A 56,437-nucleotide genomic window follows, 5' to 3' on the forward strand; every position below is an offset into this window, starting at 1 on the left:
CTGCCCGAACCCGCGCGGGGCAGCCTGTCGTTCCGCGGTGTGACCTTCGCCTATCCGACCCGCATGGAGGACCCCGCGCTGGAAGGCTTCAGCCTCGAAGTCGAACCGGGCGAAACGGTTGCCATCGTCGGCCCGTCGGGTGCGGGCAAGTCGACCATCTTCCAACTGGCCGAGCGCTTCTACGATCCGCAGGCCGGCACCGTGCGCCTGGACGGGGTTCCGCTGACCAGCCTCGATCCGGCGCATATCAGGGATCGCATGGCCCTGGTCCCGCAGGACGGCGTCCTGTTCAGCGCCGATGCGCGCGACAATCTGCGCTACGGCAACTGGAACGCGACCGACGAGCAGATCTGGGAGGCGGCACGGGCCGCCAATGCGGTCGATTTCCTGCGCGACCTGCCGCAGGGGCTCGACACCTTCCTCGGCGAGGACGGGACGCGACTGTCGGGCGGCCAGCAACAGCGCATCGCCATTGCCCGCGCCGTGCTGCGCGATGCGCCGATCCTGCTGCTGGACGAGGCGACCAGCGCGCTCGACGCCGAAAGCGAGCGACTGGTGCAGGACGCGCTCGAACAGCTGATGAGGGGGCGCACCACGCTGGTCATTGCCCACCGGCTGGCCACGGTCCGTGCAGCGGACCGCATCGTGGTGATGGAGGATGGCCGGATCGTGGAGCAGGGCAGCCATTCCCAGCTCATCGCCAATGGCGGGCTCTATGCGCGCCTCGCATCGCTGCAATTCGACGCGCCCGAGGGCGAGGCGGCCTGATCCACCTGTCTGGCGGGCGCGCATGCCTCGCGTTCAGCGCCGCGATATTCGACGGATGCTATCGCTGGGTCGACGAACGTTTCCGCCGCGCCGTCCAAACGGCTATGGCAGAACGGTAATTCCCGCGCGCCGCGCGCGTGCGGGGCGATTTTCCAAGGGGATGCCACGACCATGATACGCACTGCCATCATCACTTCCGCCAGCGCGCTCGCGCTGATCGCCGCGGCGCCTGCCAGCGCGCAGGAAACCGAACGCTCCGACGAGACGAGCGCACCCGCGCCTGTCCCCAATACGCCGACCCTGCCGCAGGAAGGCGAAGCGGGCGTGATCGCCGAACCGGCCACCCCGACGATGAGCTTTGGCGAATGGGGCGTTGACCCCTCTCTCCTGTCCGAGACGATCGAGCCGGGCGACGACTTCTTCGGGTACGTCAACCAGGAATGGCTCGATGCCAACCCGCTGCCGGCCGAATTTAGCCGTTTCGGCGCGTTCAACCTGCTGCGCGAGAAGTCGACCAGCGATGTGAAGGCCCTGGTCGACGAACTGGTCGCCAAGGACGCGGCCGCGCTGACGCCGGACGAGAAGCGCATCGTCGATGCCTACAATGCCTTCCTCGACACCGATGCCATCGACGCAGCGGGACTGAGCAATGTCCGCCCCTATCTCGATGCTGTTTCCGCGGTGCGTTCGGTCGGCGAACTGGGCGATCTGTGGGCATCGCCGGGCTATCCCGCGCCCATCGGCGGCTATGTCAATGTCGATGCCAAGCAGCCCGACCAGTATGTCGCCTATCTCGGCATTGGCGGCCTCGGCCTGCCGGACCGCGAATATTATCTCGACACCTCCGAGAAGGGCGTCGCGATCCAGAACGGATACAAGGATTACATGACCTTCGTTCTGGGCGAGGCCGGCTATGCCGACCCCCGCGCGGCAGCAGAGGCGGTCTACGCCTTCGAGGAAAAGCTGGCCCGCGACGTCATCTGGGACCGCACCGTGCAGCGTAACCGCGACCTGACCTACAACGCGGTGACGGCCGCCGAGGTCGAGGCGATGGCGGGCGATTTCCCGGTCGCCGCGATGCTCGACAAGATCGGTTTCTCGCAGTCGCCCAAATACGTGATCGGCCAGATCCCGCCGACCGATGAAGAGGTCGCGGAGCTGGAACTGACGGCGGAAACGCTGGACAAGATCGGCACCGGTTTCCCCGGCATGTTCGACGTGCTGAACGCAACGCCGCTCGCCACCTTGCAGGCCTGGACGATCAAGGATATCCTGACCGACCGGGCGCAGGTCCTGCCCACCCGGTTCGACGAGGCGCATTTCGAATTCTTCGGCAAGACGCTGACCGGCACGCCCGAACAGCGCCCCCGCTGGAAGCGCGCCATCGCTGCGGTCGAGGGTTCGCTGGGCGAACTGGTCGGCAAATCCTATGTCGAGCGCTACTTCCCGGCCGAGAATAAGGCCGCGATGGACGAGCTGGTGGCGAACCTGCGGGTCGCGCTGGCGCAGTCGCTCGACGAAATCGACTGGATGACCGAGGAAACCAAGGTCGAGGCCATGGCCAAGCTGGACAGCTTCGACCCGAAGATCGGCTATCGCGACAATCTGGAAATCTATGACGGCCTCGCCATCAGCGGGACCGATCCGGTCGCCAACGAAGTCGCTGCAGAAGCGTGGCAGCTGGCGGACAATGTCTCCAAGCTGGGCGGCCCGATCGACCGGACCGAGTGGTTCATGCTGCCCCAGACGGTGAATGCCTATTACAACCCGACCAAGAACGAGATCGTGTTCCCGGCGGCCATCCTGCAGCAGCCCTTCTTCGGCCTGAGCGCGGATCCGGCGGTAAATTACGGCGCCATCGGCGGCGTGATCGGCCATGAAATCGGTCACGGCTTCGACGACCAGGGCTCCAAGTCCGACGGTACGGGCAAGCTGCGCAACTGGTGGACGGACGAAGACCGCGCCAATTTCGACGAGCGCGGCGATGCGCTGGTCGAGCAGTACGATGCCTATTGCCCCTTCGATGACGGAGAGACCTGCGTGAACGGCCGGTTCACGCTGGGCGAGAATATCGGCGATCTCGGCGGCCTCAGCCTTGCCTACCGCGCCTACAAGATCGCGACGGAAGGGCAGGACGTGCCGGTGCTGAACGGCCTGACAGGCGACCAGCGCTTCTTCCTTGCATGGGCGCAGGTCTGGCGTTCGGCCCAGCGGGAGGAAAACTATCGCACCCGCCTGCGCACCGATCCCCATGCGCCGGAGGAATACCGGGTCAACGGCGTCGTGCGAAATATCGACGCCTGGTACGAAGCCTTCGGCGTCACGCCGGAGGACGCACTGTACCTGCCGCCGGAAGAGCGCGTGAAGATCTGGTAACGCCAGCCAGCACGCTTTTACCCCCGAGGGGACGCCGGGTCGCTTGACTTGGCGTCCCCTTTCTTCATGGACCCATGCCACCATGGAAAACACAGTAACCGCGATCCTGCTCGGCATCCTCGAAGGGTTGACCGAATTCCTGCCCGTCTCCTCGACCGGGCACCTGATCCTCGCCCAGGCATGGTTCGGGTATGATCCGGCCGAATGGCGGCAGTTCAACATCGTCATCCAGCTGGGCGCGATCCTGGCGGTGGTGGTGGCCTATTTCCGGACCTTCTGGGACATGGGAATGGGATTGCTTCGCTGGGAAGACCGCTCGGTCCGATTCGTGCGCAACATCCTGCTGGGCTTCGTGCCCGCTGCCATCATCGGCCTGCTGGCGAAGGATGCGATCGACGCGATGCTGGAGACGCCGCTGGTCGTGGCGATTGCCCTCATCATCGGCGGTATCGCGATCATCGTGCTGGAACGGATCATTCCCGCGCGCGAGGATACGGGTGTGGCAGCCATGTCGGCGAAGACGGCCCTCGCGGTCGGCTGTGTCCAGTCTCTTGCGATGATCCCCGGTACCAGCCGTTCCGGCGCCACCATCATGGGCGCGCTGGCGATGGGCGTGGGGCGCAAGACCGCGGCCGAATTCTCCTTCTTCCTTGCCGTGCCCACGATGCTGGGCGCAGCCACGGTCAAGATCCTGGACGAACCGGCCCTGCTGGCGGGAGAGGCGACCATCGGCTGGACCGAGATCGCGCTCGGCTTCACCGCTGCGTTCCTCGTGGCGCTCGCCGTGATCAAGGCGTTCGTGGCTTTCGTCAGCAAGCGCGGATTTTCGCCGTTCGGATGGTACAGGATATTGATCGGCGGTGCTTTCATCGCGTGGATGGTTGCCTGAATCCCACACTACCGGTTGCAGTTGAAAACAGTTCGGAACGCGTGCCTACCCCCGACGTTTGGGGGTAATGGATAACGAGAATTATACATGGGACTGCTGATCCTGATCGCGACCGGCGCGGCCATCGGATGGCTGGCGACCGTGATAAACGACGTGCGTAGTCCCCAGCAGACGACGAACAAGGTGCTGGCAGGTATCTGCGGTGCATTGATCGTCGGTGTGCCTGTGAACCAGGCGTCCATCCTCGCCGGATTGAGCCCGGCCGCGCTCCTGCTCGGCGCCTTCGGGAGCTTTATCGCAATTCTGGCGTATCGATATTTGCACAAGGCCCAAACCGGCTGATTGCAATAACATGCTGGACTCGGGCGGTTGCCTGCTGTCATGCATGACCTTGCGGTTCCGGTTTCGGAGCCCGTTTTTCAAGAAGGGGAAGAAGTTATGAAATTCACGATGAAAACCGCCATGGTTGCTTCGGTCGCTGCACTCGGCCTGAGCGTCGCTGCTTGCGACTCCGCTGCCGAAAACCAGGCAGAAGAGAACATCGAAGAAATGGAAGATGCTCGTGACGCCGAAGTCAACGAGATGGAAGCTGCCGGTGAGATCACCGACGAGCAGGCTGACGCCATGGACGACCAGACGGACGCCATGGAAGAATCCATGGAAGAAGAAGCCGACGACATCGACGGCGTCGACCCGATGTAAGCTCGGTTAAACCGAACACGAAAAACCGGCGCTGGATCAGTCCAGCGCCGGTTTTTTTGTATCTTGGGTCGTTGCAGGCGGCCCGTTCCGAACGGTGACCGGCGTACCCGCACCTAGACCGGCCGCGCCCCGCTGCCGCGTCCGCCGCGCAACAGATATTCCTGCGTGCCCCGGTTGATGACATAATCGACGTCGATGACCGCCGAATTGGCATAGGTGAAGGACGGCGGCAGGTCGCGGTACAGCGCGTCGAAGTCCCGCTCCACCGTCTGGCGATAAAGGTCCTCGAAGCTTTCGATCACGAAATAGGTCGGTTGCAGGTCGCTGATGACGTAATCGGTCCGCATGGCCCGGTCGACGTTCAGCATGATACGATTGGGACTTTTCGCCTCGACCGCGAACACCGCTTCCGTCGGTCCGGACAGGATGCCGGCACCGTAGGCGCGAATGCCCTCGGCTTCCTGGATCAGGCCGAATTCCACCGTGTACCAGTAAAGCGCGCCCAGGGCCTTGAGGCGATTATAGCGCATCGCCTTCCATCCGGCCTTGCCGTATTCGTGCATGTAATCGGCGTAGACCGGATCGGTCAGCATGGGGACATGGCCAAACACGTCGTGAAAGACGTCGGGTTCCTGGATGTAGTCGAACGTCTCGCGCGTGCGGATGAAATTGCCCGCCGGGAACCGCCGGTTGGCCAGATGCCAGAAGAAGACGTGGTCGGGGATCAGCATCGGGACCGGCACGACGCTCCATCCTGTCATGGGGGAAAGCTCGGCCGAGAGGCGATCGAAATCGGGCACGCCGCCGCGGCCCAGATCCAGTCGCTCCAACCCTTTCAGGAATGCGGTTGCCGCCCGGCCGGGCAGGACATCCATCTGCCGCGAAAACAGGTCGTCCCAGATCGCGTCGTCTTCGCTGTCATAGGCCGTCTGCTGCGGTTCCAGCCAGTCGTCCCCGACATGGCCGGGCCGCTTCAGCGGTGCGGTAAAGACGTCCTCCGGCATTTCGGGGAGGACGGAATAATCGGTTTCGGGCTTTGCAAGTGTGGCCATAATATCGTTCATATAGGTAGCATCGCTGCGATGTGCAGGCAATTTTGCGGAGAGCCATAGCGTGCCGAAACTTAAGAAGAAGGCCTACGAGAAACTGCTTGCCCCGATGGAAGAGGAACTGGTGGCAATGGCGCGCTGGGCGCGGGTCACTGGCCAGCGGATCTGCGTGGTTTTCGAAGGGCGCGACACGGCGGGCAAGGGCGGGGCGATTCGCGCCGTCGGAGGGCGTCTCAATCCCCGGCAGACCCGCGTGGTTGCCCTGTCGAAGCCCAGCGAGCAGGAGCGCAGCCAGTGGTATTTCCAGCGCTATGTCCCGCATTTGCCGTCAGCCGGCGAAATCGTGCTGTTCGACCGCAGCTGGTACAATCGTGCCGGTGTCGAACAGGTCATGGGCTTTGCCAGCGAGGCGGAGGTGGCGAAATTCCTGCGCGAGGCCCCGGTTTTCGAACGGATGCTGGTCGATGACGGCATCCTGCTGTTCAAATACTGGCTGACGACCGACCAGGAGAGCCAAGAAGAGCGGTTGCGGGAACGGCTCGAGGACCCGCTCAAACGCTGGAAACTCTCGCCGATCGACCTTGCCGCGCGGGAGAAATACGATGCTTACACGCGGGCGCGGGAGGCGATGCTGGCCGCGACGCATACCGATCATGCGCCCTGGACACTGGTCGATTTCAACGACCAGAAACGGGGGCGACTGACATTGGTGCGCGACCTGCTGGACAGGTTGCCCGACACGGCTTGCGAGCCGGAGCCGCTGGACTTTCCCGAGCTGGGCCATGAACCGGTGCGCGAAAGCTACGGCGTGTTGCAGCCGATTGCGGATTACCCGCTGGACTGATCAGCCGGCGATCCCGGCGCTGGCTTTCGTCACCTGCCTGCCATCGCCGGCAAAGGCTGCGAGTTCGATTTCGCTTGCCGACCGGCGCAGGGCGAGATGCAGCGGCTCACCGGCAATCGCCGGCGAAACCCCGCGAAACGCGAAGTGGCGCAGCGCATCCTGTCCCAGTTCGTCGGCAGCCAGTTGCAACAGCAGGCTGGCTGTCAGCGGACCATGCACCACGAGGCCGCGATACCGCTCCACATCGCGCGCATAAGGCGCGTCGTAATGAATGCGGTGCGTGTTGAAGGTCAGCGCGGAATAGCGAAACAGCAGGCGCGCATCGGGCGTCAGGGTGCGAACCGCATCCCACGCGCCCGCATCGAAGCTGTCTCCAGACGCCGGTGGCGGGCTGAGCGGCGCATCGGCTTCGGCGGCTTCGCGGTAGACGAGGGTCTGGGTCTCGGTGACAGCCGGGGTGCCATCCGCGGCGGTTTCGTGAACGACATCCACGAAGGCCATGTCGCCGCTCTTGCCCGATTTGGGCGTGACGGATGCGATCCTGCTCGTGCGCGTGATGGCCGCGCCGGTATGGATCGGCGAGAGGAATTTCATGGCGCTCGATGCCCACATCCGCCGCGGCAGCGGTACGGGCGGCAGGAAGCTGCCGGGACCGTCGCTGCGGGCGGGGTGGCCGTCCTCGCCCAGGTCGGCCGTCGGCGCGTCGGGTGTGCAGAGGCAGAAATGGATGCCCTGCGGTAGCGGCTGCCCGGCTGCCGGCTCGCGGTCGAATGTCGCAAGCCAGCGCGCAGCCAGCCCTTCATCCAGCCGGTCATGGCGGGTATCGGTGCGCCCGATCCACTCGGACCAGTCCTGCATATCAGGTGGCTCGTTCGAACATGGCGGCGATACCCTGGCCGCCGCCGATGCACATCGTCTCCAGACCGTAGCGCACCTCGCGCCGGTGCATTTCGTGCGCCATGTCGGCAAGGATACGTCCGCCGGTTGCGCCGATCGGGTGGCCCAGCGAAATGCCCGACCCGTTGACGTTCAGCATGTCGCGGCGCGAATCGTCCGCGCTCCAGCCCCAGCCTTTCAGCACGGCAAGGACCTGAGGGGCGAAGGCCTCGTTCAGTTCGACGAGGCCGACATCGTCCCAGCCATAACCGCGCCGCGCAAACAGCCGCTCCACCGCCGGGACCGGGCCGATCCCCATGCGCGCCGGGTCGCAGCCCGCTGCGGCCCATCCGCCGAACCACAGCATGGGTTCGAGGCCGAGTTCCTCCAGCTTGTCCTCCGCCACGACGAGACAGGCGGCGGCGGCATCGTTCTGCTGGCTGGCATTGCCGGCGGTGACGATGGCATCGGGATTGGCCTTGCCCTCGATGGCGCGCAGCTTGCCGAGCGATTCCATGTCCGCATCCGCGCGGAAGCCTTCGTCTTTTGCGAAGACGACCGGATCGCCCCGGCGCTGCGGCACCTCGACCTCGACGAGCTGCGCGTCGAATTTGCCCGCTTCCCAGGCAGCGGCGGCGTTCTGATGGGAACGGACGGCGTAGGCATCGGCCTCTTCGCGCGAGATGTCGTAATCGGCGGCGAGGTTTTCCGCCGTCTCGATCATGCCGGAGATGACGCCGAAGCGTTCGATCGGCTGGCTCATCACCCGGCCGCGCGAGAGGCGGTCATGCAGCACCATGTCACCCATGCGGGCACCATGCCGCGCCCTGGTCGTGTAATGCTCGACATTGGACATGCTCTCGCAGCCGCCCGCAACGACCACATCGGCCATGCCCGTTTCGACCATCATCGCGGCATTGGCGACGGCCTGCAGCCCGGAACCGCAGCGGCGGTCCAGCTGGTATCCCGGCACTTCCAGCGGCAGGCCTGCGGCCAGCCAGCTCCAGTGGCCGATGGCCGGTGCCTCGCCATTGCCGTAGCCCTGGCTGAAGACGACGTCGTCGACCCGTTCGGGATCGATCCCGCTCCGTGCGACCAGCGCTTTCAGGATCACGGCGCCAAGCTGCCCAGCATCGAGCGGGGCGAGGGTGCCGAGGAACTTGCCCACCGGGGTGCGCAGCGGCGAGACGATGGCGGCTCTTCTGGGCGTTTGGGACATGGATCTGGTTCCTACCTGTTGTTCTTGTCACTGGTGCGCACGATGCCGCGATCGATCATGTCGCCGATGGATCCGCTGCCTAGGCCCAGCCGTTCCGCCAGAACCTGTTCGCTGTGTTCCCCCAGATACGGGGCAGGCGCGGGGTCGCCCGCTTCGCGCGACGGGATGTTGGCAAAGCTGCGGGGGGCGGGATATTCGAAGCCGCTGGGATTGGCAGGCGAAGGACCGAACAGCGGATTGTCCGCCACCAGCACGGGATCGTTCGCCGCCTCGTGCGCGGTGCGGTATTTCTCGAAGGTGGTGCCTGCCTTCCCCATGCGCTTTTCCAGCTTCGCGTATTTGGTTTCGCCCGCGACCTGCTGGAACAGGTCTGCCAGGCGGTGGCGATGGGTGAAGCGCGGTTCGTCGCCGGACGAGAAATCGACCCCCAGCTCCTTTTCCAGCGTCGCGATCTGTTCGGCCACATCGAATGCCTCGACCAGGCCCGTCCACTGCTTGGCCGTCAAGGCGGCGACCATGAAGCGGACGCCGTCCTTGCTGCGAAAGTCGCGGCCGAACGCGCCCCAGATCGCATTGCCGAGCCGTTCACGGTCGGTGCCGCGGAACAGCATTTCCGCCATCATGCCGGAATTGGCGACCGTACCGATGGCAACATCGCCCAGCGGCACACGCATTTCGCTGCCCTGCCCGGTCGCATCACGGTGCCGCAGACCGGCCAGCAGGGAGAACGCGCAATAGGCGCCGGTGATGAAATCCCATGCGGGCAGCACCTGGTTGACCGGCGGAGCGGTTTCCGGGTCCCAGTCTTCCGGCCCGCCCATCAGCGGGTAACCGCTGGCCGCGTTGACGGTAAAATCCATTGCCTGGCGCCCGTCATGCCAGCCCATGATGCGGACCGAGACGAGGTCGGCGCGGTGCCGTTCCATCGCGGCGTGGCTGAGGAAGCTCTTTTCCGGCAGGTTGGTGATGCACTGCCCGGTCTTGCCCGCCAGTTCGACGCAGAGCTCGCGCCCCTCGCCGCTGCGAAGGTCGAGCGCGACGGATTTCTTCGCGCGGTTAAGGTTCTCCCAGCTGAGCGAGCGGCCTTCTTCCGTCAGCAGGAAGCGGTCGTAATCGAGGCCGCCTGCGACGTGGTCGACGCGGATGACCTCCGCCCCCATCTGCGCGCAATACAGGCCGGCTGTCGGCGATGCGACGAAGCTGGATACTTCCACGATGCTGAGATCGCCGAGCAGGTCGTACATTACACGGCGGCCCTCCATTCGCGCAGCATGTGCTTGGCGATCTGGAGCTGGAGGATCTGAGTCGTGCCTTCGTAGATGCGATAGATGCGGGCATCGCGGAAGAACCGCTCCGCATCATATTCGGCAAGATAGCCTGCGCCGCCGTAGATCTGGACGACACGGTCCACCACGCGCCCGCACATCTCGCTGGCGAAGACCTTGAAGGCGGCGGCGTGCTTTACCGTGTTCTCGCCCCGGTCGACGCGGGCGGTCACGTCCGCCATCATGGCCTCGGCGGCGTAGATCTCGGTCCAGCTTTCGGCCAGCATCTGCTGGATCAGCTGGAAATTGGCGATCGGTTCGCCGAAGGCCTGCCGCTCGTTCGCGTATTGCGTCGCGGAATCAAGCGCGCGCTTCGCATAGCCCGTGCTGGCCGCGCCCACCGAAATCCGGCCATTGTCGAGGCTCTGCATGGCGAAGCGGAAGCCCTTGCCGGTTTCCCCGCCGAGCAGCGCCTCGCCCGGCACGTGAACATCGTCCAGCATGACATCGGCGACATGGCTGCCGGCCTGGCCCATTTTCTTGTCGGATTTGCCCACGCTCATCCCCGGCGTATCCATCGGCACGATGAAGGCGCTGACATGGGCGTTCTTGGGCTGCGCCTCTTTCTCCGTGCGCGCCATGATCAGGGCGACGTCGGCATGGGGCGCATTGGTGATGTAGCGCTTGGAGCCATTGAGGATCCAGCCATTGCCGTCGGGATCGGGCTTCGCGGTTGTCGCCATGGCTGCGCTGTCGGAACCGCTGCCGGGCTCCGTCAGGCCGAAACAGGCGATCTCACCCGATGCGATACGCGGCCACCACTCGGCCTTCTGCGCGTCGGTTCCGCCGTTCTTGATTGCGGAATTGAACATGCCGACATTGATCGAGAAGATCGAGCGATAGGCAGGCGCGGCATAGGCCATGGTTTTCACCACCTGCGCATATTGCGCGGTGTTGAGGCCGGCACCGCCGAAATCTTCGGGCACGGTCAGGCCGAACAGGCCCATGTCCTTCATCTCGGCGACGATGTCCTCGGGGATGGCGTCGTTCGCAATGACGTCCTTCTCCGCCGGGATCAGCCTTTCCTGCACATAGCGTTCGAGCTGTTCCATGAACTGCGCGAAAGTATCGGCGTCCATCCCTGCATTGGTCATTGCATCTGTTCCTCTCCAGTGGGCGGGAGCGTTTGTTCCTCGCCGGGCATTTGTGTGTTGTCGGTGGCATTGTCCTCCGCCCGGATCGTGCCGGGCGGAAGGCGGCGTGCCTCGATCATCTCGGCCGCCTCGTCGAGCGCGCGCGCCTCCCCTACCGAAACACCGCCGGGGCCGGGGTCGTTATCGGCTGCATCGCAGGCAGGCAGGATCGCGGCCAGCACCCCCGCGACGCAAAGGGCTGGCGGCCGGGTCCAGCCCCGACCTTTCGAGACGCGGCGCGCGCGGATTATTCCGTAACCTCGGCAGCCGAGGCATCCTGTTCATCGGCGAGGTCTTCCTCGGCGGCATCCTGCGTCGCCTCGGCAGCGCCAGCGGCTCCTGCGGCGATTGCGGCCACGTCGGCGGCGGCAGCGGCAGCGGCTTCACCGGCGGATTCCAGCTGCGCAACCTCGTCCTCGCTCGGGCCTTCGGGTTCCGCGTCGCGAACCGTTTCGCTGCGCGGGGGGAGGGGCACGACTTCCTCGTCCACGACGGGATCTGCCTCGATGTCGTCCATCGCCTCGTCGGCAACGATCTCGACGGAATCATCGGGCACGGTTTCCTCGGCATCGTTCCCGCCGCCGCAAGCGGCAAGCGCAAGCGCGCCCGAGAGAGCAATAACGGTAGGCGGGGAGGCAGGAATGGTTCGTTTCACGGGTGTGTCTCCACAAGAACAGAATCTGTCTGGGAGCCTCCTAAACACGCAATGCGCGGTGGGCAAAGGGGGAAAGTCGCGAACCGCTGCTTGCCAGCGCAGGCAGGTGTGGCATGGCGCAGGCGATGTCCGTATCGGCAGTCTCCGACCCCTCCGCCCCCGCAGGCGCCAGTACCCTCATGGACGAGGCGCGAGAACGGCTGCGCGAACTGTTCGGCTTCAGCGGTTTTCGCGGGCGGCAGGAAGAAGTGGTGTCGCGCGTGCTGGGTGGGCGGTCCACGCTGGCGGTCATGCCGACGGGCGCTGGCAAGTCGCTGACCTACCAGCTGCCGTCTGCCATGCTGGAGGGGACCTGTATCGTCATCTCGCCGCTGATCGCACTGATGCACGACCAGCTGCGATCGGCCCGCGCCAACGGCATTCGCGCGGCCACGCTGACCAGCGCCGATGCCGATTGGCGCGAAACGATGGACGCCTATCGCCGCGGCGAGCTCGACCTGCTCTATGTCGCGCCGGAACGGGCGAGCCAGCCTGCCTTCTGCGACCTGCTGACCGCGGCGCCGATTGCCCTGTTCGCCATCGACGAGGCACATTGCGTTTCGGAATGGGGGCACGATTTCCGGCCCGATTACCGCCAGCTTCGCCCGCTGATGGACCGGTTCGGCGACGTCCCGCGCCTGGCGCTGACCGCCACGGCCGACGAGCATACGCGGGCCGATATCCTGACCCAGCTGGGCATTCCGCAGGACGGATTGATCGTGGCGGGCTTCGATCGGCCGAACATCCGCTATGCCATCCGTCACAGGGACAATCCGGTGCGCCAGCTGACCCAGCTGATGGCGGAAAACCCGGGGCCGGGCATCGTCTACGCGCCGACCCGCCGCAAGGTGGAGGAGCTGGCGTCGAAACTGGCCGATGCCACGGGCAGGAACGTCCTGCCCTATCACGCCGGGCTCGACCCGCAGGTCCGCGCCGACAACCAGGTGGCTTTCGTCGCGAGCGAGGACATGGTGATCGTCGCCACCATCGCTTTCGGCATGGGCATCGACAAGCCGGATGTGCGCTTCGTCGCCCATGCGGGCGTGCCGAAATCGATCGAGGCCTACTACCAGGAAACGGGCCGGGCGGGACGCGACGGGGACCCGGCGCAGGCCACCATGCTGTGGGGTGCTGGCGATTTCGTCACTGCCCGGCAGAGGCTGGCCGAACTGTCGGACGACCGCCGGGCCGGGGATGCGAAGCGGCTGGACGCCCTTGCCATGCTGGTCGAGACGCCCGAATGTCGCCGCGCCATCCTGCTCAGGCATTTCGGGGAGGACCCGCCTGCCCGCTGCGGCAATTGCGACAATTGCATCGATGCGCCTGCAGTGATCGATGCCACCCAGCTGTCGCGCAAGCTTCTCTCCGCCGCCTACCGCACCGGGCAGAGCTTCGGCTTCGGCCACCTGCAAAAGGTACTGACCGGCAATAGCGACGAGCGGATCGAACAGCGCGGTCACGACCAGCTGAGCGTTTTCGGCATCGTCGAGGGCGAGGAAGCGGCCCTGCTGCGTCCGGTGGCGAGGGCGTTGCAGGCGCGCGGGGCGCTGGTGGCGACCGAGCATGGCGGCCTGGCGCTGGGCGGCGATGCGCGGGCGATCATCAAGGGCGAGATGGAGATCGCCATCGTCCAGCCTCCGAAACGCAGCGCGCGCCGGGGAAATCGGGATGTCACCCCCAATCCGGTCGGCGATCCGCTGTTCGATGCCTTGCGCGAATTGCGCCGCGAACTGGCGCTGGAAGGGCAGGTGCCGCCCTACGTCATCTTCCACGACGCCGTGCTGCGCGCAATGGCGAGCCAGCGGCCCGGCACGCTGGCAGAACTTGCGTCGATAAACGGGGTCGGCGCAAAGAAGCTGGATGCCTACGGCGAACGCTTCCTCGATTGTATCCGCCGGCACTGACAGCGCGCCCGGCCGAATGGATTGAGAAGGCGTTAACCTTTTTCGGTTACGCCTGCGTCCATGGAAAATCCTGCCTCCCGTTCGTTTGCACCCGACATGCACGGCTCGCTCGGCCGCCCGTCCATCCTGCTGGGTGGCATGATTGCCGCCGCGGCCGTCGCCCTGATCCCGGCGGCAGCGCTGCTCGCGCAGCCGTCGAGTGCGCCGTTTACGGTGGTCGAAACGGGGCGGGGGTTCGGCTCGCTGCAACAGGCGGTGGATGCCATCGGCAACGGGCAGGGCAGCATTGCGATACGCGCAGGGACCTACCGCGAATGCGCGGTGCAGCAGGGCGGATCGGTGTCCTATCTCGCCAGCAATGCGGGCGAGGTGATCTTCGACGGCGCCACCTGCGAGGGCAAGGCGGCGCTGGTCCTGCGGGGCGAGAATGCCAGTATCGCAGGCCTCGTCTTCAAGAACATGGCCGTGCCCGATTACAACGGCGCCGGAATCCGGCTGGAAACCGGCAATCTGACCGTCACGCAGAGCTGGTTCCTCGACAGCCAGCAGGGCATTCTGACGGCGAATGGAATGCCCAGCCGCATCGTCATCGACCGGTCCACCTTCTCCGGCCTCGGCACGTGCGAAGGTGCAGGCGGCTGCGCGCATTCGATCTATGTCGGCCGCGTCCCGCATCTGCGGATCACGCGCAGCCGCTTCGAGCGGGGCAGCGGCGGGCATTACGTGAAGTCGCGCGCCGTCCGCACCGATGTCGCGGCCTCCAGCTTCGACGATTCCGCAGGGTCTTCCACCAATTACATGATCGACCTGCCAAGCGGCAGCGCGGGCCAGATCACCAATAACTGGTTCGTCCAGGGCCGGGACAAGGAAAATTACTCGGCCTTCATCGCGGTATCCCCCGAGGGGCGCGAGAACCCGACGGACGACCTGCTGATCGCGGGCAACGATGCCCGCTTCGTGCCGGGCCTGTCGCGCAAGTCGGCCTTCGTCGCCGATTGGGGCGCGGGCGATGTCACGGTGGAAGACAACACGATCGGCGCCGGGATTACCCGTTACGAACTTCGCTGAGACACCACCCTCAGGAACGCCTGCTCCCCCGCATCCGTTGGAAGGGAAAAGGAGCAAGGCATGGCCGGTGGCTGGGCGCGCGATGGCGCCATTCAAGATCAGATAGACGACACGATCAACGATGCGGTCGGGGCCGCGCGTTCCCGCCTGCCGAAAGGCGCGAGCGCGGAGTGGTGCGACGAGTGCGGAGAGCCTGTCCCGGAAAAACGCCGCGCAGCTCTGCCCGGCGTGCGAACCTGCGTCGCCTGCCAGTCCGCACGCGATGCGGCGGTGCGCCACAGTTCGATCAACCGCCGCGGCAGCAAGGATAGCCAGCTTCGATGACCAGCCCTTTCGTTCGCCTGCAGCACGCCGTGCCGCAGCATGCCCTGTCCCGGCTTGCAGGGCGTTTCGCGGGAAGCCGGCGGCCCTGGCTGCGTGACCGCCTGATCGAACGCTTCGCCCGCACCTACGGCATCGACATGAGCGAAGCGGAGCGGCCGCTGGGAAGATATGACAGTTTCAATGACTTTTTCACCCGGTCCCTGAAACCCGGCGCACGTCCGCTGGCCGATGCCGAACGGCATGTGCTCAGCCCCGCCGACGGGGCAATCAGCCAGCTCGGGAAGATCGAAAAGGGCCGGATTTTCCAGGCCAAGGGCCATGAATATACCGCTACCGAACTGCTGGGCGGCGATACGGACGCGGCGGCGAAGTTCCAGCATGGCCATTTCGCCACGATCTATCTCAGCCCCCGCGATTATCACCGGGTCCACATGCCGGTTGCGGGGCGGCTGGCGCAAACGACCTATGTTCCCGGCGATCTTTTCTCGGTCAATACCGAGACCGCCGCCGGAGTCCCGCGCCTGTTCGCGCGCAACGAACGGCTCGCCTGCCTGTTCGATACCGAGCTGGGTAGCGTGGCCAGCGTCATGGTGGGGGCGATGATCGTTGCCGGGATCGAGACGGTCTGGGGTGGCCGGGTCGAACCGCATGGCAAGGAACTGATCCGCGCCGTCCATGGCGAGGGTCGCGAGGGCAGCCAGCGCTACGAAGCCGGTGACGAGATGGGCCGCTTCCTCCTCGGTTCGACCGTGGTGCTCCTGTTCGAGGAAGACCGCGTTGCCTTCGACGAAGGGCTGAAGGCCGGGAGCCCGGTACGCATGGGGCAAGCCCTGGCCCGCAGGCTCTAGCCGAAGGCGGGTGCCAGTGTGAGCTTGCCGGTGGGGATCGCGGATGCCTCCAGCAAGGTGACTTGCAGGAACGGGTCCATTTCCGGGTCGAGGGACACACTGTGATCCTGCGTGAACCCGAACCGCGAGTAATAGGCCGGGTCGCCGACCAGCACGACGCCTGCGGCTCCGCGCTCGGCAAGCTGCGCCAATCCGGCTTCGACAAGACGCGATCCGATGCCGCTCTTCTGCCGCATCGGCATGACCGATACTGGGGCCAGCTGGTACCACTGTCCCGGCGCGCCGGAAATGGAGACAGGCGAGAACGCGACATGGCCGATAATGGCTTTGTCCTGGTTGACCGCCACCAGTGACAGCGCCAGATCGCCGCTGTCCCGCAGCCGGTCCACCAGTTCCGCTTCGTCGCCATCGGCATGCGGTGCCTCGTGAAACGCTGCTTTCGTCAGCGCGAAAATGGCGGGCGCGTCGCCATCCCGTTCTGCGCGTATGCGAATCGTCATGTCAGCAAGTGTCCTGACCTGTCCCGCTTGGTGGCAAGATATCTCGCATTATGGGGATTGTCAGGCAATTGATGCGCCACGCGCTCCGTAATCGTCACGCCTGCAGCCCCCAGTGCATCCACCTTGCGGGGATTGTTGGTCATCAGGCGAATGTCGCCGATACCCATCAACTGCAGCATGCGCGCGGCGGTGTCGAAATCGCGCGATTCGTCAGGCAGGCCCAGCCTTTCATTCGCCTCCACCGTGTCGAAACCCTGGTCCTGCAGGCGATAGGCCCGCATCTTGTTGACGAGCCCGATGCCGCGTCCCTCCTGCCGCATGTAAAGGAGGACGCCGTAGCCTCCGTTTTTCGCCTCTTCGGCCATGGCATGAAGCGCCGCGTCCAGTTGCGGGCCGCAATCGCATTTCAGGCTGCCCAGGATGTCGCCGGTGAGGCACTCGGAATGCAGACGGACGAGCGGCGTGCGGCCTGCCATCTGCCGCCCCACGATCAGGGCGCAATGTTCGCGCATGTCATCGGGTTTGCGAAAGACCACGATCTCGCTGTCGTCCTCCGCGGCGACCGGCAGGCGGGCCCGCGCGGCAATGGACAGGCGCACAGGATCGTTCCAGGCGGCGAGGTCCGCCGGATCGAAAGATTGGGACTCCGCCGCGTGATCGGGCGATACCATGAAGGCGGGCAGGATGCCGGCAATCCGGGCAAGCTCCATCGTTGCCGCAGCCTCCTCGCGCCATGCGAGAGGCTCTGCCCGGAACGGTCCCTTCAGCGGGTTGGCGAGGTCCAGCGCCGGATCGGCGATCGCGGTGGCGCTGCGCAGGTCGAACCCGTCCGCGCCGCGTATCATCACGGGTTCGTGCGGCGCGGCAGCCTCGCGCTGGTTGGCGAGTTTGAGGGTGACGGCGCGGGCGGAAGATATCAGCAGGGTGCGGCAGTGGAGCGCGGCCTGCGCCGCGGTTTCGACCGGCTGCAGGATGACAGGCTCACCCTGTCCGGCCATGGCGACTGCCAGCGGCCAGCCATGGCGCAAGGCGTCGATGGCCTGCGCCGTCCGCCGCGATGCCGACGGCCCCGAAGACGCTGCCGCGTTCAGAAGGTGAACTCTGTCGTCAGGGGAACATGGTCGCTCGGCTTTTCCCAGCCGCGCGCATCTTCGAAGACGCTGTGCGCGGTGGCCTGCGCGGCGAGTTCGGGGCTGGCCCACATGTGGTCGAGCCGCCGTCCGCGATCGCCCTTGCGCCAGTCCTTCGAGCGGTAGCTCCACCAGGAATAATAACGCTCTGGCGCCTTGATGTGCTCGCGTCCGATATCGGACCAGCCATGGGCATCCATGAAGCGTTGCAGCGTCTCCACCTCCAGCGGCGTGTGGCTCACGACCTTCAGCAATTGCTTGTGGCTCCATACGTCGCTTTCCAGCGGGGCGATGTTGAAGTCGCCCACGATCAGGGAGGGGCGATCGACCGTATCGGCCCAGCGCGTCATGCGCTCCAGGAAATCGAGCTTCTGTCCGAATTTCGGGTTCCGCTCGCGGTCGGGGATGTCACCGCCTGCGGGGACGTAGACGTTCTCGATGACGGTGCCCACGCCGCCTTTCGCGCCGGGGCCGGCGGTCAGTTCGACGCCTATATGGCGGGCCTCGCCATTGTCCTGCCAGTCGTGACGGGAAAATTCCTTGAACGGCACTTTCCCGACCGTCGCGACGCCGTGATAACCCTTCTGCCCGTGCACGGCGAAATGCTCGTAACCCAGTTCGCGGAAGGCTTCGTAGGGAAACTGATCCTCCTGGCACTTGATTTCCTGCAGGCACAGGACGTCGGGCTGGTGTTCGCGCAGGAACTGGCCGACGATCGGCATGCGCAGGCGGACGGAATTGATGTTCCAGGTAGTGACAGAAACCATGCCCATGCAGGTAGGGAAGCCATGCGCGCCGGTCCAGTGGCCGGAGCCTGCGCTTCACGACAAAAAACCCCCGCACCGGGGGCATTGGTGCGAGGGTTCCTTGTCAGCGTTCGTCACGCTTGATGCAAGGCGATGGTATCGAGGGCAGGGCAACAGGGGGGAAACCCGCCGCTCTATCGTCTTGCAAGTTGGAGAATACTAACCCCCCGCTTTCCATCAGGTGAATGACTTGTCGCAGATTGTCGCGGCAGACACTCAACTGGCGGCTGAAACGTTCACCTCTTGCGACGACTGCTGCGACGCGGATCTTCGTAGGTGAACGCCGAGTCGGATACCGACACGCCGTAGCGCTGGTTACGCAGGCGAACCGTGGTGCGATTGTTCTGCGCGTCGAGCGCAACCCAGTTGGTCAGCTCCCATCCGCCCGGCGCACCGCTGTCCTTCGTGAAGATGAGGGTAATCACGCCGAATTCGGGCTTCTTGGGATCGCGAACCTCGACGCTCATCACGTTGGGATCGCTGGTCGGGATCAGCTTGCCGTACTTCTTCACGTCGCGATTGGGGTCGAGCAGCGCGCCCAGGGGCGAATTGCTGATCGGCCAGCGCTGGACCTGGTTGACCTCGTAATCGACCAGGGTGAGCGACTTGCCGTTGGATACGACCAGCAGCGGCACGCCCTTTTCGTATTCGAAACGGATCTTACCGGGCCGCTTCAGCGTCATCACGCCGCCGATGCGCTGGCCCTTGCGGTCGGTCTGCGTGAAATCCGCCCGCATGGTGGAGATACCGCGAAGCGCGGCGACAGCACCGTCGAGCTTGCTCGCCTGCGCAGCGACAGGCGCTGCGGGTACGGCGAGCATGGCGGCGGGGGCTGCGACAGCGAAGGCTGCGGCAGCGGCGATGCCCGTGGGGCGTTTGAGGAAAGATTTCATGTCCATGCTCCGGGAAGTAAACTCAGAGCGCTGAACTGTCGGTGACCGAACACGGTTCCTGCCGTTCAGGTCCGCTGCGGTGATCGGTCAGCCGACCGCCGGGATCACTTGATCTTGGCTTCCTTGAACTCGACGTGCTTGCGCGCGACGGGATCGTATTTGCGGAAGGACATCTTTTCCGTGATGTTCCGGGGATTCTTCTTGGTGACGTAGTAGAAGCCCGTGTCTGCGGTCGAGACGAGCTTGATCTTGACGGTTGCTGGCTTCGCCATCTTGAAGTTCCTGTAAACGTTACGGGGTCCGGGGACCGCTGCGGTGACCTGTAAGGCCGGCCAAAATAAATCGGGCGGCGCTTGCGCACGCCGCCACGTCGGGCGCGCAATTGGGCGATTGCAGCCTGCGAGTCAAGCGCAAAGCGGTCAGGCGCCTAGTCGCGCGGGCAGCCAGGCGAGATGGCGACGTGCCGGCTACCAGTCGCTGCCCGGCCTGACCGCCCCGCGTTTCGCCTTGACCTCGCCGCGCGCTTTCTTCGCCTTCAGCCGCTTCGTCTTCCCGACCCTGTTGAGCCGCGTGCGGGCCCGTTTCTTCGGCTTGCGATGGGCCGCTTCCAGCAGGTCTTCCAGCTTCTCACGCGCTTCGCTGCGATTGGCATCCTGCGTCCGGTGACTGCGCGCCGTGATCAGGATGTCTCCGCTCGCCGTCAGCTTGCTGCCTGCAATGCTGCGCAGCCTCGCAAAGACGGGCGGAGGGAGGCGCAGCTTGTAGGCATTCACGCGCAGCTGGACCTCTGTCGCGACCTTGTTGGCGTTCTGCCCGCCCGGCCCCGACCCTGCGACGAAAGATTCTTCCGCAAGGGCATGGGCGCGTGCGATCAGGCCGTCATCCATCGGCATCACCAGCGACATCAGCCGAGTTGTCCATTTCCACCGGACCCGGTCCTGCCAGCCGGGCGAAATCGGCAGGAAGCGGGGCGTGCGCCACGATGTCCGGCTTTCCTTCGCGCGGCACGACCAGCGCGCTGGCATGCAGCATGGTGCGCGCCGCACCCCTGCCATTGCCGTAGATCGGGTCGCCCATAAGCGGGAAACCCAGGCCCGAGGCTGCGTGAACGCGAATCTGGTGCGTGCGCCCTGTTTCGGGCTTGAACTCGATCAGCGCGCCCCCTTCGACGCCGCGAACCAGGCGCCAGTGGGTCAGCGACGGCTTTCCCTTCTTCGCCGGGATCATTCGCCAGCCCTTTTCCGCGCTGCTGATCTTCGACAGCGACAGGGCGATGGTGCCTTCTTCTTCGGCGGGCATCCCCGACAAAAGGCCGAGATAGGTCTTTTGCGGCAGCCTTTCCTCGAACGCCTTGTTGAAGCGTTTGAGCGCCTTGGGATTGCGGGCGAGGAGCAGGCACCCGCTGGTATCGGTGTCGAGCCTGTGGACGGGGATCGGCGCGCGCTGGAAGCCCAGCTTCAGCTCCTCAACGTGATCCTCCAGCGACGGACCGCCCTTGCGCGGACGTTCGATCGGCAGGCCGGCAGGCTTGTCGATGACCAGCGCTTCTCCATCTTCGAACAGGATATCGATCACGTCAGCAGCTCCGCATCCATCAGGCCGCGAACGGCATTGGCGAGTTTGAATCCGTCTTCGAGGTCTTCGATCCGCACCTCGCCCACCACCGCATCGCCGCTATCCAGCAATTGCGCGCGGCGCACGCCGGGCAGGAGGCCGAGGTCCAGGGCAGGCGTGACCAGCGTGCCGTCCCGCGGCGCGAACAGGCTGGTCCAGCTGCCCTCCGTCAACAGGCCGTCATCGCGGATGAACAGCGCCTCGTGCGCACCGGCATCCCGCGCGGCGGCAAGCGCGTCTTCGTAGAAACCGCGATCGGTCGTCTTGTGCCGCAGGCGAAAGTCCCCCGGATCGACCGGCAGCGGCAGGACGATGCATTTCAGCGGACGGTCCGGGACAGGCGGCAGCGGTGCGGCCTCCAGCGCGATCTCGCCGCTGCGCGATGCAAGCAGGCGGACCTTCGCCGCATCTTCCAGGTCGAAGCAAAGCGACTGGATGCGATTGCGGCTTTCGTGCCGGTCGAAGGTGAAGCCAAGCTCGGCCGCGCTCGCTTTCATGCGCTCCAGATGGCGTTCGAGCAGCGCGATGCCGGTCTCGGGATCCAAATGCATGGTCTCGATCAGGTCGAACCCTGCTGCGCCGGCCTGCGGGGTGGAGGTGCGGGCGAAACCGCCCTTCACCATCGTCTCGCGCCATTCGGGCAGGGCAGCGCTGTCCGCGACGATACCGGCCCCGACGCCCAGTACGGCGCGGCCCTGCCGGTTCTCGATCGGGGTCAGACGCAGCGTGCGGATGGCAACATTGAACGCGGCGTCGCCTTCGGCATCGATCCGCCCGATCGCCCCGCAATAGGGACCGCGTGCATCGCGTTCCGTCTGGGCGATCAGTTCCATGGCGCGGATCTTCGGGGCCCCGGTGATCGACCCGCAGGGGAAAATAGCGCGCACCAGATCGAACACGTCGTGCTCATCGTCCAGCCGGGCGGTCACGGTCGTCACCATCTGGTGGACGCTGGGATAATGTTCGACCTTGAAAGGCTCGTCGACGCCAACGGTGCCCGGCTCTGCCACGCGCGACAGGTCGTTGCGCATCAGGTCGACGATCATCAGGTTTTCGGCGCGCTCCTTATCCGACGCGGCCAGTTCCTGCGCCAGCGCGGCATCGGTTTGCGGATCGGCGGAGCGGGGGCGCGTGCCCTTCATCGGCTTGGCCCGGACGGTCCCGTCCTTCAGCGATACGAAGAGCTCGGGCGAGAGGCTGAGCAGCCAGTCGGTCCCGTCGAAGATCACGCCGCCATAACCCGCCTGCGCGGCGGGACGCAGCGCGGCATAGAGAGCCATGGGATCGCCGCGATAGGAGCCTGCCAGCGGCAGCGTCAGATTGGCCTGGTAGATGTCGCCGGCCCGGATCGCTTCCTGCAGCGCTGCGAAGGCATCGGCATGGGCCCCCGGTGAAAGCTGCGGCTCAAGCGGGCCGAGCGTCGCGGTGCCTTCGGCTCGTGCTTCAAGCCACTCCGGCACGGCAGCCGCGGGCATCGTCTCGCACCGGTCGAACAGGCCGAGCCAGACCAGCGGACCCGCAGCGCCGCTGCGCGATGCCGCCAGCGGCTGCAGCTTCGGCTCCAGCGCCAGCCCCGCCTCGTAGGCGATGTATCCCGCCAGCGTCCCGCCGCCCTCGGCCTGCGCTCTGCGCGCTCGCGTCAGAACTTCCTCGACCTGGTCCGGCCGGTAGGCGACGAACAGGGCGCGCGCATCCGAATAGGCGTGCGCATCCGCCGCCCCGTCCACGCGGGCATCGTCCAGCAAAACGAAGGGTTGGCGCTCCACCATTCGCTTTGCCATAGAGTCCTCCACGCAAAAGGAAACCGCGAGCGGGGAGCGAAGAGACGACATGGGCGAAATTTTTCTGGGTCTGGGCGCCAATGGAGAGCGCCAGTCGCTCGACCTGTCGCGGGCAAACCGCCACGGCCTGATCGCAGGCGCGACCGGGACCGGCAAGACGGTGACCCTGCAGGGCATGGCCGAAAGCTTCTCCGCCCACGGTGTGCCGGTCTTCGTCGCCGATGTGAAAGGCGACCTCTCCGGCGTGACCATGGCGGGTTCGCCCACGTTCAAGCACGCGGACAAGCTGGAGGGCCGGGCGAAGGAACTGGGCATGGACGACTATGCCTATTCCGACAATCCGGCGATCTTCTGGGATCTTTACGGCGAGCAGGGCCACCCCATCCGCACGACCGTGTCAGAGATGGGGCCGCTGCTCCTGTCCCGCCTGCTGGACCTCAACGAAACGCAGGAAGGCGTGCTGCAGATCATTTTCCGCCACGCGGACGACAACGGCCTGCTGCTTCTCGATTTCGGGGACCTGCAATCGATCCTCGCCTGGGCGGCAGAGAATGCGAAGGACCTGTCGGGCAAATACGGCAATGTCAGCAAGCAGTCCGTGGGCGCGATCCAGCGCCAGTTGCTGAGCTTCGAATCGCAGGGCGCGGACCTGTTCTTCGGAGAGCCTGCGCTGGAAATCGACGATTTCCTGAAAACCGACGAGAAGGGCCGCGGCTATATCAATGTGCTGGCCGCCGACAAGCTGATGCGCAGTCCGAAGCTCTACGCCACGTTCCTGCTGTGGCTGCTGGCCGAACTGTTCGAAACGCTGCCCGAGGTGGGCGACCCGGAAAAGCCGAAACTGGTCTTCTTCTTCGACGAGGCACACCTGCTGTTCGACGATGCGCCCAAGGCGCTGGAAGAGAAGATCGAGCAGGTCGTGCGCCTGATCCGGTCGAAGGGCGTGGGCGTGTTTTTCGTGACCCAGAACCCGATCGACATTCCCAACGAAGTCGCCGGCCAGCTGGGCAACCGCGTCCAGCACGCCCTGCGCGCCTTCACCCCGCGCGACAAGAAGGCGATCCGGGCGGCGGCCGACACGTTCCGGATCAATCCCGATCTCGATGTCGAGGAAGCGATTACCGAGCTGAAAGTGGGCGAGGCACTGGTCTCCACCCTGATGGAAGATGGCGCGCCGTCGATCGTGCAGCGCACCCTGATAAAGCCGCCGCGCAGCCGGCTGGGGCCCGTGACGGCGAAGGAACGCGCGATCATCCGCTCCGTGAGCCCGGTCGATGGCAAGTATGACAACACGGTGGACCGGGAAAGCGCGGAGGAAGTGCTCGCGGCAAAGGCTGCCGACGCTGCCGAGACTGCAGAAGAAGTGGAAAAGAAGGGCCGTGAAGAGGTCGCCAAGAGGTCCCGCAAGAGCACGTCGCTGTGGGAGAAAGCGGGGCGGAGCGCGGTGCGCGCGGCCGGAGGCTCTCTCGCTACGATTGCGGTTGCGAAGGTCCTTGGCCGCAAGTCGAGCGTAGACCCGCTGCGCACCGGGGCCACGGCCTTCGTGCGCAACATCATCGGCGGCCTGATGCGCTAAACCGCAGGGATGCGGATTTCCGCGCGCAGGCCGCGATCGGGCCTGTTGGAGAGAACCAGCCGGCCGCGATGCTGCTCCGCCACGGCGCGGGCGATGGTCAGGCCCAGGCCTGCCCCGCCGGTCGCCCGGTTGCGGCTCGCCTCGCCCCGGCGAAACGGTTCCAGCATCGCATCGAGCTGGCCTGCAGGAATGCCCGGACCTTCGTCCTCGACGCGAAACACGATATCGCCCGCGTCCCGCAGCAGTGTCACCTTCGCGCTGTCACCGTAGCGTACGGCGTTGGAGACGAGGTTGCGCAGCGCCCGGCGCAGCCACGTCACATGGACCGGGGCACTCTCCTGTGCCTCCGCCTCGAACCGGACGTCGCGCCCCATGTCCTCGAACTCCTCGACGACGGAAGCGGCCAGCGCGCCGAGCTGGGCGCGTTCGGGTTCGTCCGAAATGCGACCGATGCGGGCCAGCGAGAGGATGTCGTCCAGCGAGCGGGTGATGTCCTCGATCCCGGCGGCCATGCGGCCACGCTGGTCGTCGTCCTCTACCGCCTCGATCCTTACGCGCAGCGCGGCAAGGGGCGTCTTGAGATCGTGCCCGATGGCGCCGAGCATGACGTCCTTCTCGTCGAGCAGCGCGGAGATCCGCGATTCCATCGCGTTGTGCGCCGTAATCAGACGTTGGACGTCTTCGGGACCGGTGGCAGGCAGGGGCGCTGCGGCCTGCTGCGTCGCGGCAAACCGTTCCGTGCGCGACGTGAGCTGTCTCAGGGGATTGGTTATCCGCCGCAGCAGCAGGAATAGGACGCCCATCAGGACGACGAACAGGAGGCTGGTCTGCAGCACGATGGCCCCGACCCGGCCGGGTTCGCGTTCCGGGGTCGCCGCGCGGGCGATGCGCCACGGACCGCCATGATCGGCCTGCATGGCGGCCACGATCAGTCCTGCCCTTTCCCAGTCGGGGCGCCGGGCGAAGCGCGCGTCCTGGCTGGCTGCCGCGCGCAGCAGGGGGTCGGTCCCCGCACGCCGCCGCACCACGACGAGTGCATGGGGGTCGATGCCCTGCCGCGACAGGATTTCCCGCAGTTCCGAAGCGAGCGATGCATTCGCGGATTCGCCGGGAAGAGCGGTGAACACGGCGGTTTCTTCCAGCCTCAGCGAGCGGCCGAAGGGGCCGCGCGGTGCGCGCCGTTCCCGGCCGATCCGCTCGCGCCCCGAACGATCGCGCCGTTCCGCGGCGGCGCTTTCGCCGCCGATCAGCAGGCTGATGGCAGCCCTGTTCAGGGCATCGCCCTGCCGCCGGTTTTCGTCCGCGCGGTAAAGAAGGACAGCGGTGACCGCCTGCGTCACCAAGAGGGCGATGGCAACGGCCAGCAGGGTCTGACCGCGCAGGCTGGTAGGCACGAGGCGCACCGGCGCTAGTCCACCGGTCCGTCGATGCGGCGCACTTCGGCGGCAAAGCGATAGCCGCCGCCGCGCACGGTCTGGATGAATTGCGGATCGCGGCTGTCCGCCTCGATCTTACGGCGCAGGCGGCTGACCTGGTTGTCGACCGCGCGGTCGAACAGCTGGGCCTCGCGCCCCTGTACCATGTCGAGCAGGCGGTCGCGGCTCATCACGCTGAGCGGGTGGTCGAGGAATGCGCGCAGCATCCGGAATTCCGCAGTGGAGATGGAAACGCTGGCCCCGCCAGGATCGGTCAGGCGACGTTTCACCGGGTCGAGTTGCCAACCTTCGAATTCATAGACGGGCTCACCGCCCTGGGGCTGGGCCGGGCGGCTGGAACGCCGCAGGACGGAGCGGATACGGGCCACCAGCTCGCGCGGTTCGAACGGCTTCGTCACGTAATCGTCGGCGCCGATTTCCAGCCCGACGATGCGATCGGTCGCCTCGCCCCTTGCGGTCAGGAGGATGACGGGAACGTCGCGGCTTTCGATCAGGTGGCGGGTCAGCGACAACCCGTCCTCGCCCGGCATCATGATGTCGACCAGCGCGATGTCCGGCGCGTGGTTCAGCAAGGCGGTGCGCGCGGAGGCAGCGCTTTCCGCCTCGGACACGCGAAACCCCTGGCCGGAGAGGTACTCGGCCAGGGGCTCGCGCAGGGTTGCCTCGTCATCGACGAGCAGGACCAGCGGCGCAGCGTCCGTCGCGGGGGGGACTGATCGATCGGTCATCTGCGCCGCCTTCCCGTCAGCTGCCCTGGCGCTGGGCGCGCATCGCCTCGCGTGCGGCGCGGTGTTCATCGCTGGTCACGGTGCCGTCACCATTGGCGTCCGCCTGGTCGAAGCGAGCGAGCACGGCTGCTTGGAATTCGGCCTGGCTGATTGCGCCGTTGCCGTCGGTATCGGCGCGTTCCATCATCGCCTTGCCGAAGCCGCCGCGTCCACCGCGCTTGCCGTGATGCTTGCCGCCACCGCGCCGGCCCATGCGTTCTTCACCGCCGCCGGCCGCGGCACGTGCCTCGCGCTGCTCGGTGCGTTCTGCGCGGCGCGCTTCGCGGGCGCTCGCCATTTCTTCCTGGGTCAGCGCGCCGTCGCCATTGGCGTCCGCTTCGGCGAATCGCTGCGCCATCCGGGCCTCGCGATCGGCAGTGCTGATCTGGCCGTCGCCATTGACGTCCATCTTGGCAAAGCGTTCGGTGGTCTTCTGGACCATCTGGTCACGGGTCATCGGGGCGCGGTCGCCGGGGCCCTGCTGGGCAATGGCGACGCCGCCGACCAGCAGCGATGCCGATGCGAGTCCGATGGCGATGGCCTTGGGGGTCTTGGGGTTGAACGTCTTCATGTAATTTTCTCCGTTACGACAAAAGTCGCAAGCTGCGAAGCGGGCGGCAGGGGAGGGGGGAGAGGGTCCGCCCGCATTCGCAACTCACAAATGCCGTTCTAGGAGGTGTGTGTCACACGAGTTTGCCGGATCGCGGGTAAAGTGTCGCGGTTTGTATCGCTATCCGCCGTTCATTCATCTGTGCGCAAAGCTGAACGGCGGTGTCGTGCCACTGGCCGGCCTATTCCGGTTTCACCATGCAGAACGCATTGAGCTTGTTACCGTCGAGATCGCGGAAATAGGCCGCGTAGAACCCGTCATCGCCGCGCGGACCGGGTGCGCCTTCGTCTTGTCCGCCCTGTTCCAGCGCGATGTCGTAGATCCGCTGGACCTGTTCCGGGCGGTCCGCCTGCAGCGCGACCATCGTGCCGTTGCCTACGCTCGCTTCCCCGCCATCGTAGGGCTGGGTGAGCGCGACGCCCGGGGCGCCGCCCATCTCTCCCCAAGCAATGAACGTGTCGAAATCCATCATCCGGCCAAAGCCCAGTTCCTTGGCGATGGCATCATAGAACTTCGCACGCGACTGCAGGTCGTTGGTGCCAAGGGTAACGTAACCGATCATCATTCATCTCCTGCCGCGACTCGCGATAGGAGAACAATACGGGAACGTCGGGCTTTGGTCAAAGCGCGTTCTCGAGCGCACGCATGTCAGAGGGGCTGCGTGTGACGCTCTAGCCAGTTGAGCGCTTCGCCGTCGAGGCGCGGCGCGAGCAGCGCGCGGGTGTCGGCATGATACTTGTCGACCCAGCCGCGCTCATCCGCCGTCAGCAGGGCAGGCTCGATCAGAGTGCGGTCGATCGGCACCCAGGTCAGGTTTTCGAAGCCCAGCCAGGTTCCCCCATCGGGAAGGGTGTCGGCGCCCTCGATACGGCGCTCTTCGGTCAGGACCAGGTTCTCGATCCGGATGCCGAATTCGCCGGCCTTGTAATAGCCCGGTTCGTTCGACAGGATCATGCCGGCCTGCAGCGGCTCCAGCGTGCCGCCCTGCGCGCCGCTGATCTTGGCGATGCGCTGCGGTCCTTCGTGAACCGACAGGAAACTGCCGACTCCGTGGCCGGTGCCGTGGGCGTAATCCGTGCCCGCAGCCCAGAGGAACTGGCGGGCAAGGCTGTCGAGCTGGCCGCCATTGGTGCCTTCGGGGAAGGTGATCATGGCGATGGCGATGTGCCCCTTCAGCACGCGGGTGAAGCGGTCCTTCATTTCCGCGCTCGGTTCGTCGGGGCCGATCCAGACGGTGCGGGTGATGTCCGTCGTGCCCGCGCTGCCGTCGCGCACATACTGGCCGCCCGAATCGACGAGGTAGATACTCGACGGCGGGATCGGGATATTGCTGTCCTCGTCCACCTTGTAATGCGGCAGGGCGGCATGGCCCGCCGCGGCGCTGATCGTGTCGAACGACGTATCGACAAGACCGCTGTCGGCCTGCCGGAATTCGAGCAGCTTGGCCGCGGCCGCCAGCTCGTCCACCTCGCCCGAAGGGCCGTTCGCCTCCAGCCAGCACAGGAAGCGTGAAACAGCCGCGCCGTCCGTTGCCTGCGCGTCGCGGTGGCCCTGCGCCTCGACCGGGTTCTTCACCGCGCGTGCCAGGATGGTGGGGTCGCGCTTGGCCACCGGGGTCGCGCCGCCATCTTCCAGCAGCTGGCTGATCGCGGCGACGCCGTATTCCGGATCGACCGCCACCCGCTTGCCTTCCAGCCCGCCGAGCGCCGGTTCGAAATCCGCCCGGTCGCGCAGGGTCACGGCATTGCCGAGATGCTGCTGCAATTCGGGCGTAACCTTTTCGGGCGCGATGAACAGCTCCGCCGTGCCGTCGGCATGGGCCAGCACATAGCTAAGCGCCACCGGGGTATGCACGATGTCGCTGCCGCGAATGTTCAGCAGCCAGGCGACCGAATCGAGCGCGCTGATGACCGCCGCGTCGAGCTTGTTCTCCTTGAGCCATTCTCCCACTTCGCCGCGCTTCTCCGCGCTGTTCCTGCCCGAGGTGATATCGGCGTGGATGGCGGCGGCGGCGGCGCTGGGCTGCGGACGATCGGCCCATACCGCGTCGAGCGGATTGCTCTGGACCGCGACAAGCTCGGCACCGGCTTCGGCCAGCAGGTCGCCCGTCGTCTTCACCCAGCCGCGCGAATGCAGCCACGGGTCATAGCCGATCCGGTCGCCTTCCTGCGCGTTTGCTGCAAGCCACTTCGCCGGGCTGGTGGCGGGCACAGACTGGTATTCGAACAGCTTCTCGTCGACCTGTTCGCGCACCTGCACCGTGTAACGCCCGTCGATGAAGATCGCCGCCTTGTGGGCAAGGACCGCCGCGCTGCCCGCACTGCCGCCGAAGCCGGTCAGCCAGGCGAGGCGCTGGGCGTAATCGCCGACATATTCGCTCATGTGTTCGTCGCTGATCGGGACGACGAAACCTGCCAGGTCGCGTTTCTTCAGCTCTTCGCGAAGGGCGGAAAGGCGGGCTTCGTGGGTCTGCATCAGCATCGTGTCGGGTCCTGCTCTGGTTTTGCTATCTTGTAGCCTTCGACATGGGCCTTTACGCCTCATCGGCAAGGCTGTCCAAGGCAGCACGGTTTTTCAATCCGACGACACACAGGACCAGCGCGACCATGAAAACATTCCGCCATCTCGGTTCGGCAGCCTGCCTCGCGCTGGCTGCGGGGTTTTCCGGCAGTCCCGCGCTTGGCCAGGAGGGCCCTATACAAGTGACCGATACGACATCCGTGACCCCGCCGATCGCGGAAAAGCGCGACCATTCCTTTACCCGCCACGGGATCACCATTTCCGATCCCTATCACTGGCTGAAGGACCAGTCCTATCCGACCATCGACGACGAGGACGTGCTGGATTACCTGAAGGCCGAAAACGCCTATTTCGAGGCTCAGATGGCCCCGCGCCAGGCGCTGGTCGATACCATCTTCGAGGAACTGAAGGGCCGGGTGAAGCAGGACGACAGCACCGTCCCGCAAAAGGATGGCGACTGGCTCTACTGGTCGGAAGTTGCCGAGGGGAAGGAATACCGCATCCATTACCGCCGCCCCGTGGCAGGCGGCGACCGGGAGTTGCTGATCGACGAGAACGAACTGGCGGAAGGCAAGGAGTATTTCCGCCTCGGTGCCGCCTCGGTCAGCGATGACGGGCGCTATATCGCCTATTCCTACGACGATGACGGGTCGGAGCGGTATACCGCCCGGATCAAGGAGATCGCGACCGGCGCCCTGCTGGACGATGTCATCCCCGAAACGCTTTCGGGCCTGACCTGGCTCGCGAATGATACGATGATTGCCTACGGCAAGGCGAACGAGAACTGGCGGGTGGACAATGTCCGCCTCCACCGCGTCGGCACCGATGTTTCCGAAGATGTCGAGATTTTCCGCGAGGAAGACGAAGGCTTCCGCGTGGGCGCTGGGTTGTCAGCGCAGGAAGACTGGCTGGTCATTGCCACCGGCGACAACGAAACCAGCGAAGTGCGGCTGGTGCGCGCCGACGATCCGGCCGGAGAGCAAATTCTGGTGAAAGCGCGCGAGAAGGGCGTCGAATATTCGGTCGATGTGCGCGAGGATACGGTGTTCGTCCACACCAATGACGACCACGTCAATTTCCGCCTCGCCACCGCGCCGCTTTCCGCGCCGGGCGAGTGGACGACGCTGATAGGTGGCTCGGACGAATTCTATCTGACTGGGTTCGAGCTCTACAAGGATTTCTACGTCACCGAGGGGCGGCTGGACGGGCTCGACCAGATCCAGCTGCGCGATTACGCCGACGCATCGAAGATCACGCCCATCGCGTTCCCCGAGGCCAGCTATTCTACCGGCCTTAGCAACAATCCCGAATACGATGTCAGCAAGCTGCGCCTGTCCTACGAAAGCATGGTCACGCCCGACAGTGTCTATGACTACGATGTCGCCAGCGGCACTCTGGAATTGCTGAAACAGCAGGAAATCCCCAGCGGCTACACGCAATCCGACTATGTGACGGAGCGCCTGATGGTGACCGCGCGCGACGGGACGCAGGTGCCGGTCAGCGTGGTCAGTCACAAGGATACGCCGATGGGCGCGCCGCTGCATCTCTATGCTTACGGCGCCTATGGCTATGCCGTGCCGCCCGGCTTCTCTTCCAGCCGCCTCAGCCTGCTCGACCGGGGCATGCGCTATGCCATCGCGCATATCCGCGGCGGGGACGATCTTGGCCGCAACTGGTACTTGCAAGGCAAGCTCAATGAGCGGACCAACACGTTCAACGATTTTGTCGATGTAGCGAAGGGTCTGATCGACAAAGGTTACACGCAAAAGGGCAAGGTCAGCGCGAGCGGTGGGAGTGCCGGCGGCGAGCTGATGGGCGTAGTGGTGAATACCGATCCCGATATCTGGGGCGCAGTCGCGGCGCATGTGCCGTTCGTCGATGTGCTCAACACGATGCTGGATGCGGAACTGCCGCTGACGCCGGGCGAATGGCCCGAATGGGGCAATCCGATCGAGAGCAAGCAGGCGTTCGCCTATATCCTCAGCTACAGCCCCTATGATCAGACGGTCGCGCAGGATTATCCGCCGCTGCTGATTACGGCAGGCCTGAACGATCCGCGCGTTACCTATTGGGAACCGGCCAAATGGACTGCCAAGCTGCGCGATGTGAAGACGGACGACAATGTGCTGCTGCTCAAGACCAATATGGGCGCAGGCCATGGCGGTAAGTCGGGGCGCTTCACCCGTCTGTATGAGACCGCCGAAGAGTTTGCATTCCTGCTGTGGCAGCTGGGTCTGGAAGAGTAGGTTCGGAGCAAGCCGTGCAGCGGCCCGTGGTCATCGCGTCGGGCGCGGCCATCGCCGCGCTCGCCGTGCTGGCAACAGCCTGGTACGTGATGTCTCCGCACCTCGCCCTGGATAGGCTCACCGAATTCGATGCCTCGCCCGAACAGATGCTTCGGCGTTACGACCGGCAGGCGGTGCGCGAAGGTTTTGCCGGACAGATGTTGCCGCAGGTGGACGACTATCCGCCGCCGCTGACGAAGGATGTGGTCCTGGATGCTCTCAGTCACCCGCGATCCGTCAGGCTGCTGGTCGTGGAGCCTTTCGGCGAATGGCAGTTCGCGGCGGCGGAAGGGTTGCCGCCGGGTCTGCTGGAGGACGACGAGCCGACCGGGTCGATGCCCCGCCTCATGGAAACGACAGAGGACTGGGAGATCGAGCGCGGCGGCCTGTCGCACTTCACTGCGCGCGGAGCCGACCGCGAGCCGAGCAATGCCTACAGGTTCCGCCGGGAAGGCCTGTCTTGGGTGCTGGAACATATCGAGCTGACGACGGATATCCGCTGATGCGTTTCGAAAAGACCTTTACCGCGCTGCCCGAACACATCGACGTGATGGACCACGTCAACAATGCCGTTTGGGTTCAGTGGATCCAGGACATGGCGACGGCGCACTGGGACGCGGTTGCCCGGCCGGAGGACAAGGCGCGCTATGTCTGGCTCGTGCTGCGGCACGAAATCGATTACCGGGGCAATATCGCGGTGGGGGAAAGCGTGACGGGCGAAACCTTCATTCCGGGCGAGCCGAAGGGCGCACGGTTCGACCGCCGGGTCGATTTTCGCGACGCGCACGGCAAGGTAATCGTCAGCGCGAACACGACGTGGGCCATGCTCGACCGCGAGACCCTGCGTCCGCAGCGCGTGCGGCCGGACATCGCCGCGCCGTTCATGGGGGGATGAAATGACAGCCGAATATGATGACAGCCCGCTGTTCCGGTCGCTGATGCTGCCCAATGGGAGCAGCATCCCGAACCGTATCTGCAAGGCGGCGATGGAGGAGAACCTGGCGGAGCAGCCCGGGCAATATCCGGGCGAGCGGCTGTTCACCCTCTACGAACGCTGGGCGCGCGGCGGTACGGGCCTGATCCTGTCGGGCAATGTCATGGTCGATCCGTCCGCCCTGACCGGGCCTGGCGGCGTGGTGCTGGAAAAGGGGACCGACCTTGCGCCCTTCGTCAACTGGGCGAAGGTCGGCAAGTCGGGCGGCGGGCAGTTCTGGCTGCAGATCAGCCATCCGGGCCGGCAACTCTACAAGTCGCTGGGCGAAACCGCGGTCGGCCCGTCGGATGTCGCGCTCGATCTCGGCAGGTTTTCCTCGCTGTTCGCAGAAGTCCGCGCGCTGGAGGGGGCGGAAATAGAGCGCATCGTCGAACGCTTTGCCGATACCGCAGAGCAGGCGCAGGCCGCAGGCTTCGACGGGGTGCAGATACACGGCGCCCACGGCTATCTCGTCAGCCAGTTCCTGTCGCCGCTGGCCAATCGCCGGACCGACGAATGGGGCGGCAGCCTGGAAAACCGCGCGCGTTTCCTCCTCGCGATCGTCGATGCGGTCCGGGCGCGGGTGGACCCGGAATTCGGGGTCGCGGTGAAACTGAACAGCGCCGATTTCCAGCGCGGCGGATTCGCCTTCGAAGACGCGCGCCAGGTGGTCCGGTGGCTGAACGACAAGCGGCTCGATTTCGTGGAACTGTCCGGCGGAAACTACGAAAGCCCGGCCATGCAGGGCAATCCGCAGGAAGGCTCTACCGGCGAGAGGGAGGCGTTCTTCATTTCCTTCGCGCGCGACATTGCGAAGGTGGCGACGATGCCGATCATGGTGACGGGCGGCATCACCCGGCTGTCCACGGCAGAGGACGCGCTGGCGAGAGACGAGCATGGCTTCGGCGTCGAAATCATCGGCATCGCCCGCGCATTGGCGTCCGATCCCAACCTGCCCGCAAACTGGCGCGAGGGGCGCCATGCGGACATCGCGCTGCCCGAGTGCGACTGGAAGAACCGCAGCCTCGCCGGGCTTGCGGTGATGGGCCTGACCAAGGCGCAGATCGAGCGGATGGCGCGGGGCAAGCCGCCGGGAGATGGCGGGGCTGCGGCCGCGGCGCTGCTGGCCGACCAGGTCCGCGCGGCGCGGCGCGCGCGGCGTTATCGCAAGTGGCGCAGCGCCGCCTGACGCGTCAGGCCAGTACGTCCGTCACCGGGCGGTGGTCGTAGCCCAGCTCGGTCGCGACCGCTTCATAGGTCACCTCGCCCTTGTGGACGTTCAGCCCCTCGGCGAGGAATGGGTTTTCCCGCATCGCTTCCTTCCAGCCCAGCTTCGCCATGCGCAGCGCATGGGGCAGGGTCACGTTGTTCAGCGCATAGGTGCTGGTGCGCGCGACGGCGCCGGGCATGTTGGCGACGCAGTAATGGACGATATCGTCCACCACATAGGTCGGGTCGTCATGGGTCGTCGGCCTGCTGGTCTCGAAGCAGCCGCCCTGGTCGATCGCCACGTCGACCAGCACAGCGCCGGGCTTCATCTCGGACAGCATTTCGCGGCTGACCAGCTTGGGCGCGGCAGCGCCCGGGATCAGGACCGCGCCGATGACCAGATCGGCCTGCCTCAGCGAATCCTCGAGATTCGTCTTGTTCGAGAACCGCGTGCTGGCGCGCGCTTCGAAGAAGGTGCCGACCTTTTCCAGCACGTCGGGATCGCGGTCCAGGATCTCGACATCACCGCCCAGGCCCACGGCCATCTGCGCCGCATTGAAGCCGACAACGCCGCCGCCGATCACCACGACCTTGCCCGGCAGGACGCCCGGAACGCCGCCGATCAGGACGCCGCGCCCGCCATGCGCCTTCTCCAACGCATTGGCCCCGGCCTGGATGCTCATGCGGCCCGCCACCTGGCTCATCGGGGTGAGGAGCGGCAGGCGCCCGCCCAGACCGGTGACCGTTTCATACGCAATCGCCGTCACGCCCGAGTCGACCAGATCCTTCGTCTGGTCCGGATCGGGGGCGAGATGGAGGTAGGTGTAGAGGATCTGGTCCTCGCGCAGCTTTGCGCGTTCCTCTGCCTGCGGTTCCTTGACCTTCACGATCATCTCGCACTCGGCAAAGATCGCATCGGGTCCGTCGACGATGGTCGCGCCCGCCGCATTGTATTCCTCGTCCGTCGCGCCGATGCCCATGCCGGCACCGCTCTGGATCCATACTTCGTTGCCACGATGGGTCAGCTCGCGCGCACTCTCGGGCGTCAGGCCGACGCGGTATTCGTGGTTCTTGATCTCGGTCGGGCAACCAATACGCATGGGGAGGATCCTTGCTGGGGAAGTCGGTCCAAGGCCGTTACAATTGAAACCTCCATGCGGCAACCATGCGCCGCTGCGCGAAGGTTTTGCTACAGCCTGTCACACAAGTGTCATGAGACCCGATTAGAGACGACCGCGTCTTTTGGATCGGACACACATCATGAAACTCACTCACGGTATCTGCGCCGCAGCGATGTCTGCTGCGCTGCTTCCTGCCGCACCTGCCGCCGCGCAGGTTGCCGGCAGCCAGACCCCCTCCACCCTGCAGGACGAGCTTGCCGCCATGCGCGCCCGGATGGACGCCATGGCCCAGCGAATCGAAACGCTCGAAAGCGAACTGCAGGCAGCCCAAAACGCGGCCACTCCGCCATCGCCTGCATCTGCGCAGGTCGCAGTCGCACCGGCAGCAGCCACGCAGGACCCGATTGCAGAAGCGACGGACGTGAAGTTCGGCGGCGCGCCTGAAATCAGCCAGGGCGGCTGGAGCTTCAAGCCGCGCGGCCGCCTGCAATATGATGCAGGCTTCGTCGATGCGCCGTCCTCGACCGGCGCGGATGACGGGTTCGGCAGCGAGGCACGCCGCATCCGGCTGGGTGCGTCGGGCGACATGCCGGGCGGTTTCGGCTACAAGTTCGAAGCCGACTTTGCCGGCAACGACATCGCCGTCACCGATGCCCTCATCGCCTATGATGCCGGCGCCGCGACCATCACGGTCGGGCAGTTCAACACCTTCCAGTCGCTCGAAGAGCTGACCAGTTCGCTGCACACCAGCTTCATCGAACGCGCGGCCTTCACCGATGCCTTCGGTTTCGAGCGCCGGGTCGGCGTCGCGGCGGAATTCGGCAGCGACACCATGCTCGTCCAGACGGGCGTATTTACGGACAACATGGAAGACCTGCCTAGCGGGAACTGGGGCGCCGATGGCCGCGTCGTGTTCAATCCGCGCCTCGCTGGCAGCGTGCTGCACCTGGGTGCATCGGTCCACTACAATGACCTCGAGGCAGGCTCGAGCGTGCGGTATCGCCAGCGCCCGCTGGTCCATTTCACCTCGGAGCGCTTCGTCAACACCGGCAATCTGGGGGCCAGCAGCGAATTCGGCTTCGGCGCGGAAGGTGCGGTCATTTCCGGGCCGTTCCACGCAGTGGCCGAAGGGTACTGGCAGAACGTCAACCTGCCCGGCGCGGCGAACGATCCCGGCTTCTTCGGCGGCTATGCCGAGATCGGCTATTTCCTGACGGCCGGCGACACCCGCGGTTACAAGGGCGGCAAGTTCGACCGGACCAAGCCGGTCCGCCCCGTCGGCGACGGCGGCATCGGGTCGATCCAGGCCAATTTTCGTTACGACCACCTCGACCTGAACGATGCGGGCGTCTTCGGCGGGAAGCAGGACGGCTATTTCGTCAGCCTCGTCTGGAAGCCGACCAACTACACCATGCTGCTCGCGAATTACGGTAAGCTTTCCTACACCGATGCGGCCGTGGCCGCAGCGGGCGGCGACACCGATTACGACGTCGATGTCTTCGGCGTGCGTGCGCAGATCGACTTCTGACGGGCCATCCCGCCAGACTCCATTCCGTCACTCAATTGTCATTCTGGCCCCCTAGGGGGCAGGGCATATCACAGGGAATACGACCATGAAGATGATCAAAACCATTGCGATGGCGACTGTCGCCAGCCTCACCCTCGCAGCTTGCGGCGCCGATAGCGGCGGCGGCACCCGCGACACGATCCGCGCCGTCGGCTCCAGCACCGTCTATCCGTTCGCGAAGGCGGTCGCCGAGACCTTCACCCGCTCCAACCCCGATTTCGGCAGCCCGCTGATCGAATCGACCGGCACCGGCGGCGGCATGAAGCTGTTCTGCGAAGGCTTGGGCGCCGATACGCCGGACATGGCCAATGCCTCGCGCCGGATGAAGGCGAGCGAGTTCGACACTTGCGCCGAAAACGGCGTGAACGAGATCATCGAAATCCAGGTCGGCCTCGACGGTCTCGCCTTTGCATCCACGCAGGGCGGCATCGACATGAACCTGACGCCCGAAATCGTCTACCGCGCCATCGCCGCCAACCCCTATGGGCAGGAGCAGACGGCCAAGACGTGGTCCGATGTCGATCCCTCGCTGCCCGACCTGCCGATCCTGGTCTATGGCCCGCCCAGCACGTCCGGCACGCGTGACGCGCTGAAGGAACTGGTCCTGATCCCCGGCTGCGAAGGCAATGCCGACATGCAGGCTCTGGAAGAGAGCGACGAAGACGCGTTCGAGCGGACCTGCACCGAACTGCGCAGCGACGGCGCCTATGTCGACCAGGGCGAGCAGGACAACCTGATCGTGCAGAAGATCCAGGGCAATGAAAACGCCGTGGGTATCTTCGGTTATTCCTATCTCGAGGAAAATCTGGATGCGTTGCAGGGCCTGTCGATGAACGGGGTCGAGCCGACCTACGAGAACATCTCCAGCTTCGATTATCCCGGCGCGCGTCCGCTCTATGTCTACGTAAAGAAAGCCCACCTGGACGCGATCCCGGGCCTGAAGGCCTACCTGACGCAGTGGACCGAGATGTGGGGCAAGGGCGGCGCGCTGTCGAAGATCGGCCTGGTCGCCAATCCCGACGACGCGATGGCCCGCGCCATGGCAGGGGCTACCCAGTACGCCACCATCACCAAGGCCGACCTGACCGGCGAGAGCGAAGAGGCGGCAGAGGAAGCGGCTTCCTGAGCCGGCTTCTCTAAAACAAGCTTCCCTGTATCCGGTAGCCGCCCACTCATCCCCCGTGGGGGCGGCTAGTCCGCCGGATACGCGAACAGGCGGCCCGGCAGTGCAAAGCGCGCTGCCGGGCTTGCTTTTTGTATTCGGGGTTCAGGGCCCGGCGGCCGCCCATGTGGCGGCAACGCTGCCGGTCCCGCCGGACGCATTGACGGTGGCGGTGACGCCGCTTTCCCTCAATTGCGCGGCGAGGGCAGTCGCAGCCTCGGCATTTCCAGAAAGGGTGACGGGATAGCCTGTTCTCTGCGCAGCCCATGACACCAGCGATAGCGCGCGTGCCCCCGCATCGTCGGGCTCGCCATCTGCCAGGGTTATGGCGGGAAGCGCGCCCAGCGGCGGCCTCAGCCGGATGTCCCAGTCGTCCATCCCGGCGGCCACGCGGGTTTCCAGCGTGCGATACCCGGCGAGGTCCAGCCCCTCCAGAGCGCGCGCATCGGCAACGGCGCGCTTGTTCTCGCTGTCCAGCGTGACCTCCGACACGGGGATACCGGCCACCAGCGCCAGCTGCTCCTTCAGGCGGCTGACGCGCTGCGCATCGGCGAGGGCCTGCTCTTCTTCCCGGGCGCGGGCCAGCTGCGCCTGCTCCGCCGCGCCGGGATTGGTCCCGACGAGATACTGGTTCACGCCCACCGTCACCGGGTCTTCCAGCAATTCGGTCAGCTCTGCGGCCAGCAGTTCGTCCGCGCCGTTGCGGAATTCGGGCGTGAGCACGGATGCGCGCACGATGATGGGATCGCTGTCCCAGTCGATCGACACCTGGTCGATGCGCGCCTGTTCGTCGAACGCCTCGGTAATGGTGCCGCGCACGATGCGTTCGCCGTTCGCCTCGCGGGCGATCTGGAACAGCGAGATGCCGAGCGGGATGGCCAGCGCGATGAAGGTCGCCACCACCAGCATGCTCTGCACCAGACTGGTGCGTCCGCTGTCGTTCTCCGACCGGAAACCATAGAGCCGCGCCATCAGCGCAGCGGTCAGCGCAATCGTCAGCAGGTTGGTGATGTAGAGCATCAGCGCCCCGCCGAAGACCGTCCAGTTCAGCGTCGCAAGGCCGAAGCCCACGGCGGCGAGCGGCGGCATCAGGGCGGTGGCAATGGCGACGCCGACAATGGTGCCGTCGCGTCCGCGGATCATCGCGTAACTGCCCGCCAGCGAGGAGAACAGGGCAACCAGCAGGTCGAACAGGTTGGGCCGCGTGCGGGCGGCGATTTCTTCCGTCACGTTCTGCAGGGGCGAGAAGAAGACGATGAAACCGCAGAACAGGATCGCGAACAGCGTGCCGAAAATAAGCGCCCGTCCGCACAGCCTGAGCCAGGTGAACTTGCCTTCAGCCAGCGCAAAGCCGGCCCCGAGGATCGGCCCCATCAGGGGGGAAAGCAGCATGGCCCCGATGACGACGGCCGGGGAGGACAGCAGCATGCCCAGGATGGCAATGCCTGCCGACATGCAGGTCATGAAGATGTAGCGCGGGGTCATCGAGCTTTCGCCCGCGATCTTCTTCAGCACGGCGCCGTGATCGATATCGACCATGACGTGCTGCGCCCACCAGTCCTTCAGCGATGCCCAGACCGTCTGCAGCGGATCGCTGACGGGCTGCGTGGGAGAAGTCTGTTCGCCCGCTGCGGGGCCTGCCGATGTGCTCATTCCGCGTTGCTAGAGCGGATTTCCGTCCTTGTCGCGGTAGATTTCGCGGCGGCCGACATGGTTGGCCGGACCGACAAGGCCTTCCTCTTCCATCCGTTCGATCCACTTGGCGGCCGTGTTGTAGCCGACGCCCATCTGCCGTTGCAGCCAGCTGCCGCTGGCCTTCTGGTTCTCGAACACGACCTGGCACGCCTGGAGGTATTTGCGTTCGTTTGGATCGTCGCTGGCGGTCATGTCGTCTTCGAAGCCGAAGCCGCCTCCATCGGCGGGTTCCTCGGTCACGGCATCGACATAGTCGGGCTTGCCCTGCGCCCGCCAGTGATCGGCAACCGCTTCCACTTCCTCGTCAGAGACGAACGGGCCGTGGACGCGCAGCGTCGCGCCCGTGTTCGGCTTGTAGAGCATGTCGCCCTTGCCCAGCAGCTGTTCCGACCCCTGTTCGCCCAGGATGGTGCGGCTGTCGATCCGGCTGGTCACCTTGAAGCTGATGCGGGTCGGTAGGTTCGCCTTGATGACGCCGGTGATGACATCGACGCTCGGGCGCTGCGTCGCCATGATCAGGTGGATGCCGGCGGCGCGCGATTTCTGGCTCAGGCGCTGGATCAGGACCTCGATCTCCTTGCCCACCGTCACCATCAGGTCGGCCAGTTCGTCGACGATCAGCACGATCTGCGGCAGCGGCTGGTAATCGAGCTGCTCTTCTTCGTAGAGCTCCTCGCCCGTATCGGGGTCGAAGCCGGTCTGCACGCGGCGGCCCAGCGGCTTGCCCTTGGCGGCCGCGGCGCGCACCTTTTCGTTGAAGCCCGAAAGGTTGCGCGAATTGACGCTCGACATCATCCGGTAGCGGCGCTCCATCTCCTCGACCGCCCATTTCAGCGCGCGGACCGACTTGGCAGGCTCCGTCACCACCGGGCTGAGCAGGTGGGGAATGTCGTCGTAGGTCTTGAGCTCCAGCACCTTGGGATCGATCAGGATCAGGCGGCATTCGTCCGGTGTGAAGCGGTAGAGCAGCGACAGCAGGATGCAGTTCAGCCCGACCGACTTGCCCGACCCGGTCGTGCCCGCGACCAGAAGGTGGGGCATTGCGGCAAGGTCGGCGACGATCGGTTCGCCCGCAATGTCCTTGCCAAGGATGATCGGCAGGCCGCCCTTGGCCTCTGCAAAGTCGGCGCAGGCAGCCAGTTCCTTCAGCGCGACCATCTGGCGGTCGGCATTGGGCAGTTCGATGCCCATGACCGTCTTGCCCGGAATGGGCGAGACGCGGGCGCTGATGGCGCTCATGTTGCGGGCGATGTCTTCCGCCAGGCCGACCACGCGGCTGGCCTTGATGCCGGGCGCAGGCTCCAGCTCGTACATGGTGACGACCGGCCCGGTGCGAACGGCGGTGATCTCGCCCTTCACATTGAAGTCGTCGAGCACGGTTTCCAGCAGGCGGGCATTGCGCTCCAGCGCCATCTTGTCGAGCCTGGGCGCGGTGTCCGCCGGGCCGTCCTCCAGCAGGTCGAGGCTGGGGAGGGTGTAGTCGGCGAACATGTCGCGCTGCTTCGCCGCCTTTGCCATGCTGGCCTTGCGCGGCGGGGCGCTGGGATCGGTGATGGTAGGGCTGCGGCGCGGCTGCTCCACCTCGACGATCTCGGGCTCTGCCGTGTCCGCCTCGGCCTTCCTGCGTTCGCGGCGCGCCTTTTTCGGGCGGGCGGCGGGGGCGAGGGTGTCACCTGCGCCATCGTCTTCGAACGGGGCGCGGTCGCGGCGCAGGAGGTCGGTCAGGAACAGCGGCAGTGTCAACAGCGCGCGCCAGTCGATGGCGAAGACACGGGTGGCGAGCAGGACGCCGCCTGCCAGTGCGGCAAGCGCGAGAGCCAGCGTGATCCACCCGCTCGCCCCTTCGCCGAAGCGGCTGGCTATCGCCTCGATCGCGCCGGCGCCCAGCAGGCCGGTCAGCCCCCCGGCAGAGGCGGGCATGGAGCCGCCGGGACTGTCGAAGGTCAGCGACAGGACGGTGGCGAGCAGGGCCATCGCGAGCACAAGCATGGCGACCGGCTGCCACCAGCGCGTATCGGTGTCGCGGTCGTCTTCTTCCACGTCGCGCCACAATTTGCGCGCGCCCACATACAGCATCGGCAGGATCAGCACGCCCGGCAGGCCGAACACGAACCACACGCGCTCTGCCGCCCAAGCACCGCTCGCGCCCATCCAGTTCGCAATCGCGCCGTTTCCTGCGGCAGTGGAGGGACTGGGGTCGGTCTGGGTGTAGCTGAAGAGGGCAAGGCCCAGGAACAGCATCAGGCCGAACAGCATGGCCGCGCCCGCCATCTGGCCGGCGCGGCGCATCGAACGCCGGAAGGTGGCCCGCCAGTCGGGCTGCTGTTTACTGATTGCGCGCGTGGCCATGGGCCTGATCCTCCGTCTGGGAACGGACCATGAATCCAAGCCCCAGCGGGGTCAAGGCGAAGCTGCCTCAGACAAACCCGTCAATGCCTGCGAACCGGGGCCACGGCAGTGCCTTTGCGCGCTCCGCGTTCATCCCGCCCAGCGCGATGACGGGCATGGAGGCATGACGCGCCAGCATCCGGAAACGAAGGGGGCCCAGAACCGGGGCGCCCGGATGGGACCGTGTTGGGAAAACAGGGCTGAGCATGACGGCATCCGCGCCGATGCGATTGGCATCGCCGATTTCCCGCATGGAATGCGCGGTTGCTATGGTGACGAGATCGCGGCGGGTCGGGGCAAGCGCGCGCGGCGCCCCGTAAATACCATCCGCGCCCCATTCGAGCGCCGTCATCGCGCTGTCTGCCAGGATCAGCAGATGGCCCTGCGCGCGCGCCAGTCTCTCAACCTGCCGGAACCGCTCCAGCCGGGCGGCCGGGGCGAGATGGTAATGACGATAGACGACCGCAGAGCCGGGCGGCAGGCGCGTGATCGCGCTCACCAGCGCGGCATCGCTGCGCTCGTCCGTCAGAAGCCAGGTTGCGGGAAGAAGCGAGGGGAGGGGCTGGCACTGCGACACGCCGCCGCTATAGCGCGGGACTTATGGAAAGTGCAGCCACAACCCCGAACCCCGCGGGTGCCGACGCGCTCGGTGCCGTGCAGGCCAATATCGCCCGTGCGTGCAAGATCGCCCGGCGCAAGGAAGAGGACGTCACGCTGATCGCCGTCAGCAAGACGCATCCTCCGGAGACGATCGAACCCCTGCTGGCAGCCGGGCACCGCGTCTTCGGCGAAAATCGCGTTCAGGAGGCGCAAGGCAAATGGCCCGCTCTGCGCGAGCGCTATCCCGATGCGCAGGTCCACCTGATCGGCCAGCTGCAATCGAACAAGGCCGAGGATGCGGTGCAATTGTTCGACTGCATCCACTCGCTCGACCGGGTGAGCCTGGTAAAGGCGCTGCCCAAGGCGTTCGACAAGGTGGGACGGCAGGTGCCCTGCTTCTTGCAGGTGGATATCGGGAACGAGCCGCAGAAGGGCGGCTGCCCGATCCCCGAACTGCCGGCTCTGATAAAAGCTGCGCGCGAGCGGGAAATACCGCTCGCGGGACTGATGTGCCTGCCCCCTGCCGAAATCGAGCCCGCACCCTTTTTCGCCCTGCTGGACAAGCTCTCGCGCAATAACGGCATGGACGGCATCAGCATGGGGATGAGCGGCGACTATGAAACCGCCATCATGCTCGGCGCGACCCATATACGCGTGGGCAGCGCACTGTTCGGGGAACGCGGGGGCGCCTAGGCCCCGGACCGACAGTCAGTTTCAGCGCAACGAAAAAGGGCGACCCCAAGGGCCGCCCTTCCTCTTTTCGCGTCATGAGTCTCGGGATCAGAACTCGAAGGTGACTTCCGCGCCGATCTGCCGGCCCTTGCTCAGCGGACGGAACGAACCGAAGGCCGGGTTCACGCCGAAGGGGCGGTTGACGAAAGTCGACTGCGGACCGGGGAAGGGCAGCTGCGTGTCGCCGCCATACTGCGCCTCGTCCAGCAGGTTCTTGCCGTAGATGGAGAAGGCGAGGCCTTCCATCCCGGTGTTCCAGGTGATGTTCGCATCGAGGTTCACGATGTCTTCGACGTAACCGAAATTGCTGTCGGTATAGGCGAATTCGTCGCGGTACTGCATGTTCAGGCGGCTCACCAGCGACCCGTCGCCAAGCGGCACGTCGTGGATCACGCCGGCGCCGAAGGTCACTTCGGGAACGCGCGGCAGGGCCAGCGCTTCGTCTGCGGCATTGACCTGGCCATCGCCCGAAATGTCGAAGCGCACTTCGTCATAGCTTGCATCGATGATCCCGGCATTGGCCGTGACCAGCAGGGAATCCGACACGCGCATGCGTGCCTCACCCTCGACACCGAAGATCGTCGCATCGGCGGTGTTGAAGATCGACTGGGCGACCCCCGACGTGCCGGATGCCTGGTTCACTTCGCGCTGCATCTCGCTGATCTTGGTGACGTAAGCCGCCAGGTTGAGCGTGAAATCGCGGCTGTCGGTCTGGAATTTGCCGCCGATTTCGTAGTTGTCGACCTTTTCCTCGTCGAAGGAGAAGTCGCCGCCATTCGCCACGATCGCCTCGAAAGCGGCCGGTGCGGTGATGCGGAAGTTGTAGCCGCCCGAACGATAGCCACGGGTCCAGTGCGTATACACCTGGCCGCGCGGGAATTCGTACTGCAGGCCGAGTTTCGGCGACCAGTTGCTCCAGCTGTCGCTGTCGGTGAAGCCGTTGTTCTCGGTCGGGATGAACGGGTTGGTCCCGCTCGTCGGGCAGGTTCCGTCGACCACCGAACAGGCCGGACGCGGACGGATATAGGTGACCCGTGCATCCTTTTCCTCGCGGCTCCAGCGGATACCGGCGATGACGCTGAGATCGCGCGTCACCTCGATATTGGCATTGGCGAATGCGCCCAGCACTTCATGGTCCTGCGCACCGCCGCCATAGAAGGTCAGCGGAGACGCCGGCGGCAGGTCGCGCACTTCGGTATAGGCCAGGTCCTGTTCGAACCAGAAGCCGCCGAAGGTCAACTCACCCAGGCCGGTGGAGACCGCATAGCGCAGCTCGTTCGAGAACTGCTCCTGCTCCGTCTCGGTGTCCGAGTGGAACAGGAAAGCGGGGAAGCTGTCGATATCGCCCGCAGTCGTGCCCGAATATTTGCGATAGCCGAAGATGTTGGTCAGCGTACCGGGGCCGATATCGGCTTCCGCCTTCAGCGAGCCGGTCCAGATTTCGTTGCCGTAGCTGCCCGGGAAGTCGATGGCGAAATCGAACGTTCCGCGATCGTACAGATTGCCGTTCTGGCCCGCCGGACCGTCGCCGTCGCTTTCGAAGTAGTCGAGCTTGCCCAGCAGGTTCAGGGCGCCCAGTCGCGCTTCGAGCGCGCCGCGGATGATGAAGGTTTCCGCCTCGCCGTGGTTCGAATTGTCGAACAGGTTGACGTGGTAGCCTTCGTCCTTGTTGTAATATCCGCCCAGCTTGAACAGCAGCGTGTCTTCCACGATGGGGCCGGAAATGACGCCAGAGGCGGTGTAGTTCGCGCCGCCGCGATCCTCGAGCAGCGGGCCGTCGACGGCCGCGCGGAACTTGCCGGAGAATTCGTCGGTCGGGTTGCCGGTGTTCACCAGCACGGCGCCGCCGGTCACGTTGCGGCCGAACAGCACGCCCTGCGGACCACGCCGCCATTGAAGCCGAGATACACGCCATCGACGAACATGCCGACGGTCGGGTCGATCGAGGGGATCGAGCTGTTGATGCCCAGGCCGCGAATCGAGAAGTTGGCGGTGCCGCGGCTGGTGCCGACCTGGTCGAGCGACACGTTCGGCGCGCTGTAGGTCAGCGACTGGACGTCGCGGACTTTCAGCGCCTCGAGGCTCTGCGAATTGAACGCGGTAACGGCCAGCGGCACGTCCTGCACGTCTTCGGCGTTCTGGGTCTTGGTGCCGGTCACGACGATCACGTCGTTGACGCTGCCGATGGCGCCGCCGCTACGGGCGATCGGGCGCTCTTCCTCGGCGTCGTCGGCGGGTGGGGGAACGTCCTGCGCCATGGCGGGGAGCGGCATTACGGCAAGCGCCGCCCCTGCAAGTGCCATACCGCGGAACGAAATACTGGTTTTCAAAATAACTCTCCCTTTTGTTATTGCGATGCCGATTAGTGGCATTTTGCAACCTTGCAAGGGGAGATTTCGCGCGCAGCGACCGGAAATTGCCGGTTATGGCCGTTTTGCATCACTTGATTGCGCCTGGACCCGGCGAGGGGACACGACCTGTCCGGCGGTCAGGCGTCTTCGAGTTCCGCCTGTCGCTCGTCGCTGGCGGCGTCCTCCAGCGCGGTGGCAATACTGCCTTGCCGCTGTGCGTCAACGATCTTTCCGCCGGTCAGGTCGGTCACATAAAACGTGTCGGCCACCCGCTCGCCATAGGCGGTGATGTGCGCGGAATGGATGATGACCTGCGCCTCGAACAGGGCGCGGCCCAGGCGGTTGAGCAGGGCGGGCCGGTCGCGCGCGTGGACCTCTATCACGGTGAACCGGTTGGACGCCTCGTTATCGAACACGACGCGCGGTTTCACATCGAAAGCGCGCGCCCGCGTGCGGGGCAGGGGGCGGGCGGCCAGTTTGGGCACCAGTTCGCCGCGATTGGCAATGGCGTCGCGGATCGAGGACTTGATCCGTTCCAGCTGCTCCGCCTCCCGGAAAGGACGCCCGATCGGGTCCTGCACCAGGAAATTGTCGATCGCCCAGCCATTGCGGGTGGTGTGGATGCGGGCATCGATGATGTTGCCGCCGGCGAGGTGAATGCCGCCCGCGATGCGGGTGAAGAGGCCGGGGTGGTCGGCAGCGATGACCGTGACCAGCGTCGCGCCGCGTTCCTCGTCCCATTCGCAGTGGATCGAGAGATCGTGACCCAGTTCGCGCGCGGCGAAATACTGGACAACGTTTCGGGCGATGACGTCCGGCGGTTCGGCGATCCAGTAGGCATCGTCGAGCAGGCGTTCGTCGTCGGTCAGCAGGTTAGCCCGGTCGCCCAACGCCTCGCGCACCGCACCGCGCTTCGCCTCGACCCGCTCGGCGCGGTAATTGCGGGTATGGCCGAGACGCAGGCGTTCGTGCGCCAGGTCGTAAAGCTCGCCCAGCAGCTGCCCTTTCCAGTCGTTCCACACACCCGGCCCGACCGCGCGGATGTCCACGCTGGTCAGGATGGCCAGCTGGCGCAGGCGTTCGAGGCTCTGCACCTCGGCAACGAAGTCCTCCACCGTCTTGGGGTCGGACAGGTCACGCTTGAACGCGGTATTGCTCATCAGCAGGTGCTGCAGGACCAGCCAACTGACAAGCTCCGTCTCCGTTTCGTCGAGGCCGAAGCGCGGGCACAATTCCTCCGCCACCACGGCGCCGAGTTCCGAGTGGTCGCCCCCGCGCCCCTTGGCGATATCGTGCAGCAGGGCTGCGACATAGGCGACGCGCCGCGATTGCAACTTGTGGATCTGGACGCTGGAGCGGGGGTGGTCGTCTTCCAGCTTGCCCTGTTCGATTTTCGCCAGGAAGCCGATGGCGCGGATCGTGTGTTCGTCCACCGTGTAATGGTGATACATGTTGAACTGCATCTGCGCGTTGACGCGGCCGAAATCGGGCACGAAGCGGCCGAACACGCCCGCCTCGTTCATCCAGCGCAGGGCGGTTTCGGGATCGTTGCGGCCGCACAGGACGTCGAGGAACAGGGCGTTGGCGCGCGGGTCCTCGCGCACGTCGTCCTTGATCAGCGATGCGTCGCGGCCTGCCTGCCGCATGGTGCGCGGGTCGACTTCCAGCCCCTCGCGCTCCGCAATGGCGAACAGTTCGATCAGCCGCACGGGATCGGCGCGGAACCAGTCGTCGGTGGGCGCGGCGATGCGTCCGCCGAAAACGGTGAAGCCCTTCACCTGCCGCTTCCTAGGCTGGAAGCCCGCCAGCAGCCCGCGGCGCGCACGTTTCTGCGCGAATTGCTCGTCCAGCTGGGCAAGGAACACGCCCGTGAGCGAGCCGACCCGTTTCGCCTGCAGGAAATACATCTGCATGAACCGCTCGACCGCGCTCTTGCCCTTGCGGTCGGCGAAATTCATCCGTTCCGCGACTGTCTTCTGCAAGTCGAAGGTCAGGCGGTCCTCGGCCCGATCGGTGACCGTGTGCAGGTGACAGCGCACCGCCAGCAGGAAGCTTTCCGCCCGCCGGAACGACCGGTATTCCTGTGCCCGCAGCAAGCCGCTGTCGACCAGTTCGGCGGCAGTGCGTGCGCGGTGGATGTATTTCCCGATCCAGTAGAGCGCCTGCAGGTCGCGCAGACCGCCCTTGCCCTCTTTCACATTGGGTTCGACGACATAGCGGCTGTTGCCGGTGCGATTATGCCGTGCCCCGCGCTCGGCCAGCTTCTCGGCGACGAACTGCTTCTCGCTCCCGCTCACCACTTCGGCGAAGAAGCGGGAGCGCACCTCGTCAAATAGCGGGCGGTCGCCCCAGACATAGCGCCCCTCCAGCAGGGCGGTGCGGATTGTCAGGTCCTCGCGCGCCATCTTCACGACATCATCCGGGGTGCGGCTGGAATGCCCGATCTTCAGGCCCAGGTCCCAGAACAGGTAAAGCATCGCCTCGATCACCTGCTCGCACCACGGTGCCTTGCGCGTGGGGGTGAGGAAGGCGATGTCGACATCGCTGTGGGGGGCCATCTCGCCCCGCCCGTAACCGCCGACCGCCATCAGCGACAGGCGCTCCCCCTTCGACCGGTTGCCCGGCGGATGGAGGTGGGTGGTGACGTAATCGTGGATCACCCGGACGAGCTGGTCGATCAGGAAGGCATGGCCGGCTGTGATCTCGTGACCCGCGCTGGGCTTTTCCTCCAGCCGGGTCGACAGTTCCGCCCGCCCGCTTTCCAGCGCGGCGCGCAGGGCTGCCAGCACGTCCGCCCGCGCGGAATCGTCGGCGGCACGCACCATCCTGCCGATATCGGCATCCAGTGCGCGGCGGTCGATGATGGCGCGCTGGCGGGGGACGCGTTGCAGGCTCACCCGTCCAGGTACACCTTGGTGTATTTTTCGCGCAGGGCGCGCTTGTCGACCTTCTGCGTGCCGAGGCGGGGCAGGGTCTCGGTCTCTTCCCAATAGACTGCCGGCTGCTTGAACGGGGCTAGGCGTCCGTCGAGGTGCTGGCGCAGATCGTCCTCGGTCACGCTCTGGCCGTCCTTGGCAAGATAGACCGCACCCACGATCTCGCCATAGCGTTCGTCCGGCAGGCCGAACACGCTGCATTCCGCGATGGCGGGATGGGCGTAGATCGCATCCTCCACCTCGATGCAGGTGATGTTCTCGCCGCCGCGGATGATGATGTCCTTCTTCCGGTCGACGATGTAGAGATAATCGTCCTCGTCGAGGCGGCCAAGGTCACCGGTGCGGAAATACATGTCGTCGGTGAAGGCAGCCTTCGTCGCCTCGTCATTGTTCCAGTAGCCGAGGAAATTGCAGACCGAGCGGATGCAGACCTCGCCGATGCCGCCCTGCGCGACCGGCTTGCCCGCATCGTCGAGGATGGCGAGGTCGACCAGCGGACGGCTGGCCTTGCCGGTGCTGTTCGGCTTGGCGAGGTAATTCTCGTTGAAATTGCCGCAGCCCACGCCGTTCGTCTCGGTCAGGCCGTAGCCCAGCAGCGGGAAGCCGCCAGGAAATTTCTTCTTGATCTTCTCGACATGCTCGACCGGGCGGGGCGATCCGCCGGCGGCGAAGCTGGTGCAGGTCGAGGTGTCGTACTGGTCCGCCTTCGGATGGGTTGCCAGTTCGTAGCTCATCAGCGGCACGCCGACGAAATAGGTCACCTTGTGTTTCTCGATCAGGCGCAGCGCCTCTTCCGCGTCCCATTTCGGCATCAGCACCAGCTTGCGCGCAATGACGAAGCTCTGCAGCAGGACGGGCACTTCGCCGGTCACGTGGAACAGCGGCACGGTAATCAGCGCGCAGGGCTGGGTGCCTTCGGCGGGGGCATCGCCGGTGCTCTGGAGATACGCCAGCGCCATGGCCGATTGCAGGGCATAGCTCATCACCCCGTGAACGACGCCGCGATGGTCGGAATATGCGCCCTTGGACCGGCCGGTGGAACCCGACGTGTAGAGCAGCGTCGCATAATCGTCCGCTTCCACGTCCAGGAACATCCGCTCACCCGGATCGGCCCATGCCTCGGCAAGGCCTTCCGCCGGCGTAACCCCGTGCTTGAACAGAACGATCTTCGCGCCGTGGTCGATCCCGTCGAGCCGTGCGGCGCGGCCCCTGTCGGCAAAGACCAGCTTGCAATCGACGAGGTCGATCGCGTCGGCCAGTTCCTCACCGCTGGAAAAACCGTTCAGCAGCGTCGCGCAGCCGCCGGCCATCACGATGCCCATGTAAAGCACGATCCAGTTCGCCGAATTGCGCGCGGCGATACCGACGCGGTCGCCCTTCACCACGCCATGCGTATCCTGCAGCCCGGCTGCCACCTGCCGCGCGGCGGCGTAGGTCTGGGCGAAGGTCAGCTCCACCTCGCCATCGACGAGGAAGGTCAGGTCGCGGTGTTCGTTGCAGAAATGCGCGAAAAGGTGGGAAAGGCTGGGAGGCGCGCCCTTCAGCGAAGGCATCTCGACGCCGCTGCGGACGAAGGTCGCCGTCTCGCCCGGTTGGCCGGGGGCGGTGATCTTGTCCATGATCGCATCGAGGGTCTGGTCGAGCTGGGTGGGCATTGCGTGTCTCTCTCCTTGTCGTTTTCTCCGGCGCAATCGTCCCGACGGGGTTCCCCGGAAACCCGCTGTGTGCCAAGGCACAGGCAATTGTCATGGACGAAGTCGCGCCGTTATCTGCCGCGCTTCTAAGGGGTTTACGACGTGCTGTCACTATTGGCCGCTATGGCTTCCGATCCGATCCGCTGGGCCGAACTGGGCCTGCAACCGGGTATCGACCTCGGATTTTTCACCCTGCGCTTCTATTCGCTGGCCTACCTGCTGGGCATCATCTTCGCCTATTGGCACCTGTCGAAGATGATAAAGGCGCCCGGCGCACCGCTGGCGCAAAACCATGCGGACGACCTGTTCTTCTGGTGCACGATCGGCGTAATTCTGGGCGGCAGGCTGGGCTATGCGACGTTCTACCAGCCGGAATTGTGGTTGACCCCGCTGGAAATCCTGAAGCTGTGGACCGGCGGGATGAGCTTCCATGGCGGGCTTGTCGGCGTGCTGGTCGCGATCGCCTATGTTTCGTGGCGCGGAAAGCTCAGCTTTCTGCGGGTATGCGATTATATCGCGGTCAACGTGCCGATGGGGATGCTGCTCGGCCGTCTCGCCAATTTCGTGAACGGAGAGCTGTGGGGACGCCAGACCGATGTCGCCTGGGGCATGATCTTCCCCGGCGGCGGCGAAGTGGTGCGTCATCCCAGCCAGCTTTACCAGGCGACGTTCGAAGGGCTGGTCCTGCTGGTCATCCTGCTGTTGCTGTTCTGGCAGACCCGCGCGCGCTGGCGGCCCGGCCTGCTGGTCGGCGTGTTCACGCTGGGCATGGGGCTGGCGCGTTTCTTCAACGAATTCTTCCGCCAACCGGACGAACAGCTTGCCGATTTCGCCGCGCGTACCGGCCTGTCGATGGGCCAGTGGCTGACCATTCCGCTGATCCTGATCGGCCTGTTCTTCGTCGTGCGCGCCTTCATGAAGCCTGCAATGGGCGCCGCGCGGCCTGCCAAGCAGGCAGCCTGACGCTGCTAGAAAGCGGGCAGGCAGGCAGGCATGGCAGGGAGCAGCGAAGAGACAGGCGATCTGGGCGCAATCTTCCGCCGCCTGATCCGCAATACCGGCCCCATTTCGCTCACCCAGTACATGGGCGAAAGCAATGCCCGCTATTACGCCTCGCGCGATCCGCTGGGGCGGGCGGGCGATTTCGTCACCGCTCCGGAAATCAGCCAGATGTTCGGCGAACTGATCGGCCTGTGGCTCGCCGATATCTGGATACAGTCGGGGCGCGAATATCCGGTCCATTACGTGGAACTGGGAGCGGGCCGCGGCACGCTGGCCAAGGACGCGCTTCGCGCCATGCGCCGGTACGGGCTGGAGCCGGCGGTCCATTTCGTGGAAGGTTCGTCGTCACTCAAGGAACTGCAGCAGGAGGCCGTGCCCGGCGCGCTGTGGCATGACGACCTGTCCACCCTGCCGGCGGACGATCCCCTGCTTGTGGTCGGCAACGAGTTTCTCGACGCGCTGCCCATTCGCCAGATGGTGAAGACGGCGAGCGGCTGGCGAGAGCGGGAAATCGGCCTGGAGGGGGACGATTTCGTCTTCGTGGCAGGCCAGCGCCCGATGGATGTCGCCGTGCCGGAGGACTGGCGCGCAAGCGAGGATCAGACGATCCTGGAAACATCCCCGGCGCAGGCAGCGGTGATGTACGAACTGGCCGGAAGGCTGGCAGAGCAGGGCGGGGCCGCGCTGCTGGTCGACTACGGGCATTTGAGCCTGCAGGCTGGTTCGACATTGCAGGCCGTGAAGGACCACCGGAAGGTCGACCCGCTGGCCCATCCCGGCAGCGCGGACCTGACGGCGCTGGTCGAATTCGGAACGCTGGCCCGTATCGCCCAGTCGCGCGATGTCCGCTGGATCGGGACCGTGGAGCAGGGCGCATGGTTGCAGGCGCTCGGCATCGATGCGCGTACGCGGGCGCTGTGCAAGGCCGCGCCCCACCTCGCGGACGATATCCGCACGGCGCGCGGCAGGTTGGTGGAACCGGACCAGATGGGCAGCCTGTTCAAGGTGATGGGCCTGGCCGGCCGCGGCTGGCACGGCGGGGCCGGCTTCGCGTAGCAGGGCGGCCGAGCGCCTCTCCGGTTCGGCGCAGGTTCACGCGTCGGCTGGCACCTTGGCGCCACGTTACGCGTTGAAGCCCCGACGCAGTTCCGAAATGGAGAGAACCGCAATGCCGCACCGCTTCCTGTTTGCCGCCATGGCCGCCGGCGCCGCTGCCATCGCCGCACCTGCCGCCGCCGCCGATCCGATTACCGGCAAGTGGGTGACGGAGGAACGCGACGCCGTCGTCACCGTCGGCAAGTGCGGCACAACCTATTGCGGGCGGCTGAGCAAGTATCTCGTCACGCCCGAAGGCGGCGCGGACCAGCGCGATATCTACAATCCCGATCCGAAATTGCGCAAACGCAAGCTGCTGGGCTCGGCCCTGCTGTCGGGTTTCCGCGAGGACGGCGATGTCTGGCGCGGCACGATCTACGACCCGCGCAACGGGAAGAGCTATCGCAGCGTGGTCCGCCGGAAGAGCGCGAACGTGCTGGAAGTGAAGGGCTGTATCGGTCCGTTCTGCCAGACCCAGCTCTGGCGCAAGGCAGGGTAGGACTGCTGCGCAGCTTCAGGGCTGCGGTGCCGGCTCGAGATTCCGGGCAAGTTCGCGCGCTGCCTCGGCCGGAGTGCGCTTTTTCGCATCGGTCCGGTCGACCGACAGATTGGCCGCGCGCATGGCCTCCACGTCTATCGCGCCCACCAGCGGGCTTATCGCCTCCACCAGCGCAGGATCGGTTTTCGCCTCCGGGCTTAGCAGGATGATCGCGTCGTAGTTGGGGAAGGCGCCGCTGGGATCGTCCAGGATCGTCAGGTCATCCGCCGCGATCCTACCGTCGGAGGTATAGGCCCCGATCACGTCGGCCTCGCCCGATTGCAGGGCATTGTACATGAAAGTGGGCGAGAAATTGCGGGTGGCAGCAAATTGCAGGCCATAGGTATCGCGCACCGCGATCCATTCGGGCCGTTCGAAGAACTCGGGATCGCCGCCGATCGTCATCTGCCGCGACGCCCCCGCAAGATCGGCAATGGAGGCGATGCCGCGCGCCTCTGCCAGGTCGCTGCGCAGCGCCAGGCCATAGGCGTTCTCGAACCCCAGTCGGCCCAGCACTTCCACCCCGCTCGTCTCCGTCTCCCACGCCGCGATTTCGCGCAGCATGGTGTCGCGGTCGGGATTGTCGGTGCGGTTCATCTGGTTGGCCCAGATGGTGCCGGTGTAGTCGACCAGCACGTCGATCTCGCCGCTGGACACAGCGCTGTGCGCGACGGCGGAACCCAGCCCGTCGCGGTAGGATACGCTGAAGCCTTCGCTTTCCAGCCGCTGGCCGATCAGGCGGGCAAGGATGTATTGCTCGGAAAATCTCTTCGCCCCTATCGTCACGCTGTCGTCGTCCTGCGACCCGCCGAACAGGGCCGCGCCAAGCAGCACCCAGGCAGAAGCCGCGATCCCCAGCAGGGCGATGCCGATCCCGCTCCACACGAACAGCCGCTTCCCTTGCGCGAATCCGCGCTCGACCAGGCCCAGCAGCCCATCGGCGACCAGCGCCAGCCCGGCGGAGGCAAGGCAGCCTGCCAGTACCAGCGTCCAGTTCTGGGTCTGCAGCCCGGCGAAGATCGGGTCCCCCAGCGATGGCTGGCCGATGGTCGTCGACAGGGTGGCGGCGCCGATGGTCCAGACCGCGGCGGTGCGGATCCCGGCCATGACATAGGGCGCGGCGAGCGGGGCCTCCACCAGCCGCAATTTCTGCCAGCCGGTCATGCCGACACCGTCCGCCGCCTCCAGCACGCCGGGGGCCATATGTTCGCGCGCGGTGACCGCGTTCCTCAGGATCGGCAGCAGGGCATAGAGCGCAAGGGCCAGCAGCGCGGGCAGGAAGCCGAGCGTGGGGAGGCCTTCGCCGAACACGGCGCGGAGCGAAAGGAGGATGGGGAAGAACAGGGCCAGCAGGGCCAGCGCGGGCACGGTCTGGACGAGGCTTGCAAAGCCCAGCGACAGGCGCGCAATCGCGGCGTTGCGGCTGGCCCACACCGCCAGCGGCAGGGCAACGAGAATGCCCAAAGCAATGGCGCAGGCGGCCAGCACGACATGGGCGGCCAGCTTGTCCCCGAGGGTGGTCAGCGCGGCAAGCACGTCACCCACTTTCCAGCTCCGCCAGCCGCTCTGCCTGGTGCCGCGGCACGGCAACCAGTTGCTGCGCCGCGTCCCCGCCCTTGCCGGCGAGCAGCGAGCGAGGCGTTTCGTCGGCGACGATGCGGCCCGCTTCCATCACCAGCACCCGGTCGGCCAGCAGCAGGGCCTCTGCCATGTCGTGCGTGACCATGACCGTGGTGAGGCCCAGATGCGCATGGAGGGCGCGCACCCGTTCTCCCAGCGCGTCGCGCGTGACGGGGTCGAGCGCGCCAAAGGGTTCGTCCATCAGCAGCAGTTCGGGGTTTCCGGCCAGCGCGCGCGCCACGCCGATGCGCTGGCGCTGCCCGCCCGACAGTTCGGACGGCATCCGCCCGGCATAGCCTGCGTCCAGTTCCACCATGTCCAGCAATTCGCCGATCCGATCCTGGCCAAGCCTGGCCCCGGCCAGCCTGGGGCCGATGCCGATATTGCGGGCGACATCCATGTGCGGGAACAGGCCGATCGACTGGAAGACATAGCCGATCCTGCGGCGCAGGGCCGGGGCAGGCAGGCCGGAGACGTCCTCGCCGCCCAGCAGGACGCGGCCCGATGTCGGTTCGACCAGCCGGTTGACCGTTTTAAGCAGGGTCGACTTGCCCGATCCCGATGCGCCGACCAGTGCGACGAAGGCGCCATGCGCGATGTCCAGCGTTACGGTATCGACCGCGACGACGGCGTCATAGCATTTGCGGACAGCATCGAACCGGAGGAAGGCAGGCCCTTCGCTCAAATCGCCAGCGATTTGGCAGGGATGGACAGGCGCACTTTCAGGCCGTCCTTGCCCCACTCGCGCTCCATCGATCCGTCCAGCTGCGACTTGACGCTCATGTCGAGCAGGGTGGAGCCGAAACCGCTGCGTTCGGGCACCTTGCCGCCCGGCGCGCCGGTCTCGTTCCAGTCGATCAGCACGGTATCGCCGCGTTCCGCCAGCGAAATGGTGACGCGCCCTTCCTCACGCGAAAGCGCGCCGTATTTCGCAGAATTGGTTGCCAGTTCGTGGAAGATCAGGGCCAGCGGGGTTGCCGCCCGCTTGCCCAGTTTGACCGTCACGCCGGACACCTCGACCTGCTTGCCTTCGCCAATGCCATAGGGGGCCATCAGCACGTTCAGCAGGCCGCGCAGTTCGTTGCCCTTCTCGCTGCCCAGCGGGCGAACGAAGTCGTGCGCCCGGCCCAGCGCGCGGATCGCTTCGCCCAGTTCCTCGGCAAAGTCCTTCAGTTCGGGCCGGTTGCGCGCACGCAGCAGGACGAGGCCGGATACGACGGCGAAGATGTTCTTGATCCGGTGCGACAATTCGCGGGCCAGCAGGTCCCGGCTTTCCGACAGGCGGTGGCCGTCGTCGATATCGGTCAGCGTGCCGAACCACTGCGTCACATCGCCCGCGCTGTCATGTACGGGGACGCCGCGACCGATCATCCAGCGCCACGTCCCATCGGAGCGGCGGACCCGGAATTCCTGTTCGAAGGGCTGGCCGCTCGCCAGCGCTTCGTCCCACGCATCGACATAGGCCTCCTGGTCGTCCGAATGAAAGACGGAGCGTGCTGTCTCGTTGTCGGGCGGCGTGCTGTGGTCCAGCCCGGTATATTCGTACCAGCGCTGGTTGAAGAAATCGACTTCCCCTTCCGCATTGGCGGCCCATGCGATGTCGGGAATGGAATCGGCCAATGCGCCCAGCTTTTCCTGGCTGCGCTGCAATTCGGCATCGCGCACGAGGTCGCGCCTGCGCGCATGGAGCCGCCGCATGACGGCATCGCGCAGAACCTTCAGGCCCTGCTCCTGAATTTCGGTCAGGCCGTCGGGGCGCGGGGTGCTGTCGAAAATGCACAGCGCGCCCACCGGCGCACCTTCGCTGGTGATCAGCG

Annotated in this window: 52 protein-coding genes (2 of these 52 only partly in view); 21 read left to right on the forward strand and 31 right to left on the reverse strand. The window is 65.6% G+C overall.

What is annotated here, in order from left to right; genetic code table 11:
- From ACGHJ7_RS06005 to ACGHJ7_RS06025, 5 genes are all read left to right on the forward strand, one after another.
- Positions 1-768, forward strand: the final stretch of a protein-coding gene (locus tag ACGHJ7_RS06005; RefSeq protein WP_390475608.1) for an ABC transporter transmembrane domain-containing protein. It extends 969 nt beyond the left edge of the window; 768 of the gene's 1,737 nt are visible here — the last part of the coding sequence; its start codon lies beyond the left edge, outside the window; the stop codon is at positions 766-768.
- A 171-nt stretch (positions 769-939) separates the two neighbouring features.
- On the forward strand, positions 940-3,144 hold the full coding sequence (locus ACGHJ7_RS06010) for a M13 family metallopeptidase (protein ID WP_390475415.1): 2,205 nt from the start codon (positions 940-942) through the stop codon (positions 3,142-3,144).
- An 82-nt stretch (positions 3,145-3,226) separates the two neighbouring features.
- Entirely contained in the window at positions 3,227-4,033 is an 807-nt protein-coding gene (locus ACGHJ7_RS06015; RefSeq protein ID WP_390475417.1) for an undecaprenyl-diphosphate phosphatase, read from the forward strand.
- Positions 4,034-4,120: 87 nt separating this feature from the next.
- On the forward strand, positions 4,121-4,375 hold the full coding sequence (locus tag ACGHJ7_RS06020) for a hypothetical protein (RefSeq protein ID WP_390475419.1): 255 nt from the start codon (positions 4,121-4,123) through the stop codon (positions 4,373-4,375).
- A 39-nt stretch (positions 4,376-4,414) separates the two neighbouring features.
- The gene (locus tag ACGHJ7_RS06025; protein WP_390475421.1) at positions 4,415-4,735 is read left to right on the forward strand and encodes a hypothetical protein; all 321 of its coding nucleotides are present in this window, start codon (positions 4,415-4,417) and stop codon (positions 4,733-4,735) included.
- Between the two features lie 113 nt (positions 4,736-4,848).
- Here ACGHJ7_RS06025 and phhA read toward each other — a convergent pair whose 3' ends face one another.
- Positions 4,849-5,787: a phenylalanine 4-monooxygenase gene (phhA, locus tag ACGHJ7_RS06030; protein ID WP_390475423.1), complete on the reverse strand. Its 939-nt coding sequence runs from the start codon at positions 5,785-5,787 to the stop codon at positions 4,849-4,851.
- A gap of 61 nt (positions 5,788-5,848) precedes the next feature.
- Between phhA and ppk2 the strand changes: the two genes are divergently transcribed.
- Positions 5,849-6,628: a polyphosphate kinase 2 gene (gene ppk2 / locus ACGHJ7_RS06035; protein ID WP_390475425.1), complete on the forward strand. Its 780-nt coding sequence runs from the start codon at positions 5,849-5,851 to the stop codon at positions 6,626-6,628.
- Here the strand turns inward: ppk2 and ACGHJ7_RS06040 are convergent, their stop codons facing one another.
- The 6 genes from ACGHJ7_RS06040 to ACGHJ7_RS06065 all read right to left on the reverse strand — a co-directional run bounded on the left by ACGHJ7_RS06040 (position 6,629) and on the right by ACGHJ7_RS06065 (position 11,836).
- Positions 6,629-7,486: a MaoC family dehydratase N-terminal domain-containing protein gene (locus tag ACGHJ7_RS06040; RefSeq protein ID WP_390475426.1), complete on the reverse strand. Its 858-nt coding sequence runs from the start codon at positions 7,484-7,486 to the stop codon at positions 6,629-6,631.
- Position 7,487: 1 nt separating this feature from the next.
- Entirely contained in the window at positions 7,488-8,723 is a 1,236-nt protein-coding gene (locus ACGHJ7_RS06045) for an acetyl-CoA C-acetyltransferase (RefSeq protein ID WP_390475428.1), read from the reverse strand.
- Between the two features lie 11 nt (positions 8,724-8,734).
- A complete protein-coding gene (locus ACGHJ7_RS06050; RefSeq protein WP_390475430.1) occupies positions 8,735-9,967 on the reverse strand; it encodes a CoA transferase in 1,233 nt (410 codons plus the stop codon).
- Positions 9,967-11,142 carry an acyl-CoA dehydrogenase family protein gene (locus tag ACGHJ7_RS06055; RefSeq protein WP_390475432.1) on the reverse strand — a complete coding sequence of 392 codons (1,176 nt, stop codon included), beginning with the start codon at positions 11,140-11,142 and terminating at the stop codon, positions 9,967-9,969. Before ACGHJ7_RS06055 ends, ACGHJ7_RS06050 begins: the two co-directional genes overlap by 1 nt.
- A complete protein-coding gene (locus ACGHJ7_RS06060; RefSeq protein ID WP_390475435.1) occupies positions 11,139-11,363 on the reverse strand; it encodes a hypothetical protein in 225 nt (74 codons plus the stop codon). The genes ACGHJ7_RS06055 and ACGHJ7_RS06060 overlap by 4 nt, the downstream gene beginning before the upstream one ends.
- A gap of 65 nt (positions 11,364-11,428) precedes the next feature.
- Positions 11,429-11,836, reverse strand: coding sequence for a hypothetical protein (locus tag ACGHJ7_RS06065; protein WP_390475437.1), 408 nt, complete (start codon positions 11,834-11,836; stop codon positions 11,429-11,431).
- A gap of 179 nt (positions 11,837-12,015) precedes the next feature.
- On the opposite strand from ACGHJ7_RS06065, the gene recQ reads away from it, so the two are divergent.
- From recQ to asd, 4 genes are read left to right on the forward strand one after another with little or no spacing between them, the layout of a single operon-like run.
- Positions 12,016-13,779: a DNA helicase RecQ gene (gene recQ, locus ACGHJ7_RS06070; RefSeq protein ID WP_390475609.1), complete on the forward strand. Its 1,764-nt coding sequence runs from the start codon at positions 12,016-12,018 to the stop codon at positions 13,777-13,779.
- Positions 13,780-13,839: 60 nt separating this feature from the next.
- Positions 13,840-14,847 carry a right-handed parallel beta-helix repeat-containing protein gene (locus tag ACGHJ7_RS06075; protein ID WP_390475438.1) on the forward strand — a complete coding sequence of 336 codons (1,008 nt, stop codon included), beginning with the start codon at positions 13,840-13,842 and terminating at the stop codon, positions 14,845-14,847.
- A gap of 60 nt (positions 14,848-14,907) precedes the next feature.
- On the forward strand, positions 14,908-15,171 hold the full coding sequence (locus ACGHJ7_RS06080) for a DksA/TraR family C4-type zinc finger protein (protein ID WP_390475440.1): 264 nt from the start codon (positions 14,908-14,910) through the stop codon (positions 15,169-15,171).
- Positions 15,168-16,019 (forward strand): archaetidylserine decarboxylase, encoded by an 852-nt coding sequence (gene asd / locus ACGHJ7_RS06085; protein WP_390475442.1) that lies wholly within the window; start codon positions 15,168-15,170, stop codon positions 16,017-16,019. Before ACGHJ7_RS06080 ends, asd begins: the two co-directional genes overlap by 4 nt.
- On the opposite strand, the gene ACGHJ7_RS06090 is transcribed toward asd, so the two are convergent.
- The 8 genes from ACGHJ7_RS06090 to pabB all read right to left on the reverse strand — a co-directional run bounded on the left by ACGHJ7_RS06090 (position 16,016) and on the right by pabB (position 22,743).
- A complete protein-coding gene (locus tag ACGHJ7_RS06090) occupies positions 16,016-16,519 on the reverse strand; it encodes a GNAT family N-acetyltransferase (RefSeq protein ID WP_390475445.1) in 504 nt (167 codons plus the stop codon). The genes asd and ACGHJ7_RS06090 overlap by 4 nt on opposite strands.
- Entirely contained in the window at positions 16,516-17,556 is a 1,041-nt protein-coding gene (gene ribA, locus ACGHJ7_RS06095) for a GTP cyclohydrolase II (RefSeq protein WP_390475611.1), read from the reverse strand. Before ribA ends, ACGHJ7_RS06090 begins: the two co-directional genes overlap by 4 nt.
- 50 nt (positions 17,557-17,606) lie before the next feature.
- Complete coding sequence (xth, locus tag ACGHJ7_RS06100; RefSeq protein ID WP_390475447.1) at positions 17,607-18,416, reverse strand: exodeoxyribonuclease III; 810 nt, start codon at positions 18,414-18,416, stop codon at positions 17,607-17,609.
- A 275-nt stretch (positions 18,417-18,691) separates the two neighbouring features.
- Positions 18,692-19,354 carry an outer membrane lipoprotein carrier protein LolA gene (locus ACGHJ7_RS06105; protein ID WP_390475449.1) on the reverse strand — a complete coding sequence of 221 codons (663 nt, stop codon included), beginning with the start codon at positions 19,352-19,354 and terminating at the stop codon, positions 18,692-18,694.
- A 98-nt stretch (positions 19,355-19,452) separates the two neighbouring features.
- Positions 19,453-19,620, reverse strand: coding sequence for a 50S ribosomal protein L33 (gene rpmG / locus ACGHJ7_RS06110; RefSeq protein ID WP_366960010.1), 168 nt, complete (start codon positions 19,618-19,620; stop codon positions 19,453-19,455).
- Positions 19,621-19,815: 195 nt separating this feature from the next.
- Positions 19,816-20,235 carry an alternative ribosome rescue aminoacyl-tRNA hydrolase ArfB gene (arfB, locus tag ACGHJ7_RS06115; RefSeq protein WP_390475612.1) on the reverse strand — a complete coding sequence of 140 codons (420 nt, stop codon included), beginning with the start codon at positions 20,233-20,235 and terminating at the stop codon, positions 19,816-19,818.
- Positions 20,228-20,923 (reverse strand): RluA family pseudouridine synthase, encoded by a 696-nt coding sequence (locus ACGHJ7_RS06120; protein ID WP_390475451.1) that lies wholly within the window; start codon positions 20,921-20,923, stop codon positions 20,228-20,230. The genes arfB and ACGHJ7_RS06120 overlap by 8 nt, the downstream gene beginning before the upstream one ends.
- Positions 20,920-22,743: an aminodeoxychorismate synthase component I gene (gene pabB, locus ACGHJ7_RS06125; protein WP_390475453.1), complete on the reverse strand. Its 1,824-nt coding sequence runs from the start codon at positions 22,741-22,743 to the stop codon at positions 20,920-20,922. The genes ACGHJ7_RS06120 and pabB overlap by 4 nt, the downstream gene beginning before the upstream one ends.
- Between pabB and ACGHJ7_RS06130 the strand changes: the two genes are divergently transcribed.
- Entirely contained in the window at positions 22,742-24,319 is a 1,578-nt protein-coding gene (locus tag ACGHJ7_RS06130; RefSeq protein WP_390475615.1) for a helicase HerA-like domain-containing protein, read from the forward strand. The two genes, pabB and ACGHJ7_RS06130, sit on opposite strands and share 2 nt — an antisense overlap.
- Here ACGHJ7_RS06130 and ACGHJ7_RS06135 read toward each other — a convergent pair.
- From ACGHJ7_RS06135 to ACGHJ7_RS06155, 5 genes are all read right to left on the reverse strand, one after another.
- Positions 24,316-25,722: a sensor histidine kinase gene (locus ACGHJ7_RS06135; protein ID WP_390475456.1), complete on the reverse strand. Its 1,407-nt coding sequence runs from the start codon at positions 25,720-25,722 to the stop codon at positions 24,316-24,318. The genes ACGHJ7_RS06130 and ACGHJ7_RS06135 overlap by 4 nt on opposite strands.
- Before the next feature lie 5 nt (positions 25,723-25,727).
- Positions 25,728-26,483, reverse strand: a complete 756-nt coding sequence (locus tag ACGHJ7_RS06140; RefSeq protein ID WP_390475459.1) for a response regulator — start codon at positions 26,481-26,483, stop codon at positions 25,728-25,730.
- A 16-nt stretch (positions 26,484-26,499) separates the two neighbouring features.
- Positions 26,500-27,093, reverse strand: a complete 594-nt coding sequence (locus ACGHJ7_RS06145) for an EF-hand domain-containing protein (protein WP_390475461.1) — start codon at positions 27,091-27,093, stop codon at positions 26,500-26,502.
- Positions 27,094-27,313: 220 nt separating this feature from the next.
- On the reverse strand, positions 27,314-27,694 hold the full coding sequence (locus ACGHJ7_RS06150; RefSeq protein WP_390475617.1) for a VOC family protein: 381 nt from the start codon (positions 27,692-27,694) through the stop codon (positions 27,314-27,316).
- A gap of 86 nt (positions 27,695-27,780) precedes the next feature.
- Positions 27,781-29,613: an aminopeptidase P family protein gene (locus tag ACGHJ7_RS06155; RefSeq protein WP_390475464.1), complete on the reverse strand. Its 1,833-nt coding sequence runs from the start codon at positions 29,611-29,613 to the stop codon at positions 27,781-27,783.
- Between the two features lie 125 nt (positions 29,614-29,738).
- On the opposite strand from ACGHJ7_RS06155, the gene ACGHJ7_RS06160 reads away from it, so the two are divergent.
- From ACGHJ7_RS06160 to ACGHJ7_RS06175, 4 genes are read left to right on the forward strand one after another with little or no spacing between them, the layout of a single operon-like run.
- Positions 29,739-31,898, forward strand: coding sequence for a S9 family peptidase (locus ACGHJ7_RS06160; RefSeq protein ID WP_390475466.1), 2,160 nt, complete (start codon positions 29,739-29,741; stop codon positions 31,896-31,898).
- Positions 31,899-31,912: 14 nt separating this feature from the next.
- Positions 31,913-32,440, forward strand: coding sequence for a hypothetical protein (locus ACGHJ7_RS06165; RefSeq protein WP_390475467.1), 528 nt, complete (start codon positions 31,913-31,915; stop codon positions 32,438-32,440).
- The gene (locus ACGHJ7_RS06170) at positions 32,440-32,832 is read left to right on the forward strand and encodes an acyl-CoA thioesterase (RefSeq protein WP_390475468.1); all 393 of its coding nucleotides are present in this window, start codon (positions 32,440-32,442) and stop codon (positions 32,830-32,832) included. The genes ACGHJ7_RS06165 and ACGHJ7_RS06170 overlap by 1 nt, the downstream gene beginning before the upstream one ends.
- A 1-nt stretch (position 32,833) precedes the next feature.
- The gene (locus tag ACGHJ7_RS06175; RefSeq protein ID WP_390475470.1) at positions 32,834-34,099 is read left to right on the forward strand and encodes an NADH:flavin oxidoreductase/NADH oxidase family protein; all 1,266 of its coding nucleotides are present in this window, start codon (positions 32,834-32,836) and stop codon (positions 34,097-34,099) included.
- 4 nt (positions 34,100-34,103) lie between these two features.
- Here ACGHJ7_RS06175 and ald read toward each other — a convergent pair whose 3' ends face one another.
- Positions 34,104-35,219 (reverse strand): alanine dehydrogenase, encoded by a 1,116-nt coding sequence (ald, locus tag ACGHJ7_RS06180; RefSeq protein WP_390475472.1) that lies wholly within the window; start codon positions 35,217-35,219, stop codon positions 34,104-34,106.
- A gap of 160 nt (positions 35,220-35,379) precedes the next feature.
- On the opposite strand from ald, the gene ACGHJ7_RS06185 reads away from it, so the two are divergent.
- Both ACGHJ7_RS06185 and ACGHJ7_RS06190 read left to right on the forward strand, forming a co-directional pair.
- On the forward strand, positions 35,380-36,768 hold the full coding sequence (locus tag ACGHJ7_RS06185) for a porin (protein WP_390475474.1): 1,389 nt from the start codon (positions 35,380-35,382) through the stop codon (positions 36,766-36,768).
- Between the two features lie 85 nt (positions 36,769-36,853).
- Positions 36,854-37,933, forward strand: a complete 1,080-nt coding sequence (locus tag ACGHJ7_RS06190; RefSeq protein ID WP_390475475.1) for a substrate-binding domain-containing protein — start codon at positions 36,854-36,856, stop codon at positions 37,931-37,933.
- Positions 37,934-38,074: 141 nt separating this feature from the next.
- Here ACGHJ7_RS06190 and ACGHJ7_RS06195 read toward each other — a convergent pair whose 3' ends face one another.
- From ACGHJ7_RS06195 to ACGHJ7_RS06205, 3 genes are all read right to left on the reverse strand, one after another.
- Entirely contained in the window at positions 38,075-39,622 is a 1,548-nt protein-coding gene (locus ACGHJ7_RS06195) for a DUF389 domain-containing protein (protein ID WP_390475477.1), read from the reverse strand.
- 9 nt (positions 39,623-39,631) lie between these two features.
- A complete protein-coding gene (locus ACGHJ7_RS06200) occupies positions 39,632-42,013 on the reverse strand; it encodes a DNA translocase FtsK 4TM domain-containing protein (protein ID WP_390475479.1) in 2,382 nt (793 codons plus the stop codon).
- Positions 42,014-42,080: 67 nt separating this feature from the next.
- On the reverse strand, positions 42,081-42,629 hold the full coding sequence (locus ACGHJ7_RS06205) for a thiamine phosphate synthase (RefSeq protein WP_390475481.1): 549 nt from the start codon (positions 42,627-42,629) through the stop codon (positions 42,081-42,083).
- A 23-nt stretch (positions 42,630-42,652) separates the two neighbouring features.
- Between ACGHJ7_RS06205 and ACGHJ7_RS06210 the strand changes: the two genes are divergently transcribed.
- Positions 42,653-43,345 (forward strand): YggS family pyridoxal phosphate-dependent enzyme, encoded by a 693-nt coding sequence (locus tag ACGHJ7_RS06210; RefSeq protein WP_390475483.1) that lies wholly within the window; start codon positions 42,653-42,655, stop codon positions 43,343-43,345.
- Between the two features lie 87 nt (positions 43,346-43,432).
- Here the strand turns inward: ACGHJ7_RS06210 and ACGHJ7_RS06215 are convergent, their stop codons facing one another.
- From ACGHJ7_RS06215 to ACGHJ7_RS06230, 4 genes are all read right to left on the reverse strand, one after another.
- Entirely contained in the window at positions 43,433-45,256 is a 1,824-nt protein-coding gene (locus ACGHJ7_RS06215; RefSeq protein ID WP_390475484.1) for a TonB-dependent receptor, read from the reverse strand.
- Positions 45,235-45,687, reverse strand: coding sequence for a TonB-dependent receptor plug domain-containing protein (locus tag ACGHJ7_RS06220; RefSeq protein WP_390475486.1), 453 nt, complete (start codon positions 45,685-45,687; stop codon positions 45,235-45,237). The genes ACGHJ7_RS06215 and ACGHJ7_RS06220 overlap by 22 nt, the downstream gene beginning before the upstream one ends.
- Before the next feature lie 185 nt (positions 45,688-45,872).
- The gene (locus tag ACGHJ7_RS06225; RefSeq protein ID WP_390475487.1) at positions 45,873-48,632 is read right to left on the reverse strand and encodes a [protein-PII] uridylyltransferase; all 2,760 of its coding nucleotides are present in this window, start codon (positions 48,630-48,632) and stop codon (positions 45,873-45,875) included.
- Entirely contained in the window at positions 48,629-50,326 is a 1,698-nt protein-coding gene (locus ACGHJ7_RS06230) for a class I adenylate-forming enzyme family protein (protein WP_390475488.1), read from the reverse strand. Before ACGHJ7_RS06230 ends, ACGHJ7_RS06225 begins: the two co-directional genes overlap by 4 nt.
- A gap of 162 nt (positions 50,327-50,488) precedes the next feature.
- Between ACGHJ7_RS06230 and lgt the strand changes: the two genes are divergently transcribed.
- The 3 genes from lgt to ACGHJ7_RS06245 all read left to right on the forward strand — a co-directional run bounded on the left by lgt (position 50,489) and on the right by ACGHJ7_RS06245 (position 52,961).
- Positions 50,489-51,328: a prolipoprotein diacylglyceryl transferase gene (gene lgt / locus ACGHJ7_RS06235; RefSeq protein WP_390475489.1), complete on the forward strand. Its 840-nt coding sequence runs from the start codon at positions 50,489-50,491 to the stop codon at positions 51,326-51,328.
- A 30-nt stretch (positions 51,329-51,358) separates the two neighbouring features.
- A complete protein-coding gene (locus tag ACGHJ7_RS06240; RefSeq protein WP_390475492.1) occupies positions 51,359-52,423 on the forward strand; it encodes a class I SAM-dependent methyltransferase in 1,065 nt (354 codons plus the stop codon).
- Positions 52,424-52,520: 97 nt separating this feature from the next.
- A complete protein-coding gene (locus tag ACGHJ7_RS06245) occupies positions 52,521-52,961 on the forward strand; it encodes a DUF2147 domain-containing protein (protein ID WP_390475494.1) in 441 nt (146 codons plus the stop codon).
- Between the two features lie 15 nt (positions 52,962-52,976).
- Here the strand turns inward: ACGHJ7_RS06245 and ACGHJ7_RS06250 are convergent, their stop codons facing one another.
- The 3 genes in view from ACGHJ7_RS06250 to ACGHJ7_RS06260 are tightly spaced (each overlapping or abutting the next) and all read right to left on the reverse strand, a layout consistent with a single transcriptional unit that may run on beyond the window.
- Complete coding sequence (locus ACGHJ7_RS06250) at positions 52,977-54,545, reverse strand: ABC transporter permease/substrate-binding protein (protein WP_390475496.1); 1,569 nt, start codon at positions 54,543-54,545, stop codon at positions 52,977-52,979.
- Positions 54,538-55,305, reverse strand: a complete 768-nt coding sequence (locus tag ACGHJ7_RS06255; RefSeq protein ID WP_390475498.1) for an ATP-binding cassette domain-containing protein — start codon at positions 55,303-55,305, stop codon at positions 54,538-54,540. Before ACGHJ7_RS06255 ends, ACGHJ7_RS06250 begins: the two co-directional genes overlap by 8 nt.
- Positions 55,302-56,437 carry the 3' portion of a sensor histidine kinase gene (locus ACGHJ7_RS06260; RefSeq protein ID WP_390475500.1) on the reverse strand. Its footprint extends 403 nt past the window's final position, so the window shows 1,136 of its 1,539 coding nt (coding positions 404-1,539); the start codon falls outside the window, past its right edge; the stop codon is at positions 55,302-55,304. The genes ACGHJ7_RS06255 and ACGHJ7_RS06260 overlap by 4 nt, the downstream gene beginning before the upstream one ends.

The sequence above is a fragment of the Altererythrobacter sp. MTPC7 genome, from assembly GCF_042851395.1.
Taxonomy (GTDB): Bacteria; Pseudomonadota; Alphaproteobacteria; order Sphingomonadales; family Sphingomonadaceae; genus CAJXSN01.

Coding starts and splice junctions, on each gene's coding strand:
- ACGHJ7_RS06010 (WP_390475415.1), top strand. CDS start 940: ATGATACGCACTGCCATCATCACTTCCGCCAGCGCGCTCGCGCTGATC.
- ACGHJ7_RS06015 (WP_390475417.1), top strand. CDS start 3,227: ATGGAAAACACAGTAACCGCGATCCTGCTCGGCATCCTCGAAGGGTTG.
- ACGHJ7_RS06020 (WP_390475419.1), top strand. CDS start 4,121: ATGGGACTGCTGATCCTGATCGCGACCGGCGCGGCCATCGGATGGCTG.
- ACGHJ7_RS06025 (WP_390475421.1), top strand. CDS start 4,415: ATGCATGACCTTGCGGTTCCGGTTTCGGAGCCCGTTTTTCAAGAAGGG.
- phhA (WP_390475423.1), bottom strand. CDS start 5,787: ATGGCCACACTTGCAAAGCCCGAAACCGATTATTCCGTCCTCCCCGAA.
- ACGHJ7_RS06040 (WP_390475426.1), bottom strand. CDS start 7,486: ATGCAGGACTGGTCCGAGTGGATCGGGCGCACCGATACCCGCCATGAC.
- ACGHJ7_RS06045 (WP_390475428.1), bottom strand. CDS start 8,723: ATGTCCCAAACGCCCAGAAGAGCCGCCATCGTCTCGCCGCTGCGCACC.
- ACGHJ7_RS06050 (WP_390475430.1), bottom strand. CDS start 9,967: ATGTACGACCTGCTCGGCGATCTCAGCATCGTGGAAGTATCCAGCTTC.
- ACGHJ7_RS06055 (WP_390475432.1), bottom strand. CDS start 11,142: ATGACCAATGCAGGGATGGACGCCGATACTTTCGCGCAGTTCATGGAA.
- recQ (WP_390475609.1), top strand. CDS start 12,016: ATGGACGAGGCGCGAGAACGGCTGCGCGAACTGTTCGGCTTCAGCGGT.
- ACGHJ7_RS06075 (WP_390475438.1), top strand. CDS start 13,840: ATGGAAAATCCTGCCTCCCGTTCGTTTGCACCCGACATGCACGGCTCG.
- ACGHJ7_RS06080 (WP_390475440.1), top strand. CDS start 14,908: ATGGCCGGTGGCTGGGCGCGCGATGGCGCCATTCAAGATCAGATAGAC.
- asd (WP_390475442.1), top strand. CDS start 15,168: ATGACCAGCCCTTTCGTTCGCCTGCAGCACGCCGTGCCGCAGCATGCC.
- ACGHJ7_RS06090 (WP_390475445.1), bottom strand. CDS start 16,519: ATGACGATTCGCATACGCGCAGAACGGGATGGCGACGCGCCCGCCATT.
- xth (WP_390475447.1), bottom strand. CDS start 18,416: ATGGTTTCTGTCACTACCTGGAACATCAATTCCGTCCGCCTGCGCATG.
- ACGHJ7_RS06105 (WP_390475449.1), bottom strand. CDS start 19,354: ATGGACATGAAATCTTTCCTCAAACGCCCCACGGGCATCGCCGCTGCC.
- rpmG (WP_366960010.1), bottom strand. CDS start 19,620: ATGGCGAAGCCAGCAACCGTCAAGATCAAGCTCGTCTCGACCGCAGAC.
- arfB (WP_390475612.1), bottom strand. CDS start 20,235: ATGGATGACGGCCTGATCGCACGCGCCCATGCCCTTGCGGAAGAATCT.
- pabB (WP_390475453.1), bottom strand. CDS start 22,743: ATGGCAAAGCGAATGGTGGAGCGCCAACCCTTCGTTTTGCTGGACGAT.
- ACGHJ7_RS06140 (WP_390475459.1), bottom strand. CDS start 26,483: ATGACCGATCGATCAGTCCCCCCCGCGACGGACGCTGCGCCGCTGGTC.
- ACGHJ7_RS06145 (WP_390475461.1), bottom strand. CDS start 27,093: ATGAAGACGTTCAACCCCAAGACCCCCAAGGCCATCGCCATCGGACTC.
- ACGHJ7_RS06150 (WP_390475617.1), bottom strand. CDS start 27,694: ATGATCGGTTACGTTACCCTTGGCACCAACGACCTGCAGTCGCGTGCG.
- ACGHJ7_RS06155 (WP_390475464.1), bottom strand. CDS start 29,613: ATGCTGATGCAGACCCACGAAGCCCGCCTTTCCGCCCTTCGCGAAGAG.
- ACGHJ7_RS06160 (WP_390475466.1), top strand. CDS start 29,739: ATGAAAACATTCCGCCATCTCGGTTCGGCAGCCTGCCTCGCGCTGGCT.
- ACGHJ7_RS06170 (WP_390475468.1), top strand. CDS start 32,440: ATGCGTTTCGAAAAGACCTTTACCGCGCTGCCCGAACACATCGACGTG.
- ACGHJ7_RS06175 (WP_390475470.1), top strand. CDS start 32,834: ATGACAGCCGAATATGATGACAGCCCGCTGTTCCGGTCGCTGATGCTG.
- ald (WP_390475472.1), bottom strand. CDS start 35,219: ATGCGTATTGGTTGCCCGACCGAGATCAAGAACCACGAATACCGCGTC.
- ACGHJ7_RS06185 (WP_390475474.1), top strand. CDS start 35,380: ATGAAACTCACTCACGGTATCTGCGCCGCAGCGATGTCTGCTGCGCTG.
- ACGHJ7_RS06190 (WP_390475475.1), top strand. CDS start 36,854: ATGAAGATGATCAAAACCATTGCGATGGCGACTGTCGCCAGCCTCACC.
- ACGHJ7_RS06195 (WP_390475477.1), bottom strand. CDS start 39,622: ATGAGCACATCGGCAGGCCCCGCAGCGGGCGAACAGACTTCTCCCACG.
- ACGHJ7_RS06200 (WP_390475479.1), bottom strand. CDS start 42,013: ATGGCCACGCGCGCAATCAGTAAACAGCAGCCCGACTGGCGGGCCACC.
- ACGHJ7_RS06210 (WP_390475483.1), top strand. CDS start 42,653: ATGGAAAGTGCAGCCACAACCCCGAACCCCGCGGGTGCCGACGCGCTC.
- ACGHJ7_RS06220 (WP_390475486.1), bottom strand. CDS start 45,687: ATGGCACTTGCAGGGGCGGCGCTTGCCGTAATGCCGCTCCCCGCCATG.
- ACGHJ7_RS06230 (WP_390475488.1), bottom strand. CDS start 50,326: ATGCCCACCCAGCTCGACCAGACCCTCGATGCGATCATGGACAAGATC.
- lgt (WP_390475489.1), top strand. CDS start 50,489: ATGGCTTCCGATCCGATCCGCTGGGCCGAACTGGGCCTGCAACCGGGT.
- ACGHJ7_RS06240 (WP_390475492.1), top strand. CDS start 51,359: ATGGCAGGGAGCAGCGAAGAGACAGGCGATCTGGGCGCAATCTTCCGC.
- ACGHJ7_RS06245 (WP_390475494.1), top strand. CDS start 52,521: ATGGAGAGAACCGCAATGCCGCACCGCTTCCTGTTTGCCGCCATGGCC.